51 protein-coding genes, 2 tRNA genes and 1 pseudogene (1 of these 54 running past the window's edge) are annotated in these 55,474 nt (G+C 71.1%); 27 read left to right on the forward strand and 27 right to left on the reverse strand.

The features are described from left to right. Positions 1-96 precede the first annotated feature (96 nt). The 6 genes from ispD to ACZ5PB_RS36785 all read left to right on the forward strand — a co-directional run bounded on the left by ispD (position 97) and on the right by ACZ5PB_RS36785 (position 6,458). Positions 97-897, forward strand: a complete 801-nt coding sequence (gene ispD, locus ACZ5PB_RS36760; RefSeq protein WP_468697337.1) for a 2-C-methyl-D-erythritol 4-phosphate cytidylyltransferase — start codon at positions 97-99, stop codon at positions 895-897. Continuing rightward, positions 887-1,387: a 2-C-methyl-D-erythritol 2,4-cyclodiphosphate synthase gene (ispF, locus tag ACZ5PB_RS36765; RefSeq protein WP_468697339.1), complete on the forward strand. Its 501-nt coding sequence runs from the start codon at positions 887-889 to the stop codon at positions 1,385-1,387. Before ispD ends, ispF begins: the two co-directional genes overlap by 11 nt. A gap of 215 nt (positions 1,388-1,602) precedes the next feature. Beyond that, a complete protein-coding gene (locus ACZ5PB_RS36770) occupies positions 1,603-2,007 on the forward strand; it encodes a PPOX class F420-dependent oxidoreductase (protein WP_468697340.1) in 405 nt (134 codons plus the stop codon). A gap of 113 nt (positions 2,008-2,120) precedes the next feature. Further along, a complete protein-coding gene (gene cysS / locus ACZ5PB_RS36775) occupies positions 2,121-3,521 on the forward strand; it encodes a cysteine--tRNA ligase (RefSeq protein WP_468697342.1) in 1,401 nt (466 codons plus the stop codon). A 134-nt stretch (positions 3,522-3,655) separates the two neighbouring features. Next, entirely contained in the window at positions 3,656-4,612 is a 957-nt protein-coding gene (gene rlmB / locus ACZ5PB_RS36780; RefSeq protein WP_468697344.1) for a 23S rRNA (guanosine(2251)-2'-O)-methyltransferase RlmB, read from the forward strand. Between the two features lie 166 nt (positions 4,613-4,778). Further along, positions 4,779-6,458 carry a DoxX family protein gene (locus ACZ5PB_RS36785; RefSeq protein WP_468697345.1) on the forward strand — a complete coding sequence of 560 codons (1,680 nt, stop codon included), beginning with the start codon at positions 4,779-4,781 and terminating at the stop codon, positions 6,456-6,458. A gap of 74 nt (positions 6,459-6,532) precedes the next feature. Here ACZ5PB_RS36785 and ACZ5PB_RS36790 read toward each other — a convergent pair whose 3' ends face one another. The 3 genes from ACZ5PB_RS36790 to ACZ5PB_RS36800 form a co-directional block, all read right to left on the reverse strand. Continuing rightward, the gene (locus ACZ5PB_RS36790; protein ID WP_468697347.1) at positions 6,533-7,279 is read right to left on the reverse strand and encodes a nucleotidyltransferase family protein; all 747 of its coding nucleotides are present in this window, start codon (positions 7,277-7,279) and stop codon (positions 6,533-6,535) included. 93 nt (positions 7,280-7,372) lie between these two features. Beyond that, a complete protein-coding gene (locus tag ACZ5PB_RS36795) occupies positions 7,373-7,789 on the reverse strand; it encodes a hypothetical protein (RefSeq protein ID WP_468697348.1) in 417 nt (138 codons plus the stop codon). A 216-nt stretch (positions 7,790-8,005) separates the two neighbouring features. Then, positions 8,006-9,145 (reverse strand): ABC transporter ATP-binding protein, encoded by a 1,140-nt coding sequence (locus ACZ5PB_RS36800; protein WP_468697350.1) that lies wholly within the window; start codon positions 9,143-9,145, stop codon positions 8,006-8,008. 182 nt (positions 9,146-9,327) lie between these two features. On the opposite strand from ACZ5PB_RS36800, the gene ACZ5PB_RS36805 reads away from it, so the two are divergent. After that, positions 9,328-9,401 (forward strand) — tRNA-Thr (locus tag ACZ5PB_RS36805). A 79-nt stretch (positions 9,402-9,480) separates the two neighbouring features. On the opposite strand, the gene ACZ5PB_RS36810 is transcribed toward ACZ5PB_RS36805, so the two are convergent. The 7 genes from ACZ5PB_RS36810 to ACZ5PB_RS36840 form a co-directional block, all read right to left on the reverse strand. Continuing rightward, positions 9,481-10,887: an NAD(P)/FAD-dependent oxidoreductase gene (locus tag ACZ5PB_RS36810; protein WP_468697352.1), complete on the reverse strand. Its 1,407-nt coding sequence runs from the start codon at positions 10,885-10,887 to the stop codon at positions 9,481-9,483. Positions 10,888-10,958: 71 nt separating this feature from the next. After that, entirely contained in the window at positions 10,959-12,158 is a 1,200-nt protein-coding gene (locus ACZ5PB_RS36815) for a cation:proton antiporter (RefSeq protein ID WP_468697354.1), read from the reverse strand. An 8-nt stretch (positions 12,159-12,166) separates the two neighbouring features. Next, positions 12,167-12,757, reverse strand: coding sequence for an isopentenyl-diphosphate Delta-isomerase (gene idi / locus ACZ5PB_RS36820; RefSeq protein WP_468697356.1), 591 nt, complete (start codon positions 12,755-12,757; stop codon positions 12,167-12,169). 136 nt (positions 12,758-12,893) lie between these two features. Continuing rightward, positions 12,894-13,808: an aromatic prenyltransferase gene (locus tag ACZ5PB_RS36825; RefSeq protein ID WP_468697358.1), complete on the reverse strand. Its 915-nt coding sequence runs from the start codon at positions 13,806-13,808 to the stop codon at positions 12,894-12,896. After that, on the reverse strand, positions 13,805-14,365 hold the full coding sequence (locus ACZ5PB_RS36830; RefSeq protein ID WP_468697360.1) for a cupin domain-containing protein: 561 nt from the start codon (positions 14,363-14,365) through the stop codon (positions 13,805-13,807). Before ACZ5PB_RS36830 ends, ACZ5PB_RS36825 begins: the two co-directional genes overlap by 4 nt. Positions 14,366-14,402: 37 nt before the next feature. Continuing rightward, positions 14,403-15,470, reverse strand: coding sequence for a type III polyketide synthase (locus ACZ5PB_RS36835; RefSeq protein ID WP_468697361.1), 1,068 nt, complete (start codon positions 15,468-15,470; stop codon positions 14,403-14,405). A 307-nt stretch (positions 15,471-15,777) separates the two neighbouring features. Next, positions 15,778-16,596 carry a helix-turn-helix transcriptional regulator gene (locus ACZ5PB_RS36840; RefSeq protein WP_468697362.1) on the reverse strand — a complete coding sequence of 273 codons (819 nt, stop codon included), beginning with the start codon at positions 16,594-16,596 and terminating at the stop codon, positions 15,778-15,780. 84 nt (positions 16,597-16,680) lie between these two features. On the opposite strand from ACZ5PB_RS36840, the gene ilvD reads away from it, so the two are divergent. The 3 genes from ilvD (at position 16,681) to ACZ5PB_RS36855 (ending at position 20,597) form a co-directional block, all read left to right on the forward strand. After that, complete coding sequence (gene ilvD / locus ACZ5PB_RS36845; RefSeq protein ID WP_468697364.1) at positions 16,681-18,525, forward strand: dihydroxy-acid dehydratase; 1,845 nt, start codon at positions 16,681-16,683, stop codon at positions 18,523-18,525. Between the two features lie 107 nt (positions 18,526-18,632). Further along, complete coding sequence (locus tag ACZ5PB_RS36850; protein ID WP_468697366.1) at positions 18,633-19,643, forward strand: bile acid:sodium symporter family protein; 1,011 nt, start codon at positions 18,633-18,635, stop codon at positions 19,641-19,643. Positions 19,644-19,685: 42 nt separating this feature from the next. Then, positions 19,686-20,597, forward strand: coding sequence for an NADP-dependent oxidoreductase (locus tag ACZ5PB_RS36855; RefSeq protein ID WP_468697367.1), 912 nt, complete (start codon positions 19,686-19,688; stop codon positions 20,595-20,597). A 36-nt stretch (positions 20,598-20,633) separates the two neighbouring features. Here ACZ5PB_RS36855 and ACZ5PB_RS36860 read toward each other — a convergent pair whose 3' ends face one another. Beyond that, complete coding sequence (locus tag ACZ5PB_RS36860) at positions 20,634-22,040, reverse strand: NAD(P)/FAD-dependent oxidoreductase (protein WP_468697369.1); 1,407 nt, start codon at positions 22,038-22,040, stop codon at positions 20,634-20,636. A gap of 229 nt (positions 22,041-22,269) precedes the next feature. Between ACZ5PB_RS36860 and ACZ5PB_RS36865 the strand changes: the two genes are divergently transcribed. Then, the gene (locus ACZ5PB_RS36865) at positions 22,270-23,514 is read left to right on the forward strand and encodes a hypothetical protein (RefSeq protein WP_468697370.1); all 1,245 of its coding nucleotides are present in this window, start codon (positions 22,270-22,272) and stop codon (positions 23,512-23,514) included. On the opposite strand, the gene ACZ5PB_RS36870 is transcribed toward ACZ5PB_RS36865, so the two are convergent. Then, positions 23,471-24,163 (reverse strand): rhomboid-like protein, encoded by a 693-nt coding sequence (locus ACZ5PB_RS36870; protein ID WP_468697372.1) that lies wholly within the window; start codon positions 24,161-24,163, stop codon positions 23,471-23,473. The genes ACZ5PB_RS36865 and ACZ5PB_RS36870 overlap by 44 nt on opposite strands. A 69-nt stretch (positions 24,164-24,232) precedes the next feature. Here ACZ5PB_RS36870 and ACZ5PB_RS36875 point away from each other — a divergent pair, with 69 nt between their 5' ends. Together ACZ5PB_RS36875 and ACZ5PB_RS36880 are read left to right on the forward strand one after the other, a co-directional pair. After that, complete coding sequence (locus tag ACZ5PB_RS36875) at positions 24,233-25,129, forward strand: aminoglycoside phosphotransferase family protein (RefSeq protein ID WP_468697373.1); 897 nt, start codon at positions 24,233-24,235, stop codon at positions 25,127-25,129. Positions 25,130-25,187: 58 nt separating this feature from the next. After that, the gene (locus tag ACZ5PB_RS36880; protein WP_468697375.1) at positions 25,188-25,658 is read left to right on the forward strand and encodes a GNAT family N-acetyltransferase; all 471 of its coding nucleotides are present in this window, start codon (positions 25,188-25,190) and stop codon (positions 25,656-25,658) included. Positions 25,659-25,677: 19 nt separating this feature from the next. Here ACZ5PB_RS36880 and ACZ5PB_RS36885 read toward each other — a convergent pair whose 3' ends face one another. Continuing rightward, positions 25,678-26,691, reverse strand: a complete 1,014-nt coding sequence (locus tag ACZ5PB_RS36885) for a zinc-binding dehydrogenase (RefSeq protein WP_468697377.1) — start codon at positions 26,689-26,691, stop codon at positions 25,678-25,680. A 67-nt stretch (positions 26,692-26,758) separates the two neighbouring features. Then, entirely contained in the window at positions 26,759-27,994 is a 1,236-nt protein-coding gene (locus ACZ5PB_RS36890; protein WP_468697379.1) for an NAD(P)-binding protein, read from the reverse strand. Between the two features lie 99 nt (positions 27,995-28,093). Here ACZ5PB_RS36890 and ACZ5PB_RS36895 point away from each other — a divergent pair, with 99 nt between their 5' ends. After that, the gene (locus tag ACZ5PB_RS36895) at positions 28,094-28,777 is read left to right on the forward strand and encodes a pentapeptide repeat-containing protein (protein WP_468697381.1); all 684 of its coding nucleotides are present in this window, start codon (positions 28,094-28,096) and stop codon (positions 28,775-28,777) included. Between the two features lie 358 nt (positions 28,778-29,135). Here the strand turns inward: ACZ5PB_RS36895 and ACZ5PB_RS36900 are convergent, their stop codons facing one another. Further along, entirely contained in the window at positions 29,136-29,639 is a 504-nt protein-coding gene (locus ACZ5PB_RS36900; RefSeq protein ID WP_468697383.1) for a hypothetical protein, read from the reverse strand. A 134-nt stretch (positions 29,640-29,773) separates the two neighbouring features. On the opposite strand from ACZ5PB_RS36900, the gene ACZ5PB_RS36905 reads away from it, so the two are divergent. Beyond that, on the forward strand, positions 29,774-30,391 hold the full coding sequence (locus ACZ5PB_RS36905) for a Uma2 family endonuclease (RefSeq protein ID WP_468697384.1): 618 nt from the start codon (positions 29,774-29,776) through the stop codon (positions 30,389-30,391). Positions 30,392-30,407: 16 nt separating this feature from the next. Here the strand turns inward: ACZ5PB_RS36905 and ACZ5PB_RS36910 are convergent, their stop codons facing one another. Further along, positions 30,408-31,088 (reverse strand): response regulator, encoded by a 681-nt coding sequence (locus ACZ5PB_RS36910; protein ID WP_468697386.1) that lies wholly within the window; start codon positions 31,086-31,088, stop codon positions 30,408-30,410. Continuing rightward, positions 31,085-32,380: a sensor histidine kinase gene (locus ACZ5PB_RS36915; protein ID WP_468697463.1), complete on the reverse strand. Its 1,296-nt coding sequence runs from the start codon at positions 32,378-32,380 to the stop codon at positions 31,085-31,087. The genes ACZ5PB_RS36910 and ACZ5PB_RS36915 overlap by 4 nt, the downstream gene beginning before the upstream one ends. A gap of 355 nt (positions 32,381-32,735) precedes the next feature. Here ACZ5PB_RS36915 and ACZ5PB_RS36920 point away from each other — a divergent pair, with 355 nt between their 5' ends. From ACZ5PB_RS36920 to ACZ5PB_RS36935, 4 genes are all read left to right on the forward strand, one after another. Continuing rightward, the gene (locus tag ACZ5PB_RS36920; protein ID WP_468697388.1) at positions 32,736-33,293 is read left to right on the forward strand and encodes a GlcG/HbpS family heme-binding protein; all 558 of its coding nucleotides are present in this window, start codon (positions 32,736-32,738) and stop codon (positions 33,291-33,293) included. A 55-nt stretch (positions 33,294-33,348) separates the two neighbouring features. Further along, positions 33,349-33,993, forward strand: a complete 645-nt coding sequence (locus ACZ5PB_RS36925; RefSeq protein WP_468697389.1) for an ankyrin repeat domain-containing protein — start codon at positions 33,349-33,351, stop codon at positions 33,991-33,993. Next, entirely contained in the window at positions 33,990-35,141 is a 1,152-nt protein-coding gene (locus tag ACZ5PB_RS36930; protein WP_468697391.1) for a YncE family protein, read from the forward strand. Before ACZ5PB_RS36925 ends, ACZ5PB_RS36930 begins: the two co-directional genes overlap by 4 nt. A 298-nt stretch (positions 35,142-35,439) precedes the next feature. Beyond that, positions 35,440-36,906, forward strand: a complete 1,467-nt coding sequence (locus tag ACZ5PB_RS36935; protein WP_468697392.1) for a M1 family metallopeptidase — start codon at positions 35,440-35,442, stop codon at positions 36,904-36,906. 23 nt (positions 36,907-36,929) lie between these two features. Here the strand turns inward: ACZ5PB_RS36935 and ACZ5PB_RS36940 are convergent, their stop codons facing one another. After that, a complete protein-coding gene (locus tag ACZ5PB_RS36940) occupies positions 36,930-38,591 on the reverse strand; it encodes a M4 family metallopeptidase (protein WP_468697393.1) in 1,662 nt (553 codons plus the stop codon). 504 nt (positions 38,592-39,095) lie between these two features. Here ACZ5PB_RS36940 and ACZ5PB_RS36945 point away from each other — a divergent pair. Beyond that, positions 39,096-39,209: pseudogene (locus ACZ5PB_RS36945) on the forward strand (HD domain-containing protein); the annotation flags it as partial. Positions 39,210-39,514: 305 nt separating this feature from the next. After that, entirely contained in the window at positions 39,515-40,387 is an 873-nt protein-coding gene (locus ACZ5PB_RS36950) for a hypothetical protein (protein WP_468697395.1), read from the forward strand. Between the two features lie 62 nt (positions 40,388-40,449). On the opposite strand, the gene ACZ5PB_RS36955 is transcribed toward ACZ5PB_RS36950, so the two are convergent. Further along, on the reverse strand, positions 40,450-41,025 hold the full coding sequence (locus ACZ5PB_RS36955; protein ID WP_468697397.1) for a TerD family protein: 576 nt from the start codon (positions 41,023-41,025) through the stop codon (positions 40,450-40,452). A 180-nt stretch (positions 41,026-41,205) separates the two neighbouring features. On the opposite strand from ACZ5PB_RS36955, the gene arfB reads away from it, so the two are divergent. Then, positions 41,206-41,634 (forward strand): alternative ribosome rescue aminoacyl-tRNA hydrolase ArfB, encoded by a 429-nt coding sequence (gene arfB / locus ACZ5PB_RS36960; protein WP_468697398.1) that lies wholly within the window; start codon positions 41,206-41,208, stop codon positions 41,632-41,634. 152 nt (positions 41,635-41,786) lie between these two features. Here arfB and ACZ5PB_RS36965 read toward each other — a convergent pair whose 3' ends face one another. Next, positions 41,787-42,287: a flavin reductase family protein gene (locus ACZ5PB_RS36965; RefSeq protein WP_468697399.1), complete on the reverse strand. Its 501-nt coding sequence runs from the start codon at positions 42,285-42,287 to the stop codon at positions 41,787-41,789. Positions 42,288-42,689: 402 nt separating this feature from the next. On the opposite strand from ACZ5PB_RS36965, the gene cdgB reads away from it, so the two are divergent. Together cdgB and ACZ5PB_RS36975 are read left to right on the forward strand one after the other, a co-directional pair. Next, complete coding sequence (gene cdgB / locus ACZ5PB_RS36970; protein WP_468697400.1) at positions 42,690-44,366, forward strand: diguanylate cyclase CdgB; 1,677 nt, start codon at positions 42,690-42,692, stop codon at positions 44,364-44,366. A 133-nt stretch (positions 44,367-44,499) separates the two neighbouring features. Further along, positions 44,500-45,498 (forward strand): carbohydrate-binding protein, encoded by a 999-nt coding sequence (locus tag ACZ5PB_RS36975; protein ID WP_468697402.1) that lies wholly within the window; start codon positions 44,500-44,502, stop codon positions 45,496-45,498. Positions 45,499-45,610: 112 nt separating this feature from the next. On the opposite strand, the gene ACZ5PB_RS36980 is transcribed toward ACZ5PB_RS36975, so the two are convergent. The 6 genes from ACZ5PB_RS36980 to ACZ5PB_RS37005 form a co-directional block, all read right to left on the reverse strand. After that, complete coding sequence (locus tag ACZ5PB_RS36980; RefSeq protein WP_468697404.1) at positions 45,611-46,462, reverse strand: class II fructose-bisphosphate aldolase; 852 nt, start codon at positions 46,460-46,462, stop codon at positions 45,611-45,613. Positions 46,463-46,508: 46 nt separating this feature from the next. After that, entirely contained in the window at positions 46,509-47,468 is a 960-nt protein-coding gene (locus ACZ5PB_RS36985; RefSeq protein WP_468697464.1) for a 1-phosphofructokinase family hexose kinase, read from the reverse strand. 191 nt (positions 47,469-47,659) lie between these two features. Beyond that, entirely contained in the window at positions 47,660-48,823 is a 1,164-nt protein-coding gene (gene nagA / locus ACZ5PB_RS36990) for an N-acetylglucosamine-6-phosphate deacetylase (RefSeq protein ID WP_468697406.1), read from the reverse strand. Next, positions 48,823-49,833 (reverse strand): ROK family protein, encoded by a 1,011-nt coding sequence (locus ACZ5PB_RS36995; protein WP_468697407.1) that lies wholly within the window; start codon positions 49,831-49,833, stop codon positions 48,823-48,825. The genes nagA and ACZ5PB_RS36995 overlap by 1 nt, the downstream gene beginning before the upstream one ends. Before the next feature lie 699 nt (positions 49,834-50,532). After that, a complete protein-coding gene (locus tag ACZ5PB_RS37000; RefSeq protein ID WP_468697409.1) occupies positions 50,533-50,793 on the reverse strand; it encodes a DUF3263 domain-containing protein in 261 nt (86 codons plus the stop codon). A 10-nt stretch (positions 50,794-50,803) separates the two neighbouring features. Continuing rightward, the gene (locus ACZ5PB_RS37005; RefSeq protein ID WP_468697411.1) at positions 50,804-52,030 is read right to left on the reverse strand and encodes an ABC transporter substrate-binding protein; all 1,227 of its coding nucleotides are present in this window, start codon (positions 52,028-52,030) and stop codon (positions 50,804-50,806) included. Between the two features lie 320 nt (positions 52,031-52,350). On the opposite strand from ACZ5PB_RS37005, the gene ACZ5PB_RS37010 reads away from it, so the two are divergent. The 3 genes from ACZ5PB_RS37010 to ACZ5PB_RS37020 all read left to right on the forward strand — a co-directional run bounded on the left by ACZ5PB_RS37010 (position 52,351) and on the right by ACZ5PB_RS37020 (position 54,294). Beyond that, on the forward strand, positions 52,351-53,259 hold the full coding sequence (locus tag ACZ5PB_RS37010) for an SIS domain-containing protein (protein ID WP_468697413.1): 909 nt from the start codon (positions 52,351-52,353) through the stop codon (positions 53,257-53,259). 42 nt (positions 53,260-53,301) lie between these two features. Then, positions 53,302-54,144 (forward strand): trehalose-phosphatase, encoded by an 843-nt coding sequence (gene otsB / locus ACZ5PB_RS37015; RefSeq protein WP_468697414.1) that lies wholly within the window; start codon positions 53,302-53,304, stop codon positions 54,142-54,144. 76 nt (positions 54,145-54,220) lie between these two features. Next, positions 54,221-54,294 (forward strand) — tRNA-Met (locus ACZ5PB_RS37020). 73 nt (positions 54,295-54,367) lie between these two features. Here ACZ5PB_RS37020 and ACZ5PB_RS37025 read toward each other — a convergent pair. Beyond that, positions 54,368-55,474, reverse strand: the 3' portion of a protein-coding gene (locus ACZ5PB_RS37025) for an alpha,alpha-trehalose-phosphate synthase (UDP-forming) (RefSeq protein ID WP_468697416.1). It continues 333 nt past the right edge of the window; only the last 1,107 of its 1,440 coding nucleotides appear in the window; its start codon lies beyond the right edge, outside the window; it ends in the stop codon at positions 54,368-54,370.

Below are 55,474 nucleotides of genomic sequence, written 5' to 3' on the forward strand. Positions count from 1 at the left end.
GCGCAGCGCGCGGCACTCCACCCAGGCCTTGCGACCAGGGGGTACCCCCCAGGCCATACCCATGCCGGGCGAGGCGACAAACCTCCGGAGTAGCCGATGACAGTCGAAGACACCCCTGCAAGCGCTTCCCCCGCTTCCCCTGGTGATCCTGGGCGCGGTACGGGCGGCCGTACCGCCGCCGTGATCCCCGCCGCGGGCCGTGGCACGCGGCTCGGCCCCGGCGCCCCCAAGGCGCTGCGCGCGCTCAACGGGACCCCGATGCTGATTCACGCCGTGCGCGCGATGGCCGCCTCGCGGTACGTCGCACTGGTGGTCGTGGTGGCCCCGTCCGACGGGGCGGGCGAGGTCAAGGCCATGCTCGACGAGTACGGGCACGCGCTGCCCGAGCGCACCGATTTCCTGGTCGTGCCGGGCGGCGACACCCGGCAGGAGTCGGTGAAGCTCGGCCTCGACGTACTGCCCGACGACATCACCGCCGTACTGGTGCACGACGCGGCACGCCCGCTGGTTCCGGTGGACACCGTCGACGCCGTGATCGAGGCGGTACGGGGCGGGGCGCCGGCGGTGGTGCCCGCGCTGCCGCTGGCCGACACCGTCAAGCAGGTCGAACCCCGTACCGACGGCACGGCCGAACCGGTCGTCGCCACTCCCGAGCGCGCGCTGCTGCGCGCCGTACAGACACCGCAGGGCTTCGACCGGGCGACGCTGGTGCGCGCGCACGAGACCGTACCGGCGAGCGGTGAGGGTGCGACGGACTGCGCGGGGATGGTGGAGCGGCTCGGGGCACCGGTGGTGGTGGTCCGGGGGCACGAAGAGGCGTTCAAGGTGACCCGGCCGCTCGATCTGGTGCTGGCCGAGGCGGTACTCGCACGGAGGAGGGCCAACGATGGCTTCTGAGAATGTGGTCGGTCCGGTGATTCCGCTGGTCGGGATCGGGACCGACATTCACGCTTTCGAGCGTGGGCGTGAGCTGTGGTGCGCGGGGCTGCACTGGGAGGGCGAGGAGTTCGGGCTCGCCGGGCACTCGGACGCGGACGTGGTCGCGCACGCGGCGTGCGACGCGCTCTTCTCGGCGGCGGGGGTCGGCGACCTCGGTGCGCACTTCGGGACCGGGCGTCCCGAGTGGGCCGGGGCGTCCGGCGTGACGCTGCTGACCGAGGCGGCGCGGATCGTACGGGCCGAGGGCTTCGAGATCGGGAACGTGGCGGTGCAGGTGGTGGGGGTGCGGCCGAAGGTCGGGAAGCGGCGGGAGGAAGCGCAGAAGGTGTTGAGCGGGGCGGTGGGGGCGCCGGTTTCGGTGTCGGGGACGACTAGTGACGGGCTTGGGCTTACGGGGAGGGCGGAGGGGTTGGCGGCGATTGCCACGGCGTTGGTTTATCGGCGCTGAGTTGGGGGGGTGTGGGGTGGGGCCGTGGCGGAGGGGGGCGGGGTCGGGGGGTTCGGCTCCGCCGGGGGCCGCCCCCTTGCCCGCCCGTTCCGCCCCCGGGGGGCGGCCCCGCCGCCCAAGGAGGCTCGGGGCTCGGGCGTGGGGGCGGCTTTGGGGGTGGGGGGCAGGGTAGAGGTAGGGGCACGGAATTGTGTCTTTTCGGAAGGATCATGCTCATGTCTGCCGCGCTCAGCGACCAGCTCAAGGCACTGCTCGACAGCCCCGTCTTCATCACCGTCGCCACCATCCAGCCCGACGGCAGCCCCCAGGTATCGCCGGTCTGGGTGAAGCGGGACGGGGACGACGTGTTGTTCTCGACCACGATCGGGCGGCGGAAGGAGAAGAACCTGCGCCGCGATCCGCGCGTCACCGTGCTGGTGCAGCCCTTCGACGCCCCGTACAGCTACGCCGAGATCCGCGGTACCGCCGAGATGACCACCGAGGGCGGCCAGGAGCTCATCGACGAGCTGGCGGTGAAGTACACCGGCAAGAAGTACGCCGAGTTCAACCCGTCGTCCGTCAACGACGACGCCCGGGTGGTCGTCCGGGTCCGCGCCCGCAAGGTCGTCGGCAGCATCTGAGTTCCCGGGGGCCGGACACCGCCGGAACACCCCCGCCCCGGCCGCAGGTATCCGATGCGTAACCGGGGCGGGGACCGGCCCGCGCTACGCCAAACACTCAGTACCCTTGTGGGGTGACTATTCGCCTGTACGACACCAGCGCCCGGCAGACGCGTGACTTCACCCCCCTCATCCCGGGCTGTGTCTCGATCTACCTGTGTGGCGCTACCGTGCAGGGCGCCCCGCACATCGGGCACATCCGGTCCGGACTGAATTTCGACATCATGCAGCGGTGGTTCACCTACCGCGGCTACGACGTCACCTTCATCCGCAACGTCACCGACATCGACGACAAGATCATCGCGAAGTCGGCCGAGCAGGACCGCCCGTGGTGGGCCATCGGTTACGAGAACGAGCGCGTCTTCAACGACGGCTACACCGCCCTCGGCTGCCTGCCGCCCACCTACGAGCCCCGCGCCACCGGTCACATCACCGAGATGGTCGAGATGATGCAGGGCCTGATCGAGCGCGGGCACGCGTACGAGGCCGACGGCAGCGTCTACTTCGACGTCCGCTCGTACGACGGCTACCTGGAGCTCTCCAACCAGGACCTGGACGACCTGCGCCAGCCCGCCGAGGAAGGCATCACCGGCAAGCGCGACCCCCGCGACTTCGCCATGTGGAAGGCCGTCAAGCCCGGCGAGCCCAGTTGGCAGTCGCCCTGGGGCCGCGGGCGTCCCGGCTGGCACCTGGAGTGCTCGGCCATGGCGCACAAGTACCTCGGCCGGGCTTTCGACATCCACGGCGGCGGGATCGACCTGATCTTCCCGCACCACGAGAACGAGATCGCCCAGGCCAAGGCGTTCGGCGACGACTTCGCCAACTTCTGGGTGCACAACCACTGGGTGACGATGGCCGGCGAGAAGATGGCCAAGTCCCTCGGGAACTCGGTCCTGGTCAGCGAGATGGTCAAGGCCTGGCGCCCCATCGTGCTGCGCTACTACCTCGGCACTCCGCACTACCGCTCCGCCATCGAGTACAGCGAGGAGGCCCTGCGCGAGGCCGAGTCCGCGTTCGCGCGGATCGAGGGATTCGTGCAGCGGGTGGTGGAGAAGGCCGGGGGCGTCGTGGAGCCCGCAGCCGAGGTGCCGCCCGCGTTCGCCGAGGCCATGGACGACGACCTCGGGGTCCCGCAGGCGCTGGCGATCATCCACACCACCGTCCGGCAGGGCAATTCCGCCCTGGCGGCGGACGACAAGGAAGCCGCCGTCGAGCGCCTGGCGGAGGTCCGCGCGATGCTCGGGGTTCTCGGTCTGGACCCGCTTGACGCACACTGGGCGGGCGAGTCCGATCGCGGCGAGGACCTCCACGGGGTCGTCGACACTCTCGTACGGCTCGTACTCGACCAGCGTCAGTCCGCGCGCGAGCGCAAGGACTGGGCGGCGGCCGACGCCATCCGCGACCAGCTCCAGCAGTCGGGACTGGTCATCGAGGACAGCCCGTCGGGGCCGAGGTGGACCCTCGGGCCCCGGTAGTACCAGGGCTTTCCGCAGTGCCCCCAGGGGCATTCCGATGTGCCGCCCGGAGCGCCGGGCGGCACACTTTCATGTACGACGTAGACGATCTGCATCACCATGTGGATCGCCGGATCCACAGGAAACAGGTAGTCATGGCCGGCAACAGCCAACGCAGGAACCGCCGCACCGCCAACAAGAAGGGCATGCAGGTCGGCAGCGGCGGTCAGCGCCGCAAGGGGCTTGAGGGCAGGGGCCCGACCCCGAAGGCGGAGGACCGCAAGAAGCACAAGGCGAACCGTCTCGCCAGCGCCAAAGCCAAGCACGCGCTGGCCCGCCGCCCCGCCCCGCGCCGCGGCGGCAGCAAGGGCACCTCCGAGATGGTCGTCGGCCGCAACCCGGTCTACGAGGCCCTGCGCGACGGCGTCCCCGCCATCACGCTCTACGTGCAGCAGTACATCGACAACGACGAGCGGGTCCGCGAGATCCTCCAGCTCGCCGGTGAGCGCGGCAAGATCAACCTGATGGAGGCGCCGCGCGCCGAGCTGGACCGGATGACCAACGGCCTCAACCACCAGGGCGTCGTCCTCCAGGTCCCGCCGTACGAGTACGCCCACCCGCAGGACCTGGTGGACGCCGCGTACGACAACCACGAGGAGCCGATGATCGTCGCGCTGGACGGCGTGACCGACCCGCGCAACCTCGGCGCCATCGTCCGCTCCGTCTCCGCCTTCGGCGGCCACGGCGTGGTCGTGCCCGAGCGGCGTGCCGCCGGCATGACCGCCGGTGCCTGGAAGTCCTCGGCCGGTACGGCCGCCCGTACGCCGGTCTCCCGCGTCACCAACCTGACCCGGGCCCTGGAGGAGTACAAGAAGGCCGGCATCACGGTCGTCGGCCTGGCCGCCGACGGTGAGCACAAGGTCGAGGACCTGGAACAGCTCGCGGGCCCGGTCTGCATCGTCATCGGAGGCGAGGGCAAGGGCCTGGGCCGTCTCGTCGGCGAGACCTGCGACTACCGCGTCCGCATCTCGATGCCGGGCGGTGCCGAGTCCCTGAACGCCGGTGTCGCGGCGGGGATCGTGCTGTACGAAACGGCGCGTCGCCGGAAGTAAGCGACATAAGTGCGATAGAGGGCCCCGGGAATCGGTCGAGCTGATCCGGGGCCCTCTTCGTCTACCTGCGTTGACCTGCGAGGTCCGTGGGAACGTGCTGATTTGACGGGTCTCGGACAGATCGGTGCCGTCAAGGCAGTGTCCTAAGCACACATCACTCGGTTAGATGAGTGTGGACACCAGAACACCCGGGTTCGACGATCAGCCCGCACTGAGCATGGTCAAGGTGCCCTGCGACCCGGCGCAGGTCATCGTCAACCACGCCAGTTTCCGCGTGCAGCTCGCTCCGAGTACCGCGCGCTCCTCCGGCGCGCGGGGTGCGCTGGCGGAGACCGCGATGATGCCGGCGATGAGCGGGGCCGGGGCGGCCGCGGTGGGTGGTGCGGCCGCGGCCGGTGCCGCCGCCGGGCGCCGCCGGGCACCCGTCGTGTGGTCGGGGAAGTCAGCGCCGGGCGACCCCGGCGCGGGCGGGCTCCTCCAGGCCGTACGGAACTCGACCGCGACCGCGACCCGCCCCGGCGGCCCAGGTGCCGGCGGTCCGGGCCCCGACGGCCTCGACCTCGACGCGGGCGCCACCCAGCTGATCCCGCGCATCGGTGCCGCCGGCGCCACCCCCGACGAGACCATGCAGAACCCGGTCGTCGGCGGTCCGGGCGACGGCGGGCCGCAGACCCGGATGCTGCCCAGGATGCGGCAGGCCGAGGGCGCGTACGACAGTTACGAGTCCGAGGAACTCCCGTACGACGACGAGGGGGAGCCGGAGGAGCGCGGGACGCGCGGTGACGGGCGTTCCCGGCACTCCTTCTATCCCGACCGGCGGATGAACCTCGGGGTGGTGCTGCTGCCGCTCCGGATCTTCCTCGGCTTCATCTCCATCTACGCCGGCATGGGCAAGCTCTGCGACCCCGTCTTCTTCGACGGCGGCGAGCGCGGCTCCATGGTCAAGTGGCTCAACTCGCTGCACCCGTGGGCGCTCGCCGAGCCGCTCAGGGAGCTCGCGCTCCAGCACCCGGTCGGTGCCGGGCTCACCGTGGCGTTCCTCCAGGTCATCGTCGGTGTGCTGACGATCCTGGGGCTGTGGCAGCGGGTCGCGGGCGTGCTCGGGACGCTGCTGTCGGCGGCGCTGCTGCTGACGGTGAGCTGGAAGAGCGTCCCGGCGTACGACGCGCCGGACATCATCTACCTGGCCGCCTGGTCGCCGCTGATCATCGCGGGCGCCCCGGTGTACTCCCTGGACTCCCGGCTCGCGGGCGAGGCCTGGCGCACGCTGGGTCCGCGCAGCGAGGTGTGGGAGCTGCGGCGCCGGGTGCTGCGGCGCGGGTTCCTGATGGTGGCGCTGGTGGTCGGGCTGACCCTGCTGGTCGGTTCCGTGCTCGGCGGGGCCGTCCGGTCCGCCGAGGTCGTCGTACCGGGGCCGGAGGACGACCCGGTCAACCACCTGCCCGGCCGGCCGCTCCCCAAGGAGCCCGGTGCCAAGCGCACCGGCGAGGTGCCGCGCAAGCAGAAGCCGTCGCCCACGGCCAGCGGTTCCGCTTCGCCGTCGGCCCGGCCCAGTTCCTCGGGCAGCCCGCGCGCCTCCACCACGGCGGGTGCGACGGCCGGTCCCAGCGAGACCCGCGGCAGCACGGGCCGTACCCCCACCCGGGAGTCGGGCCCGGCCGCGACCACGGCGGGACCGCCCGCCACCAGCACGGCGGGCCCCACGTCCAGCGGCGGCAGCAACGGCGGCTCCAGCACCGGCGGTTCGGACTCCGGCGGCTCCGGCTCCGGCGGTTCGGGCGGGGGGAGCAACGGGGGCTCCGGCGGCGGTGGCGAGGACAAGGTGATCGGCGGACTGCTCGGCTAGCGAGTTCCGTACGGCAGGTATGAGCAGGACGCGGGGCCCGGCACTTTCCGAAGTGCCGGGCCCCGCGTCGTACGTCAACCGCGCTGGGAGGCAAGCTCCTTGGCGGCCTCGGTCAGGTCCTTGGCGGTGTCGATGGCCCGCCAGTACGCGCCCTGCGGCAGCGGGAAGCCGGCCAGGCTGCGGGAGCGGGCGAGGCGGGGGAACGTGGTGCGCTCGTGGTCGCCCAGGTCCGGCAGGAGGGCGGTGAAGGCCGCCGAGAAGACGTACACGCCCGCGTTGATCAGGTACGGGGACGGCGGCGACTCGATGAAGTCGGTGATGTGGCCGAAGGCGTCGGTCTCGACGGCGCCCCACGGGATGCGGGGGCGGGCCAGGGCGAGGGTGGCGGTGGCGTCGCGCTCGGCGTGGAAGGCGGCCATCTCGCGCAGCGAGAACCGGGTCCAGATGTCGCCGTTGGTGGCGTACCAGGGCTGCTCGGGGTGCGGGAGGCGGCGGGCCGCGTACTTGAGGCCGCCGCCGCGTCCCAGCGGCTGGGTCTCTACGACCGTCGTGACGCGCAGGGGGAGTTCGGAGGCGTTCTCGGCGAGCCAGTCCTGGAGGACCTCGGCGAGGTGGCCGCAGGAGACGACGGCGTCAGTGACGCCTTCCGCCGCCAGCCAGGAAAGCTGATGGCCGATGATCGGAGTCCCGGTTCCGGGAATCTCGACCATCGGCTTGGGGCGGTCGTCGGTGTACGGCCGCAGCCGCGAGCCCTGTCCGCCGGCCAGTACGACGGCCTGCGTGGGTGTCGCGGGCGTGCTGTGGGGGAGGGGTGCTGTCATACGGGGGACGATATGCGGCGCATGGGGCGCCGCAGGGCACTGTCAGGGCCTTCGTCTTCGTCGGCTTCGCCGGATGCGGGCAGTCCGTCGCGGTCAGCTGTGGTGGTTCGCGACGCCGGTGGCGAAGGACGTGTCACAGACGGGGCGCGAATAGGACTGCGCACGTGTGGGACCGTAGTGGGAGACGGCGGCACGGCCGAGCGCGCGGGCGATCGACATGCAGTGCTTGGCCAGCGAGGGGCGGCGCTCGACCTCGCGCTGGAGGTGCGTGAGGGCCGTGCCGGGGTCCTTTTCCTGAAGTTCCAGCAGCAGCCGGTCGCGCAGAATATCCTGCGGGGCACGGGACTTGGCCTTGGTGGAGACGTCCTCGGCGGACGCGGTCAGGATCTGGGACTCGGGAGTGCCGGCCACCCACGGGACGCGGGTGACGGCGAGGGTCCCGGAGAGCACCAGGACGACGGGCAGGACGAGGGCGAGAGTTCGGCCGATGCGGCGTGCTGTGTGGGTCACGCGAGTGAGCGTAGCGCCAGGTGACGATTTGGCGACATTCAGTCACCCTCATGGGGGATGGTTCGATGTCCCTTTTCGAATGGGGTGTTGACGTACAGAGATCGAAATGCCCGCTGTGCCGGGGTATTTGTCGACAGTCCGCAGGGTCGACCGTTAAACGCGTGAGGGGCCCCGCACCGAAGTGCGGGGCCCCTCACGGCAGTCGTACCTGCGAAATCAGTCGCTGAGGCGCTCGCCCGTCTTGGTGGAGAAGACGTGCATCTCGCCCGGGCGCGGGACGACGTGCAGCTCGGTGCCCTTGTCCGGGACGGCGCGGCCGTTCACACGGACGACCAGGTCCTTGTGCTCGCCGCTGACGTCGGCGGAGCCGTAGACGTAACCGTCGGCGCCGAGTTCCTCGACGACGTTGACGGAGACGGCCAGACCGGCCGGGGCGTCGTTGGTGTCCTTCGACAGCGACTTCGCGGCCTCGCCGCCGCCCAGCTCGACGATGTCGAAGTGCTCGGGGCGGACACCGACGGTGACGGTGGTGTCGCCCTTGTCGGCGGCGGCGGAGAGCGCCTCGCGGGAGACCGGGACGACGCTGTTGCCGAACTTCACGCCGCCGTCGGTGATCGGGACCTCGACCAGGTTCATGGCCGGGGAGCCGATGAAGCCGGCGACGAAGAGGTTGGCCGGGCGGTCGTACATGTTGCGCGGCGAGTCGACCTGCTGGAGCAGACCGTCCTTGAGGACCGCGACGCGGTCGCCCATGGTCATGGCCTCGACCTGGTCGTGGGTGACGTAGACCGTCGTGATCCCCAGGCGGCGCTGGAGCGAGGCGATCTGCGTACGGGTCGAGACGCGGAGCTTGGCGTCGAGGTTCGACAGCGGCTCGTCCATGAGGAAGACCTGCGGCTCACGGACGATCGCGCGGCCCATCGCGACACGCTGGCGCTGACCACCGGAGAGCGCCTTCGGCTTGCGGTCCAGGTACTCGGTGAGGTCGAGGATCTTCGCGGCCTCTTCGACCTTCTTGCGGATCTCCGCCTTGTTCACGCCGGCGATCTTCAGCGCGAAGCCCATGTTGTCGGCGACGGACATGTGCGGGTAGAGCGCGTAGTTCTGGAACACCATGGCGATGTCCCGGTCCTTCGGCGGCAGGTGCGTGACGTCGCGGTCACCGATGCGGATGGCGCCGCCGTTGACGTCCTCAAGACCCGCGAGCATGCGCAGGGAGGTCGACTTGCCGCAGCCGGAGGGACCGACGAGGACGAGGAACTCGCCGTCCGCGATGTCGATCTCCAGCTGGTCGACGGCGGGCTTGGTGGACCCCGGGTAGACGCGGGTCGCCTTGTCGAACGTGACTGTAGCCATGGTGATGTGCCCTTCTACCGGCAGGAACGTGCCGGACGATCCGAGTGGAAGGAGAATTGGTCTGGTCCACCTGGGTGGACTGTCGGTGACGCTACCCGGGGTTTCGGGTTCTGTCAGCAGTCCTGACCTGTGAAATCCGCTGTCCATGGCCGTGGGCTCTGAGGTTAGACTTCATCGCACGCGCCTCCTTAGCTCAGCTGGCCAGAGCAACGCACTTGTAATGCGTAGGTCATCGGTTCGAATCCGATAGGGGGCTCTGCGGGAAAGCCCCAGGTCACAGTTGATGTGACCTGGGGCTTTCGCGTTTTCCGGGGGAGCGCCGGGGCTCGGGTGGGTCAGGTGGCGGCGGGGTCCGGGGTCGTGGGGACGCGTTGCAGGGCGAGGTGGGGGGTGGTGATCAGCTGGAGGCCGTCGATGGGCTCCTCCACCTGGGCCAGCTGGGGCTGGGCGAGGAACAGGGGGCGGTTCTGGCCGGCTTCCTCGCCCTGCTGGATGCGGCGGGCCTCTTCCTCCAGTTCCGCGGAGACGACCCTCGTCGAGGCGTTGGTGGCCTCCCGGATGTCGGCGAGGCCGCCGATGACTTCGCCGAAGGCCTCCTCCTTGCCGGTCAGGTCCTTGCCGACGAGGCGGTCGGCGGTCCAGAAGAAGTCGTCCTTGCCGCGGTAGCCCTGGTACATGTTGCTGACCAGGGTCAGCATGCGGTTGTACGCGCGCTTGTAGGAGTACTCGAAGAAGCGCAGGCCTTCGGCCTCGGTGACCTCGCCCCGGGCGGCCGACGCGAGGGCTGCCGCGCCGACCATTCCGCCGTACATCGCGAAGTGGATGCCGCTGGAGAGGAGCGGGTCGAGGAAGCAGGCGGAGTCGCCGACCATGATGTAGCCGGGGCCGGAGAAGTCGTCCGCGATGTAGGAGTAGTCCGTCTCCACGCGGGCGTGCCCGGTGTAGGTGGCGTCGGACAGCAGGCCCTTTACCTCTACGGACTCGTCCAGGTAGGCGTGGTAGAGCGATTCGGTGTCCGCGTGCTGCCGCTTGTCCGCGGCGAACAGGTCCTTGTGCGTGACGAGGCCGACGCTGGTGCGGCCGCCGCCCAGCGGGATGACCCAGTACCAGCCCTTCGGGGAGGAAATCACGCTGATGCCGCCCTCGGGGCAGTCGGGCAGCGCGGCCGCGTTGTCCCAGTAGCCCCAGATCGCGACGTTGCGGAAGAGCTCGTGCTGCCTGCGGTTGCGCAGCTGCTTGCTCAGCAGGCCGGAGCGGCCGGAGGCGTCGACGAGGAAGTCGAAGTCGTCGATGGTGAACGTGGTGCCGTCCTCGGCCTTGCACTCGACCGCGGACGGGCGGCCGTCGGGGCCGAACTCCACCGACTTGGCGGTGATGCCGTGTTCGGCCTTGACGCCCTTGTCACGGGCGTTGTCCAGCAGGAACGTGTCGAAGCGGCCCCGGTCGACCTGCCAGGTGTGCACGTCCTTGCCGAATATCTTGCTCCAGTCGATCACCCAGGTGTCCTCGCCCCAGGCGAAGACGGCCCCGCGCTTGCGCTGGAAGTCGAGCTCGTCCAGCTTGTCCGCGACGCCCAGGATCTCCAGGACGGCTCGGCTGGCCGGGGTCAGGGACTCGCCGATGTGGTAGCGCGGGAAGTGCTGGCTCTCGATCAGCCGGACGGAGAAGCCCTCCTGCGCCAGGAAGGTCGCGGTGACCGATCCGGCCGGGCCGCCGCCCACTACCAGGACGTTTTTCGACACAGTTCTTTCCTTCACGTTCGTGGTGCGGTCGGCCGAGGGCCGAGGTGCGGTGGTGCTGTGGGTCGGGGGCGTCACGGTGGGACAGGGACGGCTGCCCGGCGTGATCCGTAGAGGGTGAGCAGGGGTCCGGTGGCCGCTGTGGTCAGGAGGGCCATCACGACCATGGCCGAGTAGAGCTCCTGGTTGATGAGGCCGAGCTTCATGCCGGTGGTGAGGACGATCAGCTCGGTGAGGCCCCGGGTGTTCATCAGCAGGGCCAGCAGGGCCGAGGTCTCGTGGGGCAGTCGGCAGGCCCGTGCGGCGGCGTAGGTGCCGGCCAGCTTCCCGGTCACCGCGACGAGCACGATCACGGCGAGCAGGCCCAGCGCCGCCGCGGTGACCTCCAGGTTCACCTGGAGGCCCGCGACCACGAAGTACGTGGGCAGGAAGAACCGGCTGACCAGGGAGGCCTTCTGCGCCAGCTCCCCGGTGCCCGCGATGCGCGGGGTGATCAGCCCGAACAGGAACGCCCCGAAGATGAAGTGCAGTCCGAGCAGTTCGGTGACCGCGCTGCTCGCGAGGCAGCCGCCGAACAGGCAGGCGGCCACCGTGTTCGGCGACCCCGTGGCGAGCAGCCGTCGCAGCAGCGGCGGCACGACCCACACCATCACCAGGGCGTACGGCACGACGAGCGCGGCCAGCCACGGCGTACCGCCGGTGGCACCGGTGAGCGCGACCAGCGCGGCGAGTCCGCACCAGGCGAGCACGTCGGCCACCGCGGCGACGGCCATCGCGAGCGATCCCAGTTCGGTGCCCGCGATGCCCCGGTCGACGAGGATCCTGGACAGCACAGGGAATGCCGTGACGGCCATGGCGATCCCCATGAACAGGACGAAGCCCGTCGGGTCCGGCTGCTGCCAGTAGTCCGTGAGTACGAGGGCCAGGCCGAGCATCGAGCCCAGTACGAACGGCAGCAGCAGGGAGCCCACGGCGATGCCGAGCGGTTTGCGGCCGCCGCCGCGCGCTGTGCCGCGCTGGAACTCCAGGCCGAGGCCGAACATGAAGAGGGCGACGCCGACGTTTCCGAGTCCGGTGAGCACCGGCCGGATCCCGTCGGGGATCACCACGTGGGACCACTGCCCGAGCAGGGTGGGGCCGAGCAGGATGCCGCCGAGGAGTTCGCCGATCACGGCGGGCTGTCCCAGCCGGGTGGCGAGAGCGCCGAGCAGTGCGCAGCCGGCGAGGATGAGTGCGAGGTCGAGCAGGAAGACGACGATCTGTTCGCTGGACATGGCAGGGTCTACCAGCCGCCGGGAGCCGCCAGCTTGCGGATCTCGGGGAGGGCCGCGTCGAGGACGGTGGGGAACCAGGCCGAGAAGGCCCCGTCCCGCCGCATGTCGTCGAGTTCCGACGCGGTGACGAACGCGGTCTCCGCCACTTCCTCGGAGTCGGGCCTGGCCGGCTGTGACACCAGGCCCACGAAGAGGTGGTTGAACTCCTGCTCCACCAGGCCGGATACCGGGTCGGGGTGGTTGTAGCGGACCGTTCCCGCTTCCCTGAGGAGTGCCGGGGCCAGGCCCAGTTCCTCGCTGGTGCGGCGGGTGGCCGCGAGGAAGGGGAGTTCGCCCGGGTAGGGGTGGCCGCAGCAGGTGTTCGACCACACGCCGGGGGAGTGGTACTTGCCGAGCGCCCGGCGCTGGAGCAGCATCCGGCCCTCGGTGTCGAAGAGGAACACCGAGAACGCCCGGTGGAGCCTGCCGGGGGCCTGGTGGGCCGACAGTTTCTCCGCGGTGCCGATCGTGTTGCCTTCCTCGTCCACCAATTCGAGCATCACGGGGGCCGGGGACTCACCGGTACTGGGGGCACTGGCCTCGGTCGTGCTGAGAGACATGGATTTCCTTCACATGGCAGGTCGGCGACGGGCTGGGGGAGGCGCCGGCCGACGAGCCGGGCGGACGGACTTGTCCGCCACGGGGCTCGTCGGCGTCGGCCGGGACGCACGGAACGCTCGGAACGTCCCTGCGTCCCTAGGCGGGCTGCTCCTCGGGGGCGCCGTCCAGGTGCATGGCGTCCACCAGTTCCGGCTTCCAGTAGAAGAAGGGCTCCAGCTTGTAGTACGTGCCGCGCGCGGACAGCGTCGTCGCGTAGATGCACTTGCGGTCCTCGCCGGCGAACGGGACCTCCTGGGCGAGGCGCGTGATGGTCGGGCCCAGGGTGGTGGGTACGAGGCCGGCGTCCGGGACGAGTACCGGGAAGCACGCCCGGTCGATCTCCGAGGAGTCCCAGGAGAAGGTGAAGTAGACGGCGAAGGCCGCCGCGCAGTGGGCGAGTTCGGCCTCGGTCGGCTCGGGGATGCCGAGTTCGGCGGTCAGCGCGCGGACCTTGTCCGGTGCGAACGTGCCGGCGGGCAGGCCGTCGAAGTAGATGTTGAGGGTGCGGGAGGTGTAGTCGACGGCGAAGAGGCTGGCCTTGGTGAGGCCGTAGCGGGCGAGGAGTTCGAGGTTGTCGCCGACCGCGCGCGGCATCGTCTCCAGCTTCGCGAACTCGTCGAGCGGCTGCTGGCGGCTGCTGGGGAAGAAGCACCAGATCTTCTGGAATCCGGCCGCTATCTCGAAGTCGCCGCCGGTGCCCTCGATCGGGAAGTTCTTCTTCACGTCGTGGAAGAGGCGTGCCGCGGGGTGGTCGCTGGGCTCCACCATTCCTGCGGCGAGTGCGGTTTCCAGCGGGTCGAGGTCACCCCGGTATTTGATGTACCGGTATCCGAGGAGCTTTTCGCGGCGCGTTCCGGTGGCGATCCGGAAGGCCACCGTGGAATTGGTGAATGCCTCCTCGAAGGCGGCCAGTGCGGTCTTCACCTTCTCGGATTCCAGCGGCAGTTCGAGCAGCTTTGCGGATTCCTTGATGGCGGAATGGATCTCGTCGATTCCTACGGTGGCGTTCACTTCTTGCTCTCCTCGGCTCGGGGTCCGTTGTCGCCCGGCTGCGGGCGCTCGAAACGGAGGGGGGTGATCTGGTTGACGTCGTACCGCTTGCGCATGTCCTCCACGGCCGAGGCGTCCACCGTCGTGCCGCGGGACCAGATCTCCGCGATTTCTTCGAAGTACTGCTCGTGGTCCGGTGAGGGGAAGCTCTGGAAAAGCATCTTCACCGGTTTGTCCGTCGCATTGCGGAATGCGTGCGGGGTGCCGGGGGGAACGAACATGCAGCTTCCCTCGACGGCGCGTACGGCCCGGTCGCCCTTGGGGGATTTCCAGTGGTGCCAGGTGTCGGGCGTGCGCTCGACGGGCTCGAAACAGAGGACTTCGAGCTCGCCTTGAAGGACGTAGAAGAATTCCTGGGACTCGGTGTGCACGTGTGCCCCGACGTCGAATCCGGGCGGTACGACCACCTCGAAGATCGACATGGACGAGCCCATTTCGTGGGTGGCCTTGAAGGTGACTTCCTGTGCCGGGGTGACCAGCTTGCGGCCCGCGCCCGGCGGGAGGATGAGATCGGTCATGTGCTTGTCGCCTGTCGCCTGTCGCCTTTCCGGTCTCTCAGCGGGCTGCCGGGACGGTGCCGTCGCTCCAGCGGCCGAGGGCCATCTCGGCGGTGATGCCGGGGCCGAAGCCCGCGATGAGGCCGGTGGCGCCGGCGTCCGGGGTGGCCTCCTCGAACAGCCGCCGGGCCGCGTCGAGGACCACCGCGCTGGCGATGTTCCCGTACTCGGTGAGCGTCGCCCAGCTGTGCCGGAAGACCGTGCGGTCGACGCCGAGGTACTTGGCGAGGTCGTCCAGGATGCGCGGGCCACCGGCGTGGACGAGGTAGAAGTCCAGGTCACCGGCGTCCCAGCCGTGGCCGGACGCGAGGTCGCGGAGTACCGGAGCGAGCGGCTCCATGGTGCCGGGGACGCGGCGGTCGAGCTGGAAGTGGAAGCCGGTGTCGCGGACGGCGTAGGAGATCCAGTCCTCGGTGTTGGGGATGATGTAGGCGGCGTTGCGCTCCAGGGCGATGCCCGTTCCGCCGGTGCCGCGCACCACGGCGGCGGCGACCGCGTCACCGAAGAGGCCGTCGGAGAGCAGCGAGCCGACGTCGTCCGCGTCGGGCTGGTAGCACAGCGAGCACAGTTCGCAGGAGACGATGAGGACGTTGCTGCCGGGGTGGGCGGCGCAGAAGTCCTGGGCCCGGTTGATCGCGGAGCCGCCTGCCGCACAGCCCAGCTGGGCGATGGGTATCTGCCGCGTGTCGTAACGGAATCCCATGGAGTTGATCAGCCAGGCGGTCATCGACGGCATCATGAATCCGGTGCACGACACGTAGATGATGGCATCGATGTCGGAGGCCCGGAGCTGGGCGTTGCCGAGGGCGTTCTCGATGACTTCCGGGCAGCGCTTCTTCGATTCCATCTCGAAGATGCGGTTGCGTTCCTCGAATCCCGGGTGGCTCAGCGTCCTCTCGATCGGCTGGACCAGGTGGCGCTTCTGCACACCGGTGTTCTCTATCAGCCTTAGTGCCAGGGCGAGTTGGGGCTTCCCCGCATGTGCTTTGGCGGCGAACTCCAGGGTCTCTTCCATGGTGATGACGTACTCGGGTACGGCGACGGCGGGGCGGCAGAGGACGGCCAATTGAGTCTCCTTGAATCAACTCCAGTTCATGGCAGGGCGATTCGCGGACGCGATCGATCCCCGTCATGGGTGGCAGGAGGTGAGATGTTCGGCGGCGGGCCGGCCGAACCGGGCGTTTGCTGCGCACATTCCTGTTGCCGGTACGCACAACGCCGGGCGTACCGATTCAACGACGAGAGGGGGAGAACACCTTCCGCATTGCGCAACTGTCGCCCACGGCATGACCGTTCCCCCCGGCGCGGTGTGGATCGTTCATCACGGGAGGCGGTGGTGTCAAGCGTAAAAGATCTTTATGGGCGCGGGCTTTTCAGGAGGATTCCGACCTCTCGGGTGCCTGTGCCGGTGTGTAGACGACCACGTAGAGGTCGGGGTGGTCGGCGGGAGCGAGGCGGTGGTGCTCGAAGTAGCACGGGCCCGACGTGGGGTGGTCGAAGGCACGCAGCCGGGAGGTGAAGCCCTCGATGTGGTGGTCCTGCCAGGCGTCCCGGAACTCCGGGCTCGTCTCCAGCAGCCGCTGTACGGCGGGGGAGTGGGCGAGGTCGCCGACCCTCGGTCCCGCCTCGGCGCGGAACTCGGCGAGGAACCGACGGCTCGTCACCTCCCAGTCCGGCAGGAGGTCACGGACGTAGGGATCGGTGAACACCAGCCACAGGAGGTTGCGTTCGGCCGGGTCCACGGTGGCCACGTTCGGGTACAGGTCGAGGTACGCGGCGTTCCAGCCGGTGATCGTCCAGTCCGGGGCGATGGCGTACGCGGGGAAGCCGGCGAGCGCGTCGAGGAGCCGCTGCACGTGGTCGGGCGCGGTGTGCTCGGTGGGCCGGGACTGCTCGGGGGCGGGTGCGTACCCGGCGAGCGACAGCACGTACCCGTGCTCGGCCGGGGACAGGCGCAGGGTGCGGGCCAGGGCGTTCAGCACGTCCCGGGAGGGCTGGATGTCGCGGCCCTGCTCCAGCCACGTGTACCAGGTGGCGCTCACCTGGGAGAGCGTGGCGACCTCCTCGCGGCGCAGGCCGCCGCGGCGGCGCGGTCCGGCGGGCGGCAGGCCGACCTCGGTCGGGTCGAGCCGGGAACGGCTGGCGCGCAGGAAGCCGCCCAGTTCCTTCCTTCGCTCTCCTGCTGATCCCATGCACGCAGGATAAGTGCTGGTAGTGGGAGTGCCAGTAGTCAGGGCGTCTTCCTGCGGGGGCCCGGTTCCGTGAACATGCGGGACATGCCGCAGATGAGATCCCGCACTGTCACCCACGGCCGGAACATGGCCGGCGCGCGCGCCCTGATGCGCGCCTCCGGCGTTCCCGGCAAGGACATCGGCGTCAAGCCGGTGGTCGCGGTGGCCAACAGCTTCGCCGAGTTCGTGCCCGGCCACACGCACCTCCAGCCGGTGGGCCGGATCGTCAGCGAGGCGGTGCGCGAAGCGGGCGGTATCGCCCGGGAGTTCAACACCATCGCGGTTGACGACGGCATCGCGATGGGGCACTTCGGGATGCTGTACTCGCTGCCCTCCCGCGAACTGATCGCGGACTCCATCGAGTACATGGTCCAGGCGCACTGCGCGGACGCGCTGGTCTGCATCTCCAACTGCGACAAGATCACGCCGGGCATGCTGATGGCCGCGCTGCGCCTGAACATCCCCACCGTGTTCGTCTCCGGCGGCCCCATGGAGGGCGGCCGGGCGGTCATGGCCGACGGCACGGTCCGTTCCGGGCTCACCCTGGTCAACACCATCACCGAAGCGGTCAACCCGGCGGTCTCCGACGCCGACATGGAGTCCATCGAGGAGTCGGCCTGCCCGACCTGCGGCTCCTGCGCCGGAATGTTCACCGCCAACTCCATGAACTGCCTCGTCGAGGCGCTCGGCCTCGCACTGCCCGGCAACGGCACCACCCTGGCCACCCACACCGCCCGCAAGTCGCTCTACGAGCAGGCCGGACGTACGGTCGTGGACCTGGCCGGCCGGTACTACGGCAAGGACGACGCCTCCGTCCTGCCTCGCGCGGTCGCCTCCCGGGCCGCCTTCGACAACGCGATGGCCCTCGATCTGGCCATGGGCGGCTCGACCAACACCGTGCTGCACCTGCTGGCCGCCGCCCACGAGGCCGAACTCGACTACCGGCTCCCGGACATCGAGCAGCGCTCGCGCGAGGTCCCCTGCCTTTGCAAGGTGGCCCCCAGCAGCGACTACCTGATGGAGGACGTGCACCGGGCGGGCGGCATCCCCGCCCTCCTGGGCGAGCTGAACCGTGCCGGACTGCTGCGCACCGACGTGCACGCCGTCCACGCCGACTCGCTCGACGCGTGGCTCTCCGACTGGGACGTCCGCGCCCCGTCGCCGCTGCCCGAGGCGGTCGACCTCTTCCACGCGGCCCCCGGCGGCGTCCGCTCCTCGGCCGCCTTCTCCCAGTCCGCCCGCTGGGACTCCCTCGACGTGGACGCCGCCACCGGCTGCATCCGCGACCGCGCCCACGCCTTCTCCGAGGACGGCGGCCTCGCCGTCCTGCGCGGCAACCTCGCCCCGGACGGCGCGGTGGTCAAGTCCGCGGGCGTCGCCGACGGCATGACCGTCTTCACCGGCCGGGCCGTGGTCACCGACTCGCAGGAGGAGGCCTGCGAGGCGATCCTCTCCGGGCGGGTGGAGCCCGGCAGCGTCCTGGTGATCCGGTACGAGGGACCGCGCGGCGGCCCCGGCATGCAGGAGATGCTCTACCCCACGGCCTACCTCAAGGGGCGGGGCCTGGCCGAGACGGTGGCGGTCGTCACCGACGGCCGCTTCTCCGGCGGCAGTTCGGGTCTCTCGGTCGGCCACGTCTCGCCCGAGTCGGCCGCCGGGGGCCCGCTCGCCCTCGTCGTCGACGGCGACCTGATCACGGTCGACATCCCGGGCCGGGGCCTCGGCCTGGAGGTGCCCGAGCCGGAACTGGCCGAGCGCCGCGCCGACCGCGACCGCACGGGCTACCGCCCGGTCCGCGCCGAACGCCCGGTGACGACGGCGCTGCGCGCCTACGCGGCCTGGGCCCAGTCGGCGGACACGGGCGCGGTGCGCGCGGTGCCGGTCGACTGACCATCCGACGTACGAACCCCACCAGGACCGGACGCCCTCCCGCACGCCAGCACGTGTGGCGGCCTGGTGGCGGGTCGCCGGATCAGCCGCATCAGGAGGAACCGTTCATGGACAACCTTCGGACTCCGGTCCCGTCCGGCCCTGTTGCCGACGAGAACGTCGGTACCGAGCGCACGGCCCGGCTCGCCGTCACCGTTTTTCCGCTGCTGGTGCTCGTGGCCGGCGGGGTCGGCCTCGCCGCGCCGTCGGCGTTCGCCGGGGGGAAGCCGGCCATCCCGTACCTCCTCGGCCTGATCATGTTCTGTATGGGGCTGACGATGACGTCGGCCGACTTCCGGAGCGTGGCCAAACGGCCCTGGGCGGTCGGTCTCGGGCTGGTCGCCCATTACGTGATCATGCCGGGGCTGGGATGGGTCATCGCTCAAGTCCTCGACCTCTCGCCGGAGTTGGCGGTGGGCGTGATCCTCGTCGGCTGTGCCCCCAGCGGTACGGCGTCCAACGTCGTCACCTTCCTGGCCCGCGGCGACGTCGCGCTGTCGATGTCCGTGGCGACCGTCTCCACCGTCATCGCCCCGCTCGTGATGCCCTTCCTGGTGCTGCTGCTCGCCGGGCACATCCTGGACGTCGAGGCCGGGGCGATGGTCTGGGACATCATGAAGACCGTCCTGATCCCGGTCTTCGCCGGACTGCTCGTGCGCAAGCTGGCCGCCGGGGCGATACGCCGCTGTCTGCCCGCGCTGCCCTGGCTGTCGGCGGTCGTCGTCGGAGTGATCGTCCTGATCGTGGTGGCCGCCAGCGCTTCCGCGCTCAAGGAGGCGGCGGCCGTCGTCCTGCTCGCGGTGGTCCTGCACAACGGCCTCGGCCTCGCACTCGGCTACGCGGCGGGCCGGGCCGCCCGGCTGGAACCCGCGGCCAGCCGTGCGATGGCCTTCGAGGTGGGCATGCAGAACTCCGGGCTCGCCGCCTCGCTGGCCGCGTCGTACTTCTCGCCGCTGTCGGCGCTCCCGGCCGCGGTCTTCTCGGTCTGGCACAACCTGTCCGGTGCGCTGGTCGCCGCCTGGATGAACCGGCGCAGCAAGCAGCTCGACGCCGCCCCCCAGCGGACCAGCACGTCCTGAAGCCCCCCTGTATCCCCCCACGCTCCGAAAGTCACAGGCACAGTGAAAGTCCAACTCCTCACCGCGTTCGGCGGCGCCGGCAATTTCGAGCTGGCCGCCCTCCCCACCCCCGTCCCGGCGCCCGGACAGGTTCTGGTGCGTACCGCCGCCATCGGGATCAACAGCCTGGAGTGGAAGATCCGCAGCGGAGAGCTGCGGGACGCGTTCCCCACGCCGCTCCCCGCCGTGCTCGGCAAGGAGATCGCGGGGACCGTCGAGGCCCTGGGGCCCGGGACGACCGGGGTGTCGGTCGGCGACCGGGTGGCGGGCTTCTCCCACACCGGTGGTTACGCCGAGTACTGCGCGGTCCGCGCCGAAGCTCTCGCGGTCCTGCCGGACGGGGTGTCCTTCGAGACCGCGGCCAGCCTGCCCGTCGCCGTGGAGACGGCGACCCGGGGCATCGACGCCCTAGGCGTCCTGCCGGGCTGGACGGTGGTGGTCAACGGGGCCGCCGGCACGGTGGGCGGCGCCGCCGTCCAGCTCCTCGCCGCCCGGGGTGTGACGGTCATCGGTACGGCCTCCGAGCCCAACCACGGCCACGTCAGGTCCCTGGGTGCCGTACCCGTCCCGTACGGCGACGGAGTGGAGGAGCGGATCCGTGCGCTGGCTCCGCACGGTGTCGACGCGGTCTACGACGCGGCGGGCCATGGCTTCGCGGCCGTCGCCGTCCGGCTGACCGGCGATCCGGAGCGCGTCCTGACGATCGCCGGATTCGAGGACGCCTCGCTCGGCGTACGGACCTCCACGGGCAGCCGCACCCCGACCGCGGAACCGCTCGGCCCGGTGCTCGGCATGGTGGCGGCGGGCACGTTCCACAGCCGTATCGACAGCTCCTTCCCCTTCTCCGACCTCCCGGCCGCGCACACCCACGGCGAGCGCGGCCGGCTCCGGGGGAAGATCCTCCTTTACGTGTGAGTGGCTGACGTGTGAGTGGTCCGACGCGTGAGTGGCTCAGCGGCCCGCGATGCGGTCGGCGACGCGGGCGATGGGGTCGGTCCTCGGTGAGCGGCCGGTCAGCTCGCGCCGGTCGGCCTCGCGGTAGGCGGCGTACATGCCCTGGACGCCCAGCCAGCGGAAGGGTTCGGGTTCCCACTTGCGGACCTTGTGGTTGACCCAGGGCAGCGAGGTCAGCCCGGTGTCGCCGCCCTGGCCGCTGTCCTGGAGGAAGAGGTCGCGCAGGGTGCGGGCGGCGAGGTTGGTGGTGGCGACGCCGGAGCCGACGTAGCCGCCCGCCCAGCCGAGTCCGGTCGTACGGTCCAGGGTGACGGTCGCGCACCAGTCGCGCGGGACGCCCAGGACGCCGGACCAGGCGTGTGCGACGCGGGTGCCGGCCAGCGCGGGGAAGAAGCGGACCAGGATCTCGCGTAGCGCGGTGACGGTCGCGGCCTGGGTGCGGCCGTCGTTGTCGGTGCGGGAGCCGAAGCGGTACGGGACGCCCCGCCCGCCCAGCGCGATGCGGTCGTCGGCGGTGCGCTGGGCGTACATATAGGCGTGCGCCATGTCGCCGAGGTTCTCGCGGCCCTCCCAGCCGATGGTCTGCCAGCGGGACTCCGGGATCGGGTCGGTGACGATCATCGAGCTGTTCATGGGGAGCCAGTCGCGCTTCTGGCCCTTGAGGTTCGGGGTGAAGCCCTCGGTGCAGCGCAGGATGTACGGGGCGCGGACCGTGCCGTACGGGGTGCGGGCGCGCTTGGGCTCGATGGCGGTGACGGGCGTGGACTCGTGGATGGTCACGCCCAGGGCCTCGACCGTGTCCGCCAGGCCCTTGGCGAGTTTGGCGGGGTGCAGCCGGGCGCCGTGCGGGCTCCAGGTGGAGCCGACCGCTCCGGCGACCCGGATCCGGGCGGCGGTGTCGCGGGCGCCGAGCAGCAGCCGGTCCTTCTCACCGAAGGCGACCTCGGCGGCGTGGAACTGCTTGAGGCGGCCGAACTGGGCCGGTGTGTAGGCGACTTCGAGTACGCCGCCCCGGTGGATGTCGGCCTCGATGCCTTCTGCGGAGGCGGTGTCGATGACCTCGGTGACCGTGTCGTTCATGGCCTGCTGGAGGCGGGCGGCGGCCTCGTGGCCGTGCAGCGCGGCGTAGCGGTCGCGGCCCGCGATGCCGTTGTAGAGCCAGCCGCCGTTGCGGCCCGAGGCCCCGTAACCGCAGAACTTCGCTTCCAGGACGGTGATGTTGAGGAAGGGGACGGCCTTCTTCAGGTAGTACGCCGTCCAGAGGCCCGTGTATCCGCCGCCGACGATGCAGATGTCCGCGGTGGCATCGCCGGGGAGGGGCTCGCGGGGGGCGGGTATGCCCTCGTCGGCGTACCAGAAGGAGATGCCGCCGTTGGTGGTGGGGGCGTGGGGGGTGCTGCTCATGGTGGCCTTCGTCCTGGGTGGCTTGAGGCTGTGGGTGCTGGGTGCTGGGTGCTGGCTTCGTGGCTGCTCAGGGGTGGTTCGGGGACGCTAGCGGGCGGGGGTGGGGCGGGGCAATGGGCGGATCGGTGGGTGTGGGGGGCCTGGGTCTCGACGGACTGTCGGGGGCGGCGGGGGTGTCCGGGGTGTTCGCGGGCGCGACCTGGGGGGTGGTACGGGCGTTGGGTGGGGTGTGACTGATGTTCTGTTCCTGCCGCCGCAGGCCGTGCCGTTGACCGTCCCCTCCGACTTCGAGGGGCTGGTGCTGAGACCGGAGCGGGTCGAGCGGGTCGGTGACCAGCGGTGGCTGGTGTGGGTGAGTGCGGACCAGCTGACCGGGTGGGACTGGCAAGGGGGCAGGCGGGGGTTCCTCGGCGGGAGCGCGGCCAACGGTGAGTTGGCCGACCTCTTGTGGGAGCGGCCGTGGGACTTCGGGGTGGTGGGCTCCGTGGTGCTGAGCGCGGAGCTGGTGCGGTGGGACCCGGCGGGGACGCGGAACCGGGGTGTGGTGCGTATCGCGGTGCCCGAAGTGCTGGACGGCGTACAGCGGTTGGGGGTGCTGGAGCGGGCCTTCGCGGACGGGATGCCGGTGGAGGGGCTGCGCCAGTCGGTGGTGCGGCTGGAGGTGGTGACGGGGCCCGCGGTGGACGTGGTGCGCGGGGAGCTGGACGCGGAGGATCGCAGGCGCAATGCCGCGACCGCGCAGGACGAGCTCGTACGGGACCCGAACCTGCTGCGGGTGATGCGGCAATTCCGGGCGGACGGCGTGCGGTTCGCGGTACGGAGAGGCGAGGCGCGGGAGCCGTACGGGGAGAGTGGTGCGGGTGCGGCCTGCGTGACGGTCGAGGAGGCGACGGCGGCCCTCGCCTGCCTCGCGCCGGGCGCACGCCTGGAGGTGGCGCACGCGGCGGGCACGGCGGAGGGCCGTGAACGGTTGTGGGCGGAGCGGGACGGGGCGGCGTACCGGACGGTGTTCAACGAGAACACGGAGGCGGTGGGGGTGCTCCGGGCGGTGATGATCGCCCGCGAGGTACGGGAGGTGGTGGCCCGGCTGGCCCGTGGCAAGAGGTACGGGCATGCGCATCTGTGGCGCGATGTGCCGCAGTTGGTGGTGTGGGCGGTGGGGCGCAGGCTGCCGGTGGTGGAGCTGCACCGGGAGGGGCGGGGTGCGGGGGCGGTCGACTGGGACGTGGTGGTGCGGGAGCGGCTGGCGGGGCTGACGGCGGAGGTGGCGGAGGAGCTGCGCCGGGCGTACGAGGAGGTCAGGCCGACGGGGGAGGGTGAGCGGCGGGCGCGGTTGCGGCATGAGGTGGTGCGGGGGCTGGAGTTCTGGGGGGAAGTGATGGAGGCGTACGAGGCCAGAGGGCTCAGAAGGGCCAGTGGGGTCAGAGGGGTCAGTGGGGCTGGCGGGCCCGCCCCCGTCCCCGCCCCCGAGTGAGCGGGTAGCAGGCCAGGCCGATCAGTACGGCGGTGAAGTGGCCGATGTCGGTGAAGGTGCGCCCGCTCACCAGCGGGAGCGCGTAGAAGGTGAGCACCCCGAAGGCATAGGCGTACCGCCAGGGGGTGGGGATGCGGTACGTGAGGACGGCCACCACTCCGGCGAGTGCGTAACTGACGCCCACATCAAGGGTGTTGACCGCACTCGCCGGTGCCATCCCGTGCCGGATCGCCCAGAGCAGCACGCCCTCGCTGAGGTAGGTGGCTCCGACGTGCGCGATCGCCACGACCCCGAACCAGCGCAGGGTGCCGAGCCAGCGTTCGGCGGGCGCGTGGAACACGGAGTAGAGGACGACGTAGAAGAGCCAGCCGCCGCCGTCGGTCCAGAGCGCAGAGGAGATCAGGACGTGGACGGGGTCCTCGGCCAGGTGGTGGATGTTGGTGGAGCGCTGCCGGAGGAACTCGTCGGTGAAGGCAGGGTCCATGTGGCGCACGGCGACGGTGGTGAGGAAGAGGAGCAGGAGCCAGAGGTGGGTGGCGGGGGCGGAGCGCAGGTACCGCCGGACGGCGCGGCCGGTGCGCTTGACGGGCGTGGATGTGGACGGGGAAGGGGGCGGGGACGCGGACGTGGATGCGGACGCGGGGGACATGGGGTGGATTGTCCCGGTTCGTGGGAAAAGGCATGCGGTGGGCCGCGCCGGAAAAGTAGGGTCGGCCGGGTGATCGACATCGAGATTCCGGCGGAGCTCGCCGACACGCAGATCCGGTACGAGGGAGAGGCGGGGCGCGCGTTCATCGAGTCGCTCCCCGGGCTGGCGGCGGAGATGCTGGCCCGCTGGGAGCTGACGGTCGACGGGCCTTCGATGCACGGGATGGCGGCGCTCGTCCTGCCCGTACACCGCGCGGACGGCACTCCCGCCGCCCTGAAGTTGCAGGCGCTCAACGAGGAGAGTGCCGGGGAGGCCGACGCGCTGCTGGCCTGGGCGGACCTGGGCGCCGTGCACGTACTGGACCACGCGCCCGAGAACGGGTCGCTGCTCCTGGAGCGCCTCGACTCCACCCGTTCGCTCGACGACGAGCCGGATGCGCGGCAGGGCGTACTGACCATCGCGGGGATGCTCGCGCGCTTCCACGCCGTACCCGCGCCCGCCGGGATGCGGCGGCTCGGCGACATCGCGGCGCGGATGGTCGCGGACACGCCGGACGCGCTGCGGCACGTCGCCGATCCGGCCGAACGGCGGCTGGTCGCCGACTGTGCGGCGGCCGTACGGGAGGTCATGGGCGAGCCCGGTGAGGCGCTGCTCCACTGGGACCTGCACTTCGAGAACGTGCTCGCCGGGCGGGGCGGCTGGGTCGCCATCGACCCCAAGCCGCTCGTCGGCGACCCGGGCTTCGACCTGTGGCCGGCCCTCAACAACCGTTTCGACCCGGCCGACGTGCGGTGGCGCTTCGACGCGATGACCGAGGTGATGGGGCTGGACCGGGAGCGGGCGAAGGCGTGGACCCTGGGGCGGATCCTGCAGAACGCGCTGTGGAGCGTGGAGGACGATGAGGGGCTGGACGAGGACGACCTGATGGTGGCCGGGCTGCTGCTCGGGGGCCTGTCCGGCAGTTGAGCAGGCGTGCGGTGGGTCCGGCTACCCTGCCGCCATGATTCGCCCCGTGATTCACCCCATGATTCGCCCTGCCACCGTGGACGACCTGCCCGAAATCCTGGCCATGATCAGTGAGTTGGCCGAGTACGAGAAGGCCCTCGACGAGGTCCGCGTCACCGAGGAGCAGCTGCGCGCCGCCCTCTTCGGGCCGAGCCCCGCCGCGTACGCGCACATCGCCGAGTCCCCGGACGGGAGGGTCGTCGGCTACTCGGTCTGGTTCCTGAGCTTCTCGACCTGGCGCGGGGTGCACGGGATCTACCTGGAGGACCTGTACGTACGGCCCACAGAGCGCGGCGGCGGGTACGGCAAGGCGCTGCTGACGGAGCTGGCCCGTACCTGCGTACAGCGCGGGTACCAGCGGCTGGAGTGGTCGGTGCTCAAGTGGAACCGGCCCTCCATCGACTTCTACGAGGCGCTGGGCGCGCGTCCGCAGGACGAGTGGGACGTGTACCGGCTTACCGACAACGCACTGAAGGAGCTGGGCAGTTGATGTTCCGTCAGGGTGGGCGTCAGGGGATGAGGACCACCTTGCCGACCGTGCCCCGGTTCTCCAGTTCGCGGTGGGCCCTGGCGGCTTCCGCGAGGGGGTAGCGCTGTACGGCGGGGCGGAGTTCGCCCGAGGCGGCCAGGGCCAGGGAGCGGGTCTCCAGGGTGCGCAGGGGGTCTGCGGTGCCGACCTTCTCGAACATCTTCGGGCCGAGTACCTGCTCGGAGGTGATGCCGCGTGCGGTGAGTTCCTCTTCCGTGAAGGTGAGGGGCTCGCCGTCCCGGGGGCCCTTGCCGGACCAGCCGAACACCAGGTGCTTGCCGCCCGGGGCGAGGAGGTCGACGGCGGTGCGGCCGGTGTCGCCGCCGACCGAGTCGAAGACGATCGTGGCGCCGCCGAGGCCGCGCGAGGCGAGGAACTCGATCACTGGGTCGGCCCAGCCGGGGAGGGTGTAGTCGACGGCGAGGTCGGCGCCGTTCTCCTCGACGCGGGCCACCTTGGCGGGGCCGCCGGCCAGGCCGATCACGGTGCCGCCGGCGTTCTTCACGTACTGGACGAGGAGCGTGCCGATACCGCCCGCGGCGGCCGGGACCACTGCCACGGTGTCGGCGGTGACCTCCGCGAACTGGAGGATGCCGAGGGCGGTGCGGCCCGTGCCGATCATGGCGATGGCCTCGGCGGCGTCGAGGGTGGCGGGCAGGGGGTGCAGCTTGGCGGCGTCGGTGACGGCGAACTCCGCGTAGCCGCCGGGGTTCATTCCCAGGTGGGCGACGACTGGGCGGCCGAGCCAGCTCGGGTCGGTGCCCTCGCCCAGGGACTCGACGGTGCCCGCGACCTCGCGGCCGGGGATGGTCGGCAGCTCGGTGGGCGCGGGGAACGGGCCCTGCATGCCCTCGCGGAGGGCGGTGTCCAGGAGGTGCACGCCGGACGCGGCGACGGCTATCCGGACCTGGCCGGGGCCGGGGACCGGGGTTTCGGTCTGCTCGTAGGAGAGGTTCTCGGCCGGGCCGAAGGCGTGGAGGCGGATCGCGTGCATGGTCGACTCCCGGTGGGGTGCGCGGTGTTGCCCGCCGTGGTGGCGGTACGTGGATCACTCTCGTACCTCAAGCGCTCTTGAGGTCAAGCCGGTCAAGCCGGTCCAGCCGGTCCAGCCGGTCAAGCCGCGAGATGTGCGCGGTGCGCAGGGCGAGGGAGGTGGCCTCCAGGGCGCTGTTGAGCGAGACCTCGGCGAGCATGCCGGGGGCCGCGACCTGGTCGCCCGCGAGGTAGATGCCGTTGCCCCGGTCGATGGCGGGGCGGTCGCGCCAGGTGGTGCCCGGCAGGTCGAGCGCGCCGGTGCGGCCGGTGGCGACGGCCTCGGCGCGGTGGGTGACCCGGTCGCGCCAGCCGGGGAGGCCGAGGTCGAGGAGGTGCTCGGCGCGGGCGATGCCCACGGACCTGGACTCGCCCGGGGCGAGCGGGAGTTGGGCCTGAATGAGCTGCTCGCCGGGCGGGGCGAGGGTCGGGTCCTGGGCGGTGAAGCGCTCGACCCAGCCGGGGGCGTCGAGGTCGGACACGATGAACGCGTCGCCGCGCCGGGTGCGCAGACCGAGGTCGAGCAGCGCGGTCCGGCCGCTCTCCCAGGTGAGGGAGTCGTCGGCGAGGAGGTGCCGGGCGGCGGGGAGAGAGGTGGCGACGATCACGGGCCCGGCGGTGGCGGCGTCGGAGAGATCGGACGCTGAGAAGCGGGAGCCGGTCTCGATGCGCACGCCGAGCGAACGGGCGTGGGCGGCGATCCGCTCGACGACCGAACTCCACCCGCCGACCGGGTACTTGGCCTCCGGCGGCATGGCGAGGACGCGGTGCAGGCGCTCCTGTACGAAGCGGGCGGAGAGGGTGCCGGGGTCGTGGTGGAAGGTGGCCACACCGATGGCGTTGGCGGCGTACCGCGCGTGTCGTTCGCCGATCAGGGCGGACGCCCAGCTGTGGAAGTCGGTGTCGACGGGCGCGTCCCCCGCATGCTTGCGGCCGAGACGGAGCACGGGGAGCGGGGGCATCCGGCGCAGCGCGCCGTCACGGTGGAACCGGGTGAGGAGGGACGCGCGGAGCGGCACGGCGGCGGCGGGTCCGACGAGGTCGCGCTGCTGGAGCCAGGTCCAGAGGGGGCCGCGGGAGTAGAGGGCGTGCGGGCCCTCGTTGGTCTTGTACGGGCTGGTGGCGGCGGTACGGGCACGGCCGCCGAGGGTGTGGTGGGACTCGTGGAGGTGGACGGGGGTGCCGGATTCGGCGGCGGTGACGGCGGAGACGAGGCCGGCGAGGCCGCCGCCGATGACGGTGAGGGTGGTGGTGCTGTTGTTCATGGTGGGCTCCCGAGGGTGTGGTGCTGCCTTCGGGAGTGGTGACGGATGGGGGGTGCCGGGATGTGACATCGGGGTGCGTTGTCAGTGGTCGGGTGGAGCATGGGACGCATGGCACGTGATGCGAAGAAGGACGGGATTCCCGCTGTACGGCGCCCGGAGGTGCGGCTCCCGGAGCTGGTGCCCTTCGAGGACGGCGAGCTGGAGTCGGAGGGTGACTACGACGGCCTTGAGTTCCGCGAGCTGGACCTCGCCGGGCAGCAGGGTCGCGGGGCGCGGTTCATGGACTGCGGGCTGTACGGGGTGGCGCTCGACGAGACGGTACTGAGCCGGGTGCGGGTGATGGACTCGGTCCTGGAACGGGTGCGCGGGGTGGGGACGAACCTCGCGGAGGCGTCGCTGCGGGACGTGGAGATCGTGGATGCGCGGCTGGGCGGGACGCAGTTGCACGGGTCGGTGCTGGAGCGGGTGGTGGTGCGCGGCGGGAAGATCGACTATCTGAACCTGCGGAAGTCGAAGCTGAAGGATGTGCTGTTCGAGGGGTGTGTTCTGGTCGAACCGGACTTCATGGACGCGAAGTTGGAGCGGGTGGAGTTCCGGGACTGTGTGCTGAGGGGGGCGGACTTCAGCGGGGTGACGATGCGGGACGTGGATCTGCGGACGGTGGCGGAGCTGGGGGTTGCGCGGGGGGTGGATCGGTTGCGGGGGGCGGTGATCAGTCCTGTGCAGTTGATGGAGCTGGCGGGGGTTTTTGCGGCGGAGTTGGGGGTTCGGGTGGCGGAGTAGGGGGGCGCGCCGGGGTGGGGGTGTACGTGGCGGAGGTGGGGCGGGACCGGAGGGTTCGGCTCCGCCGGGGGCCGCCCCCTTGCCCGCCCGTTCCGCCCCCGGGGGGCGGCCCCGCCGCCCAAGGGAGCGGGGCAACGTGGGCGGCCCCGCCGCCCAAGAGGGCGGGGCAACGTGGGCGGCCGTGCCGCCCAAGGGGGCTAGGGGGGTGGGGGTGGTGCGGCCCCGCGGCGAGCGGTCTAGGGAAGGGGCGGGGAGGGGCACCTGCCCGCCGCAGGCGCGACACCGCTGAGCGCCTGCGGCAGCCGCACACCGAGCGCAGCGGGAGGCGCCGGCCATGTCCGCCGAGGAGGCGGCTGGGTCAGGAGTCGAGGCGGGGGTATTTGCTCAGGAGGGTCCAGATCGCTGGGTTGTCGTCCAGGCCGTCGTGCATGTCGGTGAGGTCGGCGATCACGTCGTGGAGGAAGTCGCGGGCCTCGCGGCGGAGGAGGCGGTGGCCGAAGGTCAGCGGGGCTTCCTCGGCGGGCATCCAGTCCGCCTCGACGTCGACCCAGCCGAAGCGGCGCTCGAAGAGCATGCGGTCGGTGGACTCGGTGAAGTCGATCTCGGCGTACTGCCGGAGCGCCGAGCGGTTGCCGCGCGGGTCCTGGTCGAGCTGCTCGACGATGTCGCACAGCGCCCACGCGAAGTCGAGCACCGGAACCCATCCCCAGGCTGTGGATACCTCCCGGTCCGCCTTGGTGTCCGCGAGGTACACGTCGCCGCAGAACAGGTCGTGCCGCAGCGACCGCACGTCCGCACGGCGGTAGTCCGTCTGCGGGGGGTCGGGGAAGCGGCGGGAGAGGGAGTAGCCGATGTCGAGCACGTAGTCGATGGTCGCACGGCGGGGGCCGGGCCGGAGAAACGTATCCGCGCACACGTTCGGGTGAACGGCAGCCCGTTCCCGGCGGGCGGACCGGCCTACTCTGGAAGCGTCGCGCTGCGCGAAGGAGGTCCGTCATGGCACTGCCCGTACCCGAGTGGGATTCGTTCGACTTCGAGGACGAGTCCGGCGAGTTCGAGGACAAGAACCCGGCCATGTCGGTCGAGGAAGCCTTCGATGTGTTCAGCGCCGTTGCCCCGAGGGGCTGGCGGGTGGAAATGATCGAAGGGAACATCCACGTGACACCCCCTGCCAACGGCGAGCACGAAGAGATGGTGTCCGAGGTTGCGGAGCAGGTGGTACTACGGCGCGGAGACCGTGAACTACGCCCGTACACAGGTGTCGGTCTGCTCATCACGGGGTCCTCCGCCACCGGCAAGGCCGTCCCTGACCTCGTCGTCGCGCCCAAGGGCAGTTTTGCCGACTCCCTGGAGTACCACGACCCTGCGCCGGTCCTTCTGGTCGCCGAGGTCACGTCCGATTCCACCGCTGGCAACGACCGCGTGAAGAAGCTCCGGGGCTACGCCCGCGCCGGAATTCCCGCCTATCTGCTCATCGACCGCGAGGCCGGAAAGGCCGTGCTGTGCACGGAGCCCGCGGGGGACGACTACGTCAGCAAGGTGGCGTACGGCATGCCGGGCAAGGTCCCGCTGCCCGAGCCGCTCGGCTTCGACCTCGACACGAGCGAGTTCTGAAGGCCCCGCGCGGACTTCAGGGCAGCAGCCGCCGCTCCTTCGCCACCGCCACCGCACCCGCCCTCGTGTCCACCCCGAGCTTGGCGTAGATGCGGCCCAGATGGGTCTTCACGGTGGCTTCGCTGATGAACAGGGCCCGGGCGATCTCCCGGTTGCCGAGACCGTGCGCGAGCTGCGCCAGGATGTCCGACTCGCGTTCCGTGAGGGTGGGGCCCGCGGCGCCCCGCATCTGGGCCATCACCCGGCTCGCGACCGGCGGGGAGAGGGTGGTGCGGCCCTCGGCGGCGGAGCGGATCGCGGCGAAGAGCTCTTCGGGGCGTTCGGCCTTGAGGAGGTAGCCGGTGGCACCGGCGGCGATGGCGCGGGTGATGTCGGCGTCCGTGTCGTAGGTGGTCAGGACCAGGACGTGCGGGCCGGTGCCGGGTCCGGTGCCGGTGCCGGTGCCGGTGCCTGTGCCGGTGTTGGTGGCGGCGATCCGGCGGGTGGCCTCCACGCCGTCGATGCCCGCGCCGAGCTGGAGGTCCATCAGTACGACGTCGGGGGCCAGCTTGGCGGCCATCGCGACGGCCTCCTCCCCGTTGCCCGCCTCGCCGACGACCTCGATGTCCGGTTCGCTGCTGAGGAGTGCCAGGAGTCCGGCCCGTACGACCACGTGGTCGTCGCAGAGCAGGATTCGTACCGTACGCGGGCTGTTCACGACAGGGCCTCCAGGTCCAGGGGGATCGCGGCGGACAGGACCGTGCCCTCGCCGGGGGCCGACTCTACGGCGAGAGTGCCGCCGAGCTGCTGGACGCGGGCGCGGATCGCGGGCAGGCCGTGGCCGCGTACGCCCGAGGGGGACGGGGTGGTGGTGGGGGTGAAGCCCCGGCCGTCGTCCGCGATGTCCAGCAGCACCTGGTCGTCCAGGTAGGTGAGGGTGACCGCGGTACGGGTGGCCCCGGCGTGCTCGCGCACGTTCGCCAGGGCGCCCTGGGCGATGCGGAGCAGGGCGGACTGCACGCGGTCGGGGAGCGGGCGGGCGGGGGCGGTGCCGTCGAGGTGGAAGCGGGCGTTCTCGCGGGCGGCGACGGCGCGCAGCGCTTCTTCCAGGCCGCCGCCCCGGGCGCCCGCCTCGGCCAGGTCGGCGGGGGCCAGGTCGTGGACGAAGCGGCGGGCCTCGGCGAGGTTGCGTTCGGCGATGGAGGTGGCGGTACGGACGTGCCGGCGGGCGGTCGACGGGTCCGCGTCCCAGGTGCGGTCGGCGGCCTGGAGCAGCATCTGCTGGCTGGAGAGGCCCTGCGCGAGGGTGTCGTGGATCTCCATGGAGAGGCGCTGGCGCTCGGCGAGGGTGCCTTCGCGGCGCTCGGTGGCGGCGAGCTCGCGGCGGGTGCGGATGAGGTCGTCGATCAGGGCGCGCTGGCGGGCGGCCTGGCGCTGCATGTAGACGAACATCCCGGCGGCGATGGCGGCCACGGCGGGCGGGGCGAGGACCAGGTTCGGGTCGAACCCGCCCTTGGCGAGCTCCAGTTGGGCGGCCACGACGAAGACGGTGAGGAGGGCGACGAGGGCCAGGGCGGTGCGGGCGGGGAGGGTGCGGAGGCCGGTGTAGAAGAGCGGGACGGCGCACCAGGCGAAGCTGGGGGCGAGGACTACGAGGACCATCCAGACGATTACTACGGCGGTGAGGAGGAGGTGGGTGTGGAGGGGGTGGGTCCGGGTCCGGGCCCGGGAGCCGTGGCGGAGGTGGGGCCGGGGCGAGTTGTTCGGCTCCGCCGGGGGCCGCCCCCTTGCCCGCCCGTTCCGCCCCCGGGGGGCGGCCCCGCCGCCCAAGGGGGCTCGGGGGCTCGGGGCGGCCCCGCCGCCCAAGGGGGCTCGGGTGCTGTTCAGGAGGTAGAGGGTGGCGAGGGTGAGGCTCAGGGCGATGATCCAGGGGGTGCGGGTCTCGCCGGGGTGGCGGAGCAGGAAGCGGGCCAGGGAGGCGCCCAGCAGCAGGAAGAACGCCGCGTGCATGACCAGTGCGAGCCAGCGGGCGTCCGGGTCCGGGGAGGGGGCGGGGCCGTTGCCCCCGCCGGTGGGGTCCTGGGTCTCGTCCGGTCGCACCGTGCGGCTCCTTGCCCGTCGTCCATGCGTACATACCGGTCCTGAACAGCACGTACACGGCCATCCTGGCCCACCCGGACCACCCCCGCATCAACCGATCAGCTGACCCCGTTGTCGGCCGGCCGGGGCGCAGGGGAGAGCCGGTGCACCGACCGTACGCAGGGGTGGGCGGACCCAGGATTGGAAGCAGACGGAGAGCGGCTCCCCCGCCGCTCTCCGTCCCACTCCCAGCCTTGCTACCGCACTCGATCTCTGGAGCAACACCATGAAGAAGCTCGCTCTCCGCACCCGTGTCCTGACCGGTGCCGTCGCCGTCGCCGCCCTCGGTGCCGGTACCTTCGGCGCCGTGTCCGCCAACGCCTCCGCGCCGGCCGCCGAGACGGCCGTCGCCGTGAAGGCCGACACCGCGAACCGCAACCTGCAGCAGTCCACGCACCTCACCGTCGCCGCCGCGACGAAGGCCGCCGAGGCCGTCCTGGACGCCGCGAAGAAGGAGAACCAGCGCGTCTCCGTCGCCGTCGTCGACCGCAACGGCAACACCATCGTCACCCTGCGCGGCGACGGCGCCGGCCCGCAGTCCCCCGAGTCGGCCGTGAAGAAGGGCTACACCGCCGTCTCCTGGAACGCCCCCACCTCCGAGCTCGTCAAGCGCCTGGAGCAGGCCCCGAACCTGAAGGACATCCCCGGCACCCTCTTCCTCGGTGGCGGCGCCCCGGTCCAGGCCAAGGGCGTTCCGGTCGCGGGCATCGGTGTCGCGGGTGCGCCCAGCGGCGACCTGGACGAGAAGTTCGCGCAGGCCGGCGTCGCCGCGCTGGGCCGCTGACCGCGACCTTCACCGCGTAACGCACATCGTGTGACGCACACCAGAAAGGCCTCCCATGACTGACACCGGTACCGGCGCCGGTTCCCGAACCGCCGCCCACGCCCCGACCGCCGACCGTCGTCTGCTCGACGCCGCCCGCACCGGCGACGCCGACGGGGTACGGGAAGCGCTCAGGGACGGTGCACGGGTCGAGTCGCGCGACGAGGAGCTGCGTTCGCCGCTGCTGCTCGCCTCGCTCGGCAGTCATGTGGAGGCCGCCCGGCTGCTGGTGGCGGCCGGGGCCGATCCTGACGCACAGGACCGGCGCGAGGACAGTGCATGGCTGGTCACGGGGGGGACGGGCAGCGTCGCCATGATGCGCGTGCTGCTGCCCGCTCACCCCGACCTGACCGTGTGCAACAGGTTCGGCGGGATCTCCGTGATCCCGGCGAGCGAGCGCGGTCACGTCGAGTACGTACGGGCCGTTCTCGCCGAGACCGACATCGATGTGAACCACGTCAACAGGCTTGGCTGGACAGCCCTGTTGGAGGCCGTGATCCTCGGCGACGGCGGCCGTCCGCACCAGGAGATCGTGGAACTCCTGCTCGCGGCGGGAGCCGTCCCCGACCTCGCGGACAAGGACGGCGCGACCCCCCTGGCACACGCCGAACGCCGCGGCTTCGATGCGATTGCCGCGCTGCTGAGGAAGGCACGGACATGAACAGGAACTCCGGGAAGAGCTCCGGGAAGCGTCTTCTCGCTCTGCCCGCCTTCGCCCTCGTCGGGATCACGGCGCTCACCGCCTGTGCCGGTGCCGCCGAGTCCGCGCCCGAGGGCCCGCGTTCCGCCACTGTCACCCCTTCCGCCCCTGCTCTCACGCCCACTCCCTCCGGCACCCTCCTCGTCGCCGACTTCGACGCGGACACGGTCACCTTCGTCGACCCGGCGAAGGGCCCCGTCGACTCGGTCGAGGTCGGCACCGCCCCGTACGGGCTGGCCGTCGGAGCGGACGGGCGTGCCTGGGTGGCCACGGCCGAGGGGGTCGCCGTGGTGGACACCCGTACCCGCGAGAGCCTCGGACGGATCGCGTACGAGACGAAGGCGGACGGGCCCGCCACGATGGGCGAGTACCGGGCGGGCGGCATGGGCATCGCGCTCTCGCCCGACGGCAAGCGTGCGTACGTGGGTGTCAACGTCCCTGACGAGAAAGGCGTGTTGGAGGTCATCGACACCTCGTCGCGGCGGGTCGTCGACACGGTCGGGGTCGGAATGCGGCCCTTCGACGTGGACGTCTCCGCCGATGGGCGTGAGGTGTACGCGACGGGCCACGACTCGTACGACGTCACGGCGGTCGACGTCTCCGGTTCCGGCGGTGAGCTGCGCGGGCGTCGGATGGAGGTCGCTCCGTACGGTACGGAGGGCGGTCTCGGCTCGTGGCTGAAGCCGCACTATGCCGCTGTGCGGGCGTCGGACGGGAAGCTGTTGCTGCCCTTCGAGGGGGAGCGGCTTGCCGTGCTCGACCCTCGTAGTGGGCGGGTGGCCGTCGAGAAGATGACCGCCAATACGCATCAGCACGGGACCACGATCACTCCGGACGGGACGCTGCTGGTGGTCGGGACGGGACCGATCGGGGGCGACGACGAGGACCCGTCGCTGACGGTGCGGGCACCTGATGGCTCGGAGCGGGTCATTCCGCTCGACGGACCGCACGAGGACGTGGCGGTGTCCCGGGACGGGCGTACGGCGTACGTCACGGGTGGATTCACGCGCGACGGCTCCTGGGACGGAATCACGATCGTGGACCTGAAGTCAGCCACCAAGAAGAAACTCCCGGCAGGAGTCCGCCCCCTGGGAATCGCGATCCTCTGACCCACCCCCACCCCCTTGAGCGGCGCGGCCGCCCCCGCCCCCTTGGGCGGCGCCGCCGCCCCTACCCCCGAGCCCCCTTGGGCGGCGGGGGCCGCTACGCCCCCGCCCCCTTGGGCGGCGGGGCCGCCCCCCCGGGGGCGGAACGGGCGGGCAAGGGGGCGGCCCCCGGCGGAGCCGAACCCTCGCCCCCGCCCCACCTCCGCCACGGCCCCACCCTGGCCCCCCTCCCCACCCTGGCCCGCCCACCCCCCCCGGCCTCGCCACGTAACACCCCAGAGGCGCCCAATAGGATCCTCAAATGCTGGTTACGAGTCGCTCGCGCCCCACCCTCCTCCGCGGCGCCCTGGCCCTGGTCCTGACCCTGGCCGCCACCTCCTGCACCCAGGACGCCCCCGGCACCGTCACCGGCACCGCCGGCGCCCACGGCCTGCGGGACCCCCTCTTCCCCCGGCTCGGCAACGGCGGCTACGACGTCTCGCACTACGCACTCACCCTCGACTACGACCCCGCCGCCCACCACCTCAAGGGCACGGCAGAGATCACCGCCAAGGCAACCCAGGGCCTGAGCGCGTTCAACCTCGACCTGACCGGACTGAAGGTCGAGAGCGCGACGGTCGAGGGCGAGAAGGCCGCCGCCAACCAGGCCGGCAGCGAGCTGACCCTGCGGCCCAGGCGGGACCTTCGTGCGGGCGAGACGTTCAAGACGGTCGTGCGCTACTCCGGCACCCCGCCCCGGCTCACCAACAGCGACTCCGACCAGGAGGGCTGGCTGCGCTCCGAGGACGGCAAGGTGTCGGTCGCGGTGGGCGAGCCCAGTGGCTCGATGGCCTGGTTCCCGGGCAACAACCACCCGTCGGACAAGGCCACGTACGACATCAAGGTCACTGTCCCGGAGGGCCAAAGCGCTCTCTCCAACGGCGAGTTGAAGACCCCGCCCCGCACCGAGAACGGCCGGACCACCTTCGACTGGCAGATGCGCGAGCCGATGGCGAGCTATCTCGCGATGCTCGCGGTGGGCAGGTTCAAGGTGTGGCAGGGGGAGGCGGTCGCCGAGCTCGCGGCGGACGAGGAGACGCCGGTGCGGAAGGTTCCGGTGTACGCGGCGGCGGAGGAGTCCCTCGACGCGAAGAGCAGCCAACTGCGGCGCGAGATCCCGGACTTGATGGAGTGGTGCGTGCTGAACTTCGGTCCGTACCCGTACGACTCGATCGGTTCGGTCGTTCTCCGCAAGGGCGATGTGGGGTACGCACTGGAGAGCCAGACCAAACCGGTCTACTCCGGGGTCACCGACAGCCCCGGCTCGCTGGAGGGCGCGCAACTGCACGAGCTGGCCCACCAGTGGTTCGGCAACTCGGTCTCGCCGAAGACCTGGCGGGACATGTGGCTCAACGAGAGCTTCGCGGAGTACGCGGAGTGGCTGTGGGACGAGGACCACGGGGGCGACACCGCCCAGGAGCGGTTCGAGGAAGCCTTCGCGTACGCACCCAACTGGGCCTTCCCGCCCGCCGCACCGCCGAGCCCCAGGTACATCTCGGCCGACCCGGTCTACGGCCGGGGCGCCATGGTGCTGCACAAAATCCGAAAGGCGGTGGGCGACGAACCCTTCCTCGAAATCATTCAAGGCTGGGCCGCCACCCACCGCCACTCCAACGCGTCCACGGCGGACTTCACCAAGTACGTGGACGAGCAGACGGAGGAGGACCTGTCGGACATCTGGGAGGTCTGGCTCTACGGCGACGAAAAGCCGCCAACTCCCAGCGAGTAAAGGCTACTTGTGAAAACCGCCAACTACTTGACGTTGACGCCGGTCCAGGCCGCCGCCACTGCCTTGGCCTCGACACCGTCCGCCCCGTACAGGTCGGTCGCCGCCTTCAGGGTCGCCTCGCGGGCGGCCTTGTAGTCGGTCGTCGAGGTCATGTAGGTCGACAGCGCCTTGTACCAGATCTTGTAGGCCTTGTCCTGGCCGATGCCGGTGACCTTGGACCCGTCCTTGGTGGGCGAGTCGTACTTCACGCCGTTGATCTCCTTGGCGCCGCTGCCCTCGGCCAGCAGGTAGAAGAAGTGGTTGGCGATGCCGGAGGAGTAGTGGACATCCACGTCCCCGGCCTTCTCGTCCCAGTAGTCGAGCGACTGGCCGTCCTTGCTGGGCTTGTCCATGTAGCGCAGCGGCGAGCCGTCACCGTTGATGTCGATCTTCTCGCCGATGAGGTAGTCGCCGACGTCCTCCTTGTTCTTCGCGAAGAACTCCACGGCGGTGCCGAGGATGTCGGAGGTCGCCTCGTTGAGGCCGCCGGACTCGCCCGCGTACTCCAGGTTGGCGGTCGCGGCGGTCAGGCCGTGGGTCATCTCGTGGCCGGCCACGTCGATGGCGGTCAGGGGGTGGGTGTTCTCGATCCCGTCCCCGTACGTCATGCAGAAGCAGCTGTCGTCCCAGAAGGCGTTGACGTACGCCTTGCCGTAGTGAACGCGGGAGTAGGCGGCCTTGCCGTCACCGGCGATGCCGTTGCGGCCGAGCTCCGCCTTGTAGAAGTCCCAGGTCATGGCGGCGCCGTAGGCGGCGTCGACACCGGCGGTCTGGGCGTCGTCGGCCTTGCCGTTGCCCCACTTGTCGTCGGCGTCGGTGAAGAGGGTGCCCTGGCCGGACTGGCCGCCCTTCAGGTCGTACGTCTTGTGGCCGCCGCGCTCGCCGTCGGTCAGCTCGAAGCCCGAGCCGCCCTTGGTGGTGGTCAGCGGGACCTCGCCGCTGTACATGCTGGCGCCGCTGCCGGCCTTGACCGGTGCGCCCTTGCCGCCCTTGGCGGCAGCCTGCGGGGCGGCGGCTCCGGCCTTGATGCCGTCCTGGATCTCGTCGTACGAGTAGAGCTTCTTGCCGGTGTTGGCGTCGGTGATGGTGTGCAGACGGCTGGGCGTGCCGTCCTTCTTCACCCCGGTCTTCACGGTCTCGAAGGCGAGGGTGGGCTTGCCGCTGACCGCGAAGACGACCTTGCGGGCACCGGCCGCGGCCTTGAGCTTCGGCGTGGTGGTCGGCACGGCTATCTTCGCGTCCGTGGCCTTGTCGACGCCCTTGAGCTTGCCGCCCTTGGCTACGTGGGTGACGAGGTCACCACCGAGGACGGGCAGTCCGGCGTACGTACGCTCGTAACGGGTGTGCACGGTCCCGTCGGCGTCCTTGATGACATCGCGGACGACGAGCTTCTCGGCGGCGTCGAGGCCAAGGGTTCTGGCAGCCGAAGCGGCCTCGGCCTGCGCGGACTTGATGCTTTCCGCCCGTACGGCGGCGGCAGCTGCGGAGACGGAGGCCGCGGGGCCCGCCGCCTGCGCCTGCTCCGGTGCGGCGGTGGCGGTCCCGGCCTGTACGCCGACGACAACCATCGCCGCGGCGGCCGCCAGGGCGGCGGCACGCTTGGTGTGGGTGCGGGCAGAGCTCTTGCGTGAAACGTGGGGGGTCATGCGCTCTCCATCACTCGATCCGTGGGGGGTTAGAGGCTGAGCGATGTGAGAGTGACACCCGAGTGCCGGAGTTGTTCACGCGCTGACAAAAACCTCACAACTCTTTGACCAGTACTTGCCGTTCATGGATCGGTTCTGTCGAAGTTACGGAGGAGGTGTGGCGTGCTGGAGGCAGCCCGTGAACGATCTTCAGCACGAACTCCTGGCCGGTTCGGCTACGGGCCGTGGGTGCCGCGGGTGCCGCGGAGGGACATCGCGCTGATGACGGCGTACCCGAGTCGGCCGTGATCGGGATCAGCCTGGTCACGGGCAGCGGATTTCTGGTGTCGTCCGCGCGGTCACGTGGGTGAGGGTCTGCGGCAGCAGCCCTTTACCGGTCTGGCCAGCTGATGTGCTGCGAGCCGCGACCGACCGTAAACGGCCGAAGGCCAGATGCTTGCGCACGAGAACTCGTCGGCTGGCTGTCCCATCAACAACGGGTCACACGTCCCGAGGGCGATCTGTCCGCCTGACAAGTTGGAGAGCCTGCTCCAAGGTATCGAGTACAAGGCTCAGGGCTACGAGGCCGCTCAGCGCTGGATCGACAACAGCCGCAAACGCCTCACCACGCAGACCGCGAAGGTGGCTCGTCCTTGATTTTGAGCTTCGGGTGCCGAGGGTCGAGACGTTTTCTCTGAGGAATGGGTGGTGGGGTGTTACCTGCCTTTCCACTCCACCGTGCGTACGTACCTCGCGCGTCGCGGGCGCGCGCGTGGTGCGTGTGTGGGGCATCAACTTGCTTGGCCTGCAAGCGAGATGACATTTTGTGATCGTGTCGCGACCACGTGTTGCGGGCGTGTACGGTGCGTGACAACAGAACGGCCCCCGCAGGTGGTTGCACACCTGGCGAGGGCCTGACCACCGAGATCGTAGGAGCGATCCCCATGGCTGTTGACCAGCTTAGTCCTGCCCTGCACGCGCCCGCCCACCCGATGGCCACTCCCGGGTTCGGGAAGCAGTCCGCGCCGCATCAAGAGGCCCGTCATCGGGGGGACTTCGGACATTTGCCCGTGCGGGAAGCGGCCATCGCCGGGTACATCGACCGGTTGCCCGACGGGGCGGACATCAGTATCAAGATGCTGGCCCGGGAGATCGCCGCGTACGGGCAGGCCGCCGTCGCCACCGCGCTGCGTCACCTCGCCGATGCAGGGCATCTGCGGCGCTTCCGGGAGCCGTTGTGGGGTGCGGACGACACCGTGCGGTGGGTGCAGCGGACCTATTTCTCGCGGACCGCGCGGGCGGACGCCTGGTGGCAGTCCATGGTGCGGGGCGAGAGCACCGAGGACCACCCCGAGGTGGTGGTCGAGCGGCCGGAGGAGCGGGCCTACGAGGCGCTGGCCCGGCTTTCGCATCAGGTGCCGCAGCTGACCCTGTCGGAGAACGCCTGTCACGAGCTCGTCCCGTACGCTGCCGAGTGGTTTCGGCGCGGGGCGTCGGAGGACCGGCTGATGACCGTGCTCGGGCAGTTGGTGCCCAGGGAGGTGCGCAGTCCGTTCGGCTATGTGCAGTCGAAGCTGGTCAGGGATCTGCCGCCGCCGTTGCCCGCGCCCCGGCAGGGGGTGCGGATCATGGAGTGCGTCGAGTGTGGGGCGCCGGGGCCCGCAGCGGCGCTGCCCGGTGGGCTGTGTCGGCCTTGCCGTAGTCAGCCGTATGTGCCGGAGACGACGAGTGGGCTGCCCGCCGAGGTCGTGCACGGGAAGGCGCGGCGGTTGCGGGACACTCTTCGGCGGCGACGGCTCGCAGAGGTTCACGGGTAGGAACGGGGAAAGCCCCCGGCCGTATGCACCCGGCCAGGGGCTTCCTCAACACGCTGGGGAACTTAGACGTTGACGCCGAAGTCCTGGGCGATGCCCGTCAGGCCGGAGGCGTAGCCCTGGCCGACTGCGCGGAACTTCCACTCCGCACCGTTGCGGTACAGCTCGCCGAAGACCATGGCGGTCTCGGTGGCGGCGTCCTCGCTCAGGTCGTAGCGGGCGATCTCGGCGCCGCCGGCCTGGTTGATGATGCGGATGAAGGCGTTGCGGACCTGGCCGAAGTTCTGCGAGCGGGACTCCGCGTCGTAGATCGAGACCGGGAAGACGATCTTGTCGACATCGGCGGGCAGGCCCGCGAGGTTGATGTTGATCTGCTCGTCGTCGCCCTCGCCCTCACCGCTGCGGTTGTCGCCGGTGTGGACGATGGTCTGGTCCGGGGTCGCCTTGTTGTTGAAGAAGACGAAGTGGGCGTCGGAGTAGACCTTGCCCGCGGGGTTCACCGCGATGGCGGAGGCGTCGAGGTCGAACTCGGTGCCCGTCGTCGTGCGGACGTCCCAGCCGAGACCGACCGTTACGGCGGTCAGGCCCGGGGCCTCCTTGGTGAGCGAGACGTTGCCGCCCTTGCTGAGGCTGACTGCCATGGGATGTCCCTTTCCTCGTGGTGTGCGGGCTTCGGTGCGAGTGCCGAAGCTACCGTCACCACCTCTAACGCGGACAGGGGCCCGCCGAGTTCCGGCTTTCTTTACTTTCTTTGCCCGGGTGTGCGGTGAGGTCCCGAAAACGGTGTGACTCGGGGTGGTGCGAGCGGGGACTATGGACACATGTCCGGGCCCTACATCATCCGCGGCTCCGTCTCCCTTCCCGAGGCGGAGCTCATGTGGCGTTTCTCCAGGTCCTCGGGGCCGGGTGGGCAGCACGTCAACACCTCGGACTCCCAGGTGGAGCTGCGTTTCGACCTCGGGAAGACGGAAGCGCTGCCGGAGGTGTGGAAGGCGCGGGCGCTGGAGCGGTTGGCCGGGCGGCTGGTCGACGGGGTGGTTTCCGTACGGGCGTCCGAGCATCGGTCGCAGTGGCGGAATCGCGAGACGGCGGCGGTGAGGCTGGCCGCGCTGCTCGCGGAGGCGAGTGCGCCGCCGCCCAAGCCGCGGCGGGCGACGAAGATTCCGCGGGGGATCAATGAGCGGCGGCTGCGGGAGAAGAAGCAGCGCAGCCAGACCAAGGGGGGACGGGCGGGGCGGGGCTGGGACTGAGCTGGCGGGTCGGGGGTTGGGGCCATGGCGGGGGTGGGGCGGGGGCGGGGGGTTCGGTTCCGCCGGGGGCCGCCCCCTTGCCCGCCCGTTCCGCCCCCGGGGGGCGGCCCCGCCGCCCAAGGGAGCGGCGGTATGCCCCGCCGCCCGAGGGGTCACGCCAGTTGTCTGTATTTGCCCCTGAAGTAGGTGAGCGGGCCGCCGTCCGCGCTCGGTAGGTCGACCGCGAGGACTCGGCCGATTACCAGGGTGTGGTCGCCGGCTTCGACCCGTTGTTCCGTTCGGCATTCGACCGTTGCCAGGGATCCGCCGATCAGTGGTGCGCCCGAGATCTCGCCCCGTTTCCACGCCACGTCCTCGAAGAGCAGCCGGTCGCTCAGTCTGCCCTTCATCGCGAAGCGGCCCGCGATGTGGCGCTGGCTCTCCGAGAGGAGGGAGACCGCCCACAGGGGCTGCTCGGCGAGCAGGTCGTCCATCCGGGAGCCGTTGCGGACGGAAACCATCACCAGGGGCGGGTCCAGCGACACCGACATGAACGCGGTGGCCGTCATCCCGACGTCCTCACCGCGCGGCCCGCCGTCCGCGTCGTGCGCCGTCACCAGCGTCACGCCCGCCGTGAAACGGGCCATCGCCGCGCGGAACTCGTCATTGCTCACCCCCACAGGATGCGGGATCAGCGACGGCGGAGGTGAAGGGAGGGGCCCCTGAGGGGTGGTTTCCGGGGTGGCTTCTGTCGTCTGGAACACCTGATCAACGCTAGGCGTCACCATGCCTCCGCCACATCGGACATAGGGACCAGACAGGACCTAGGTCCTCCGGCCAAAACCCTCCGCTCGGCGCCCGTTTTCGGCCACGCAGGCGCTTTGAGCAGTACGGGAGCGCTCCCACGTGTCATACATCAACTTCCGTTAAGAGCTTGTGACTTGAGTCACAGACGGGAGTAATTGTTGACCCTGTGTACCGAGAGGGCAGCGCGCTGTGATTCAGTGGCGGTGGCAATCGGACGATGAGAAGCCTGGAGTTGCTGTCGTTGCTGTCGAGGTCTCGGGGAGCGGGTCATGGAGGCCGAGTCGGAGCCGTACGTCCGCCTTGCGACCCTGCGGCAACTGCACCGGGTGGTCGCTGATCTCAACACGGCACGCAGCCTGTCGGACACCGTGCAGGCCGTCGCCGACGGCATCGTCGCCGGACTCGGTTACGAGCTCGCCTGTGTGAACCTCGTACGCCCCGACGGCGACCTCGTCGTCGCCGCCTTCGCCGGGAACACCGCCGCCGAAGCCCTCATCACCGGCCGCGTCGGCTCCCGCAACTCCTGGGAGCGCCGCCTCTCCATGGGCGAGCGCTGGGGCAACCTCCACTTCATCCCGCACACCGAGGGCTGGGTGCTGATGGAGGACGACGTACCCCAGTGGCACACCGAGGGCCCCGACCCGCGCTTCGCCGACGAATGGCACCCCAGCGACCGGCTGTACGCGCCGATGTACGCCTCCGGCGGCGAGGGCGAGCTGATCGGCGTGATCTCCGTCGACCGGCCGCGCGGCGGACGGCGGCCCGGCGCGTGGGGCCAGGAAGCCCTCACGATGTACGCCTCCCAGGCCGCCATCGCGATCACCAACGCCCGCCTCCGCTCCAACATGCAGCGCGCCCTGGTCCGCCTGGAGCGCGAGCAGCAGGCCCTGCGCGCCAGCGAGGAGTCGTTCCGGCAGGCCTTCGAGTACGCGCCGTCCGGCATGGCCATCGCCGAGATGGGCGGCGACCAGCACGGCCGCCTGCTGCGCACCAACGACGCCCTGTGCCGCCTCCTGGGCCGCCCCGCCTCCGCCATGCGCCGCTTCTCCTTCGCCGACCTCGTCCACCACGAGGACGTGGGTACGCTGCTGCGCACGTCGGCGGAGGGCGGCCGCGCCGAGCTCCGCCTCCAGCGCCGCGACGGCACCTTCGTCTGGGTCTCGCTGCGCAACTCCGTGGTCGCCGACACCGCCGACGGCCCGCGCTTCCTCCTCACCCACGTCGAGGACATCGAGGAGCGCAAGCGCCACGAACTGCACCTCGCGCACCGCGCCTCCCACGACTCCCTCACCGGCCTGCCCAACAGCGCGGAGCTCCGCGCCCGCCTCAGCGCCCGGCTGTGCCGCCGGCCGCACGCGGTGCGCGCGACGGCCGTGGAGGCCCTGGACGCCGCCTACGACGGGGCGTACGACGCCGGGGTGACGTACGACGACGGCTTCTACGGCGACCCGATGGGCGAGGGCGACCCCGGCTTCTACGACCACCACGTGCACATGGTGGCGCCGCCCGAGGGGGGCGCCGGGAACGACGGGTACGCGGACGACGGGACCAAGGGCCTGGCCGTCCTCTTCTGCGACCTCGACGGCTTCAAGTCCATCAACGACCGCTTCGGCCACGGCGCGGGCGACGCGGTGCTGATCGAGGTCGCCCGCCGCCTGACCACCTGCGTCCGGGACGGGGACACGGTCGCCCGGCTCGGCGGCGACGAGTTCGTGGTGCTCGCGGACGGTCTGGGCAGCGCGGACGCCGCGGACCTCGCCGTCCGTCTCCGTAACGCCATCATTCCGCCGATCCGGGTGGACGGGCGGGCGGTCCGGGTAGGGGCCAGTTTCGGCATCGGATGGGCCGAGTGCGGGATGACGGTCGACGAGGTGCTGCAATCCGCCGACCAGCGGATGTACATCGAAAAGCGGTCGCGGTCGAAGCCGCACCGACGGGCCGGCTGAGCCCCGCGCGACCCCCTGCGGGAACGGGTGGTGCAGTAGGTGCTGTGTTCAACGTCCCGGAATGCCTTCACACGCAGCAGGTAGGCTCGCCCGGTCGGCGACGCTGGCGAACATGGTGAGGAGTGACGCTGGGATGACGGCCGGGAACAACGGCACGGGCACGCCTGAGGACGACGACCCGTTCGGTTACCTCTACGAGGACGGACGTGCGGCGGGCGCCCAGCCGCCGAGCTCGGGCGGCGGCTACGGCTACCCGGGCCCGAGCTCGCAGCGCGGGGTCCCCAGGACGTCGTACAACCAGGTGCGGGCGGTCGGAGAGCGGCAGTACGGGCAGCAGGGGCAGCAGGGCGGCCAGCAGGCCACCCAGGCGTTCCCGCAGCAGCAGGGACAGCCGCAGTACGGGCAGCCCAACGCCCACTACGCGGCCCCCGAGACCCAGCCCGGCGGTGTCCCGCCGAGGCAGGCCCCCGGGTACCACGGTGACCAGGGCCACGGTGGCGGACGCGGACGCGGCCCGAACACCCGTGGGCTGCTGATCGGCGCCCTCGCGGTGGTCGCCGCCGTGGTGATAGGCATCGGGGCCGCGCTGTACTTCGGCAAGGGCGACGACAAGAAGGGCAACCAGGCGGGCGGCGAGACCACCGGCGGTGGTACGAACCAGTCCCAGGCGCCCTCGCCGTCGAAGGAGCCGACCAAGGACCCGGAGGAGCCGGCCGAGCTGCCGAAGGCGCAGGCGGGCGAGCTGACGCTGTCGCCGGGGCTGTCGACGGACAAGACGGTCAAGGGCTCCAAGTCCGAGAGCGGCGCCTACGTGCCGATGTCGGCCCCGGGGTCCTCGGCGACCTGGACGGTCAAGGTGCCCAAGGCCGGGGCGTACACGCTGTACGTGGACTACGGAATCCCGGGCAAGGACGCCCACGCCGACCTCGCGGTCAACGGCAAGCCGCACGGGACCGGCGTCAGCATGAAGAACTTCGGCGGCAGTCCGGCGGGTGACTGGGAGAAGGGGTGGCAGAAGACCTACTCCTACGTGGACCTCAAGGCGGGGGACAACACCTTCGTCATCTCCTGCCCGACGGGCTGCGAGGCCAACTTGGACCAGGTGTCGCTGGCCGAGGGGCACAAGCGCTAGCAGCGCGACGACCGCCCGACGCGAGTGCGATCTGACGCGGAGTGCCCCGCCGGAAGAGGTTTCCGGCGGGGCACTCGTGCGTATGGGGGCGACCGGCCAAAGCCGGTGACCGTCAGGCGATCGTCCGCAGGAAGTGCGTGACCGTCGCCGCCATCGCCTCGCGGCCCGGGACGAGGTACTTGCGCGGGTCGACCGTGGAGGGGTGGGCCTCCAGGAAGGTGCGGACCGCGCCGGTGAAGGCCGTGTTGAGGGCCGTACCGACGTTGATCTTGACCATGCCCGCGGTGACGGCGCGGCGGATCTCGTCGTCCGGAACGCCCGAGGAGCCGTGCAGGACCAGCGGGACCGGGACGGCTTCGCGCAGTTCGGCGATCAGGGCGTGGTCGAGGGCGGCGGTGCGCTCCGTCATGGCGTGCGAGGAGCCGACCGCGACGGCGAGGGCGTCGACCCCGGTGGCGGCGACGTAAGCGGCGGCCTCCTGGGGGTCGGTCCTTACACCCGGGGTGTGGGCGTCGAGCGGGGCCTCGCCGTCCTTGCCGCCGACCTTGCCGAGTTCGGCCTCGATCCAGATGCCGCGCTCGTGGCCCCAGCGGACGGCTTCGGCGGTCGCCTTGACGTTCTCGTCGTAGGAGAGCTTCGAGGCGTCGAACATCGCGGAGCTGAAACCGGCCTCGTGGGCGGCGTGCAGCAGGTCCACCGAGACGACGTGGTCGAGGTGGAGGGAGAGCGGGGCGGCCGAGGAGCGGGCGACGGCGGCGGCCGAGGCGGCGATGGCGAGGACGTTGCCGCCGTGGAACCTGACGGCGTTCTCGGAGATCTGGAGCACGGCGGGGGCGTTGCCGGCCCGCTCGGCACCGGTAGCTATCGCCTCGGCGTGCTCCAGGGTGATGACGTTGAAGGCGGCGAGGGCGCGGTGTTCGGCGGCGGCGGCCGAGACGAGGTCGCCGGTGTTGACGAGCGGCATGCGGACTTACCAATCCTCGGAGGACGGGGCAGGGCGGGGACACGCCCTAGGGGGTGCCTGGTGGGTGGAGGGCGGTGACCTTCACCTGGGGGAGCAGGGACTCGTACGTCGCGCGGTCGAAGTCGCCCGCCGTCGGGGCGGCGACGGTGGCCGCCGAGAGAGCCACCGCGCGGGTGAGCCGGTCCGGCCAGGGGAGGTCGTCGACCAGGCCGGACAGGAGTGCCGCCACGGCCGAGTCCCCGGCGCCGGTCGGGTTGCCCTTGACGGGGGCCGGGGGGACCGCCTGCCAGACGCCCGACTCGGTGGCGGCGAGGATCCCGTCCGGGCCGAGGGAGGCGATCACCGTGTGGGCGCCCCGGCGGCGGGCGTCGGCCGAGGCGGTCAGCGGTTCGCGGGAGCCGGTGAGCTGGGCCAGCTCGTCCAGGTTGGGCTTGATCAGGTCGGGGCGGGCGGCGATGCCCCGGCGCAGCGGTTCGCCGCTGGTGTCGAGCAGGACGGGGACGCCGGCCGTGCGGGCGCGCCGGATCAGGTCGGCGTACGCACCCACGTGGATGCCGGGCGGCAGGCTGCCGCAGAGGGCCACCGCCCGTGCGCCGCGCAGGAGTTGGTCGTACGAGGAGAGGAAGGCGTCCCACTCGTCGGGGGTGACCGCCGGTCCTGGCTCGTTGAGCTGGGTGGTGTCACCGGTGGACTCGTCGACGACGGCGAGGGTGCGGCGGGTGTTGCCGGAGACGGGGACGAGGGCGTCGGTGACGGAGCCGGGGGAAGCGCCGGTGGCAGACCCGGCCGAGGCGAGCAGTCCGCGCAGGACCTCTCCCGTCGGTCCGCCCACGAAACCCGTCACGACCGTCCGGTGTCCCAGGGCCGCCAGTACGCGGGCCACGTTGAGCCCCTTGCCGCCGGGGCGTTCGGTGACCGAGGTGACTCGGTGGGACGTGTGCGGCACCAGTTGAGTGACGTGGTGCGTGAGGTCGAGTGCGGTGTTCAACGTGACCGTCAGGATCACGGGGTCCACCGGGTCCACCGGGCCCACAGAGTTCACAGTGTCCACAGAGTCCTCGGACACGATCCGCGTTCACCCCCAGTAAGCGCTTTCCATACTTCCTACCAGGGGGATCATGCCAAAAAGAAAGTGGCTGGCCCAGGGGGCAGGGCCAGCCACTTCGTATCAATTCGGTAGAGCAATTCGGGCGTAAATCAGCCTACTTGGGGCGCAGTCACCCATTCGCCCTTGCGCATCACGCCCGCGATCGCGAAGTCCGCGTCGAGCACGACGAGGTCCGCGTCCTTGCCGGGCTCCAGGGAGCCGACCCTGTCGTCGACGCCGAGCAGCCGTGCCGGGTTCGCCGACAGGGACCGTACGGCGTCCTCGACCGGCAGCCCGTCGACGGTGACCGAGCGGCGGAACGCGGTGTCCAGCGTGAGCGTCGAGCCCGCGATCGAGCCGCCCTCGGCGAGGCGTGCGACCCCGTCGCGCACCTCCACCGCGAGCGGGCCGAGCTGGTACTGCCCGTCGCCGAAGCCCGCCGCGTCCATCGCGTCGGTGATCAGCGCGACGCGGGGCGCGCCGGCGTGGTGGTACGCGAGCTGGAAGGAGGCGGGGTGGAGGTGGGTGCCGTCGTTGATCAGCTCGATGGTGACCCGCTCGTCCTCCAGGAGGGCGACGATCGGGCCGGGGTCGCGGTGCCCGATGGGCGGCATCGCGTTGAAGAGGTGGGTGGCGACGGTGGCGCCCGCGTCGATGGCCTCGACGGTCTGCTCGTACGTGGCGTCGGTGTGGCCGATGGCGGCGATCACGCCGTGCTCGGCGAGCAGCCGTACGGAGTCGATGCCGCCGGTCATCTCCGTGGCCAGCGTGAACATCTTCGCCGTGCCGTGCGCCGCGTCCATCAGCTTGCGGACGTCCGCCGGGTCGGGGTCGCGCAGCAGCGCCTCGCTGTGCGCGCCCTTGCGGCACGGCGAGATGAACGGGCCCTCGAAGTGGATGCCCGCGAGGTCGCCCTGCTGGACGATCTCGGCGAGGAGCGAGGCGCGGGAGGCCAGGAAGTCCATCTCGCCGGTGACCATGGAGGCGACCATGGTGGTCGTGCCGTGCTCGCGGTGCGTCCGGATGCCCTGGAGCACCTCCTCGGGCGTACCGGAGGTGAAGGAGGCGCCGCCGCCGCCGTGCACGTGCATGTCGACGAAGCCGGGGACGATCCAGTGGCCCGACAGGTCGAGTGCGGCTGCCTCCGGGGCCGTGCCGTCGGGGAGCGCTCCCGCGATCTTCGTACCGTCGACGATGACCCGGCCGCCGTCGACGGTGCCGGTGGGGAGCACCACCTTGGCGCCGGACAGGACCTGGACCTTGCTGCTGGCCATCAGTCGGATACCTCCGTGGTGTCCATGACGTCGTTGCGCATGGTGGGGTGGGGGGTACGTGTGGTGCTGTCGTTGTACGTCGCGAGCAGGTCCCAGGCGAGGAGGCCCGCCCCCAGGCAGCCCGCCGTGTCGCCGAGCGCGGCCGGCACGATCGTCGGCAGGCTCTGGAACGTGACGCGTTCCTCGACCGCCGCACGCAGCGGTACGAACAGGGTTTCACCGGCCTCGGCAAGACCGCCACCGACGATGATCGTCCGGGGGTCGAGCAGGGTGAGCGCGGTGACCAGTCCGTCGGCGAGGGCGTCGATGGCGGCGTGCCAGACGGCGACCGCCTTCTCGTCGCCGCTCTCGACGGCCTTGGCGCAGTCGGCGGCGTCGGCCGCCGGGTCGCCGGAGGCCTCGGCCCAGGCCTCGGACACGGCGGAGGCGGAGGCGTAGCGCTCCAGACAGCCGCGCTGGCCGCAGCCGCAGTGGACGCCGCCGGGGCGCACCACGACGTGGCCGATCTCGCCCGCACCGGCGTGGGCACCGGCCTCGATGGTGCCGTCGATGCCGATGGCACCCGCGATTCCGGTTCCCAGGGGTACGAAGAGGAAGCGGTCGGCACCCTTGCCGGCGCCGATGCGGCCCTCGGCGAGGCCGCCGGTACGCACGTCGTGGCCGAGGGCGACGGGGACCGGGGGGCGGTCGGGGCCGCTGAGGCGCTCGCCGATCAGGGCGCGCAGCGGGACCTTGCTCCAGCCGAGGTTGGCGGCGTAGAGGGCGATGCCGTTCTCGGCGTCGACGATGCCGGGGACGGCCACGCCGACGGCGGACGCGCTCTCGCCGTAGTGCTCCTCGCCGTGGGCGCGCAGATCCTCCGCGAATCCGAGGATCGTCTCGACGACCGCGTCCGCGCCGCGCTCTCGGCCGGTGGGGCGGCGGGCCTCGTGGAGGAGCGTGCCGTCGGCGCCGACCAGGGCGGCCTTCATTCCGGTGCCGCCCACATCGAGGGCGATGACGTGTTTCACGGCCCCAGTGTCGCCCGTCAACCCCGGACAGGTCTAGTCCACTCCCCGTCACCCCCGGCCCGACTCCCCGGAAACCTCACCATTCCGTCCCCTACCACGCAGCCCCCGCCGGGCGCGCGGAGCTGCGCCACTGCACGGCTCCACCGCACGAACACGACCAGCCCCTCTCGCAGGGGTACCGCGTCCCCGCCCACCCCCGCGCGGGGGTGCGCCCCTTTAGGGGCGCGGGGAACTGCGCGACCAGCCACACTCGACCCGCACCTCCCCCACCCACCCCAACCGGGCTGCCACCCGGGGCCCGGGGCGCAGCCCCGGCAGCCCACCCCACCCCGCCCGCCCGCACGGGCCCGGGGTCCGGGGCAGAGCCCCGGCAACCCACCCACCCCCTGCCCGCCCGCACGGGCCCGGGGTCCGGGGCGGAGCCCCGGTTTCGGGAAGGGGCGGGGTGGGGTGAAGCCCCGCGCAGCGGACCACTCGTGTGTGGAGCGGGGGCCAAGGCGGAGCTGGGGCGGGGCCCGAAGGTGCGGCTCCGCCGGGGGCCGCCCCCTTGCCCGCCCGTTCCGCCCCCGGGGGCGGCCCCGCCGCCCAAGGGGGCTCGGGGGTAGGGGCGGCCCCGCCGCCCAAGGGGGCGGGGTAACGGGTGCGGCCCCGCCGCCCAAGGGAGCTAGGGGGTCGGGGCGGCACCGCCGCCCGAGGGGGTTAGTGGTGGGAGCGGTGGGAGTGGCGGAGGCGGCGGAGGCGGTGGATGGTGATGGGGTCGTGGGACTCGGCGCGGACGTCGTCCAGCAGGGCGTTCAGGAGCTGGTAGTAGCGGGTCGGCGACATGCCGAGCTGCTCGCGGATCGCCCGCTCCTTGGCTCCGGGCCCGGACCACCCCTGCCGTTCCACGGCGAGTACCGCGAGCTCGCGGGGGGACAGTTCGGCAGGGTCCGTGGTCGGGGCCTCGTCCTCGTGCGACATGCGCGCCAGTTTATTGGGCGCTGTCCGTCGCCACGGCTTCCCGGTGCAGAACGCCCAGCACCCCGCCCGGCGTGTTCCCCGGCTCCACCGTCTTGCCGATCTGCTGCTTGATGTTCTCGCTGACCTTCGCCCAGGACGTCTTGCCCACCGGGTACAGCTGCGACGTCGGCATCGCGTCCAGGAACTTGCGGGTCTTGTCGTGCTTGCCGTCCGTGGCCATCTTGTCCGTCGCCGAGATGGTCACCGGCTGGAGGTCGAACTCGTCGGCGAAGGCCAGCACGTTCTCGTCGTTGTACGCGAAGTCGAGGAACCTGCCGATCTCCGCGCGGTGGCCGTTCTGCTTGAAGCCCATCATCCAGTCCGCGACACCCATCGACGGCTTGGCGGTGCCGTCCGAGCTGGGCAGCGGGATCATCTCGTACTTCACGCCGTTCTTCTCGGCCTGCTTCATCAGCGACGGGTGGCCGTTGACCATGCCGACCTCGCCCTTCGCGAAGGCCTCGAAGGCGGCCTTGCGGTTGAGCTTGCCGGGGGCGACGGGCCCGGTCAGACCGGGGGAGACCAGCTTGTCCTTGAGGAAGTTGAAGGCGCTGATGTTGTCGGCGGAGTTGATCGAGTACGAGCCGATGTCGTCGGTGTAGCCGGAGCCGGCCGACAGCATCCAGTTCATGGTCTCGGCCTGCGCCTCCTCCGGGCCGAACGGCAGCGCGAACGGGTACTTCACGCCCTCTTCCTTGAGCGCCTTCGCGTCGGTGGCGATGTCGTCCCAGGTCTTCGGGGCGCGCGGGATGCCGGCCTTCTCGAAGAGGTCCTTGTTGTAGAACATCAGCCGGGTGCTGCCGACGAAGGGCATCCCGTACTGCCGCAGGTTCACCTCGCCCGCCTTGGCGAGCGGGTTGAGGAAATTGGCCTGGGTGGGGATGGAGAGCAGCTCGTCGACGCTGTAGAGCTTGTCGGAGGCGACGTAGTCGGCGTACGCGCCGATCTGGGCGATGTCGGGGGCGTCCTTGGCCTTGACCATCTCGCTGACCTTGCGGTCCACGTCGTCCCACGAGTAGATCTGGACGTCGATCTTGACCTTGGGGTTCTTCGCCTCGAAGGCGCGGGCGACGTTGTTCCAGTACTTCTTGGTGCCGTCGCCGCCGTCGATGTTGTAGTCCGCCGCGACGAACTTGAGGGTCACCTCGTCGGAGCCGCCGATGCCGATGCTGCCGCAACCCGTGACGGTCGTTGCCATAGCGAGTGCGGCTATTGCCGCGGTCAGACCCAAGTAGCGCCGCTGCACAGCCCGTCCACCCTTTTTGCCCAGTTTGATGCGTGTTCTGCGTGAGGGGTAAGGGGGCCTTTGTGAGGCCGTCCCTGTCCCACCTACGCACTTGTCCGTATGAGTTGCGATTTTCCCCGATGCGCGACCGCGAGGTCTACACCACTTGGGTATCTCTTGTGCAACACCTTCCGCAAATCGCGTACGGGCTGCTAAGCAGAGCGGGACCAAGGTCATCAGAGGTCCGCACGTCCGCACCACGCCCGATTTGTGTACTTGAGGAGTCGTCGCGCATGTCCCGCACCGCAGTTGAGATTGCCACCCAGCCCACCTGTTGGCGGCGCGCCGCCGAGTACGCGACCGGCTTCGAGGGCCTTCCCCTGCCTGGTGAGCGCGTCGCGGTCACCGGCTGCGGCACCTCCTGGTTCATGGCGATGGCGTACGCGGCGCTGCGCGAGGCCTCCGGCCAGGGCGAGACGGACGCCTTCGCGTCGTCGGAGTTCCCGACCGGCCGGACCTACGACCGTGTGGTGGCAATCACTCGCTCCGGCACCACCAGCGAGGTGCTCGCCCTGCTGTCGGAGGTACGGGGCAAGGTGCCGACGCTCGCCCTCACCGGCGACCCCAAGACCCCCGTCATGGACGCGGCGGACGTCGTCGCCGTACTGGACTGGGCGGACGAGGAGTCGGTGGTCCAGACCCGTTTCGCGACGACCGCGCTCGCCTTCCTGCGTGCCGGACTTGAGCACACGGGCCCGCTGGCCGACGGCGTGAAGACGGTCGAGGCGGCGGCGGTGGACGCCGAGCTGGCGATCAGCGAGCCGCTGGCGGAGGCCGTGGTCGGCGCCGAGCAGTGGACCTTCCTCGGGCGCGGCTGGACGTACGGCCTCGCCCAGGAGGCCGGACTGAAGATGCGCGAGGCGGCCGGGGCGTGGACCGAGTCCTACCCGGCGATGGAGTACCGGCACGGCCCGATCTCGATCACCGGCCCCAACCGGGTGGCCTGGATGTTCGGCACGCTGCCCGACGGCCTCGCGGGTGACGTCGCCAATGTCGGCGGCACGGTGATCGCCCACCCGACCGCCGACCCGATGGCGGACCTGATCCGCGCCCAGCGCCTCGCGGTGGTCCTGGCGGAGGCCAAGGGCTTCGACCCCGACCACCCCCGCAACCTCTCCCGCAGCGTGATCCTGACCCCCTGAGAGGCTTAGCCGAGGCGGCGGCCGACGGGTAGGGTCAACGGCATGGGGACCCTTTTCGAACCGTCCACCGAAAGCGGCCGCGATGCCCTCGCCGCCCTCCTCTCCGCGCCCCAACGCGCCCTGGTGGCCCTCGACTTCGACGGAACGCTCGCCGAGATCGTGCCGGACCCGGAGCAGGCCCGCGCCCACCGGGCAGCCGTCCCCGCCCTGGCGGCCCTCGCGCCGAGGGTCGCCAGCGTGGCGATCGTGACCGGCCGGCCTGCCGGGGTGGCCGTACGGTACGGCGGCTTCGCCGGAGTCCCCGGGCTGGAGCACCTCGTCGTGCTCGGGCACTACGGGGCCGAGCGCTGGGACGCGGTCACCGGCACCGTCCGGGCACCCGCCCCGCACCCCGGCATCGCCGCCGCCCGCGCCGAACTCCCCGGCGTCCTGGACGCCCACGGTGCCTGGCACGGCACCTGGATCGAGGAGAAGGGGCAGGCCGTCGCGGTCCACACCCGCCGGGCCGGTGACCCGCAGGCCGCCTTCGAGGCACTGCGCACCCCGCTCGCGGAGCTGGCCGCCCGGCACGGGCTGATCCTCGAACCGGGGCGCCTGGTACTGGAGTTGAGGCCGCCGGGAGTGGACAAGGGAGTGGCCCTCGCCGAGTACGTACGGGAGATCGGCGCGCACAGCGTCGTCTACGCGGGCGACGACCTCGGTGACCTCCCCGCGTACGCCACCGTCGAGAAGCTCCGCTCCGACGGGATCCCCGGACTGCTGGTGTGCAGCGGCACCGCCGTGCCCGAACTCGCCGAGCGGGCGGACCTGTTGCTCGCCGGGCCGGGTGAAGTGGCCCAATTCATGGGGCAGTTGGCGGAAGCGGTGCGCGCTCGTACGGCCTAGCCGGGCCTCGGCCGGAACCGGCCCGGCAAACCGATTTCCCACCGCCGGGGAAAACACGTACTGTCGTGTTCACCGACGCGGGGTGGAGCAGCTCGGTAGCTCGCTGGGCTCATAACCCAGAGGTCGCAGGTTCAAATCCTGTCCCCGCTACTGAAGAAATAGCAGTAGGCCCGGGGCCCGGAACTCGACAGAGTTCCGGGCCCCGGGCCGTTTTCGTCCTCCCTCACGCGCGCAGCGCCTCCAGCTGCTCCAGGAACCACTGCTGCGGCGGCAGCGCCGTGGCCGCAGCGGCCAGCCGCTTGGTGCGTTCCGCGCGCTCGGCCGGCTCCATCGTCAGCGCCTCGTGCAGCGCGTCCGCCGTGCCCGTGACGTCGTACGGGTTGACCGTGACGGCGTCCTCGCCCAGTTCCTCGTACGCCCCCGCCTCCCGGGACAGCACCAGCGCGCAGCCGTCGTCGGAGACCACCGGCACCTCCTTGGCGACCAGGTTCATGCCGTCGCGGATCGGGTTGACCAGGGCCACGTCGGCCAGCCGGTAGGCGGCCAGGGAGCGGGCGAAGTCGTCCTTGACGTGGAGCAGGACCGGGGTCCAGTCCGGGGTGCCGTACGTGGCGTTGATGCGCTCGGCGGCCTGCTGGACGGCCGCGGTGTAGTCGCGGTAGACCGCCAGGTCCTGCCGGGAGGGGTACGCGAAGGCGAGGTGCACGACCCGCTCCCGCCACTCGGGGCGGGTGGCGAGCAGGTGCTCGTACGCGAGGAGGCCGCGCACGATGTTCTTGGAGAGCTCCGTGCGGTCGACGCGGACCACGGTCCGGCGGGGGAGGCCTTCGGGGCCGGTGCCGATCTGGTCGCGGAGGGCGGTCATCCGCTCCTCGACGTCGTCGCGGTGGGAGCGCTCGCGCAGGAAGTCGGCGTCGGCGCCGAGCCCGTGCACCCCGATCCGCTTGCCGTCGAGGGCCTCCTCGCCGAGCAGGTCGAGCGCGCACGCCGTGAACGCGTCGGCCCACCTGCGGGTCAGGAAGGCGGCCCGGTCCGCGCCGAGGATGCCGCCGACGAGTTGGCGGGCGATGTCGTCGGGGAGCAGCCGGAAGTAGTCGACCGGGGCCCACGGGGTGTGCGAGAAGTGGCCGATGCGCAGGTCGGGGCGGAGCTCGCGGAGCATTCCGGGGACCAGGCAGAGGTGGTAGTCCTGCACGAGGACGGCGGCCCCGGGGGCGGCGGCCTCGGCGAGCGCCTCGGCGAAGGCGCGGTTGTAGGTCTCGTACGATGCCCACTGGCGGCGGAAATCCGCGTCGAAGGCGGGCTCCAGCGGGGTCTGGTAGAGCAGGTG

It is taken from the genome of Streptomyces sp. NPDC032721, from assembly GCF_055579625.1.

Coding starts and splice junctions, on each gene's coding strand:
- ACZ5PB_RS36770 (WP_468697340.1), top strand. CDS start 1,603: ATGTCTGCCGCGCTCAGCGACCAGCTCAAGGCACTGCTCGACAGCCCC.
- arfB (WP_468697398.1), top strand. CDS start 41,206: ATGTCCGGGCCCTACATCATCCGCGGCTCCGTCTCCCTTCCCGAGGCG.
- ACZ5PB_RS36815 (WP_468697354.1), bottom strand. CDS start 12,158: ATGTCCAGCGAACAGATCGTCGTCTTCCTGCTCGACCTCGCACTCATC.
- ACZ5PB_RS36840 (WP_468697362.1), bottom strand. CDS start 16,596: ATGGGATCAGCAGGAGAGCGAAGGAAGGAACTGGGCGGCTTCCTGCGC.
- ACZ5PB_RS36955 (WP_468697397.1), bottom strand. CDS start 41,025: ATGGCAGTCAGCCTCAGCAAGGGCGGCAACGTCTCGCTCACCAAGGAG.
- ACZ5PB_RS36890 (WP_468697379.1), bottom strand. CDS start 27,994: ATGAACAACAGCACCACCACCCTCACCGTCATCGGCGGCGGCCTCGCC.
- otsB (WP_468697414.1), top strand. CDS start 53,302: ATGGGGACCCTTTTCGAACCGTCCACCGAAAGCGGCCGCGATGCCCTC.
- ACZ5PB_RS36940 (WP_468697393.1), bottom strand. CDS start 38,591: ATGACCCCCCACGTTTCACGCAAGAGCTCTGCCCGCACCCACACCAAG.
- ACZ5PB_RS36785 (WP_468697345.1), top strand. CDS start 4,779: ATGAGTGTGGACACCAGAACACCCGGGTTCGACGATCAGCCCGCACTG.
- ilvD (WP_468697364.1), top strand. CDS start 16,681: ATGCCGCAGATGAGATCCCGCACTGTCACCCACGGCCGGAACATGGCC.
- ACZ5PB_RS36830 (WP_468697360.1), bottom strand. CDS start 14,365: ATGACCGATCTCATCCTCCCGCCGGGCGCGGGCCGCAAGCTGGTCACC.
- ACZ5PB_RS36950 (WP_468697395.1), top strand. CDS start 39,515: ATGGCTGTTGACCAGCTTAGTCCTGCCCTGCACGCGCCCGCCCACCCG.
- ACZ5PB_RS36860 (WP_468697369.1), bottom strand. CDS start 22,040: ATGAGCAGCACCCCCCACGCCCCCACCACCAACGGCGGCATCTCCTTC.
- ACZ5PB_RS36920 (WP_468697388.1), top strand. CDS start 32,736: ATGAAGAAGCTCGCTCTCCGCACCCGTGTCCTGACCGGTGCCGTCGCC.
- ACZ5PB_RS36870 (WP_468697372.1), bottom strand. CDS start 24,163: ATGTCCCCCGCGTCCGCATCCACGTCCGCGTCCCCGCCCCCTTCCCCG.
- ACZ5PB_RS36880 (WP_468697375.1), top strand. CDS start 25,188: ATGATTCGCCCTGCCACCGTGGACGACCTGCCCGAAATCCTGGCCATG.
- ACZ5PB_RS36935 (WP_468697392.1), top strand. CDS start 35,440: ATGCTGGTTACGAGTCGCTCGCGCCCCACCCTCCTCCGCGGCGCCCTG.
- ACZ5PB_RS36915 (WP_468697463.1), bottom strand. CDS start 32,380: ATGCACGCGGCGTTCTTCCTGCTGCTGGGCGCCTCCCTGGCCCGCTTC.
- ispF (WP_468697339.1), top strand. CDS start 887: ATGGCTTCTGAGAATGTGGTCGGTCCGGTGATTCCGCTGGTCGGGATC.
- ACZ5PB_RS36930 (WP_468697391.1), top strand. CDS start 33,990: ATGAACAGGAACTCCGGGAAGAGCTCCGGGAAGCGTCTTCTCGCTCTG.
- cdgB (WP_468697400.1), top strand. CDS start 42,690: ATGGAGGCCGAGTCGGAGCCGTACGTCCGCCTTGCGACCCTGCGGCAA.
- ACZ5PB_RS36895 (WP_468697381.1), top strand. CDS start 28,094: ATGGGACGCATGGCACGTGATGCGAAGAAGGACGGGATTCCCGCTGTA.
- ACZ5PB_RS36800 (WP_468697350.1), bottom strand. CDS start 9,145: ATGGCTACAGTCACGTTCGACAAGGCGACCCGCGTCTACCCGGGGTCC.
- rlmB (WP_468697344.1), top strand. CDS start 3,656: ATGGCCGGCAACAGCCAACGCAGGAACCGCCGCACCGCCAACAAGAAG.
- nagA (WP_468697406.1), bottom strand. CDS start 48,823: ATGGCCAGCAGCAAGGTCCAGGTCCTGTCCGGCGCCAAGGTGGTGCTC.
- ACZ5PB_RS37000 (WP_468697409.1), bottom strand. CDS start 50,793: ATGTCGCACGAGGACGAGGCCCCGACCACGGACCCTGCCGAACTGTCC.
- ACZ5PB_RS36790 (WP_468697347.1), bottom strand. CDS start 7,279: ATGACAGCACCCCTCCCCCACAGCACGCCCGCGACACCCACGCAGGCC.
- ACZ5PB_RS37005 (WP_468697411.1), bottom strand. CDS start 52,030: ATGGCAACGACCGTCACGGGTTGCGGCAGCATCGGCATCGGCGGCTCC.
- ACZ5PB_RS36885 (WP_468697377.1), bottom strand. CDS start 26,691: ATGCACGCGATCCGCCTCCACGCCTTCGGCCCGGCCGAGAACCTCTCC.
- idi (WP_468697356.1), bottom strand. CDS start 12,757: ATGTCTCTCAGCACGACCGAGGCCAGTGCCCCCAGTACCGGTGAGTCC.
- ACZ5PB_RS37010 (WP_468697413.1), top strand. CDS start 52,351: ATGTCCCGCACCGCAGTTGAGATTGCCACCCAGCCCACCTGTTGGCGG.
- ACZ5PB_RS36975 (WP_468697402.1), top strand. CDS start 44,500: ATGACGGCCGGGAACAACGGCACGGGCACGCCTGAGGACGACGACCCG.
- ACZ5PB_RS36850 (WP_468697366.1), top strand. CDS start 18,633: ATGGACAACCTTCGGACTCCGGTCCCGTCCGGCCCTGTTGCCGACGAG.
- ACZ5PB_RS36925 (WP_468697389.1), top strand. CDS start 33,349: ATGACTGACACCGGTACCGGCGCCGGTTCCCGAACCGCCGCCCACGCC.
- ispD (WP_468697337.1), top strand. CDS start 97: ATGACAGTCGAAGACACCCCTGCAAGCGCTTCCCCCGCTTCCCCTGGT.
- ACZ5PB_RS36980 (WP_468697404.1), bottom strand. CDS start 46,462: ATGCCGCTCGTCAACACCGGCGACCTCGTCTCGGCCGCCGCCGCCGAA.
- ACZ5PB_RS36905 (WP_468697384.1), top strand. CDS start 29,774: ATGGCACTGCCCGTACCCGAGTGGGATTCGTTCGACTTCGAGGACGAG.